This is a genomic window from Ruegeria sp. CDSA033 (genome assembly GCF_059612305.1).
The window spans coordinates 56,333-110,770 of record NZ_JBXWQI010000008.1; the positions used below are offsets into that span (position 1 = coordinate 56,333).

A 54,438-nucleotide genomic window follows, 5' to 3' on the forward strand; every position below is an offset into this window, starting at 1 on the left:
GAAGATACTGAGCTGGGCGATGCACGTGCCGTGGCCCGGGTCATGGGGATGCGGCCAGTCACGGACGATAATGTCTGGATGGGCTTTGTGTCGCCGGCTGGAGTGGCCTCGATCGAGGGCGGTCTTCGGTATCTTGAGGATATCGACAGGTTTCTGGTCAAATATCCGACAGTGTCCGAGACAACCACGACGCGCATTGGCGGGTTGCCCGCGCGTGTCATTCGCGGGACCGGCAGTCGCGAAGGGCGCGGTGTGAACTTTACTGTTTCCGTGATTGACTTGCCGAAGGGGCGCGTGGCCATCGCAGTTGCGATCCTGCGCGACGGCGCCGATCCAGCTTATGTGGACGATCTGAACGCCGTGTTCGCGTCGTTCCGGTCCCTGCAGTGAGGAGGCGCACATGACCCGCAAACTGATCAAACGCGCAGCCCTTGCCCTTGGATTGGGCGTTGCAAGCCTGACACTATCGGCCTGTGACGGAGTAACCGTCGGAGTAGGTTACGGCTATGACCCGTTCTACGACTCGATGCTGTGGAATGACTATTATCACGACGTAGACGTGGATATTGACATCGACCGGCCGGATCGTCCCAGACCGCCGGATGGTCGCCCACCGGCGCGTCCCGTTCCGCCAATCGCCAAGCCACCGAACAGACCACCGGTGTCGCGACCGCCGAACAGGCCACGGCCACCGGTCGCACGACCCCCGGCGGCCCGGCCACCCATTCACCGCCCCGCAGGGCGGCGCTGAACCTGCAGGTCAGTCCAGCAACTCAGTTGTGATCTGGGCTGACCCTTCCAAAGTTCTGTGGACCGGGCATTTGTCCGCGATTTCCAGCAATCGCGCGCGTTGCTCGGCCGTCAGCGGACCTTCAAGGCGGATCTTGCGGCGGAACTGATCGACTTTTCCTTCGTTGGCCAGCCCCGCGTCCTGCGCATGCACCTTGTTGTGGCACACATCGACTGAAACGGTTTTCAGCGGCCACCGCTTGCGCCGCGCATACATGCGGATGGTCATCGATGTGCAAGCCCCAAGGCCAGACGACACGAATCCATAGGGAGACATGCCTCGGTCGGTGCCGCCGTATGAGGCGGGCTCGTCCGCAACAGCGTGGTGGCGTGGGCCGGACTGAATGTCCTGCAGGAACCCTTCCGGATCAGCTTCGGTCACGCGAACAACACCTTCGGGTGCGCCAGGTGGTGGGGCAGGCGGGCAGAGCTTGACGTAGCGCGTAACCCACGCGGTGATCACGTCCGCCGCGTATTCCGCGTCGGATGCGCGGGTAATCAGGTGATCGGCATCGTCGAGGGTCACAAAGCTCTTGGGATGCTTGGCGGCCAGGAAGATTGTGCTGGCATTGTCAATGCTTACGGTCTCGTCTCGAGGCGCATGCAAGATCAGCAAAGCGGCCTTCAGGTCTGCGATTGCCGGTATCAGGGCCGCTTCGGAAATATCATCCACAAAGGCCTTGCCAATGCGGAAAGGACGTCCGCCCAACATCACGTCCGCCGATCCAGCCTGCGTGATCTCAGGCAGCGCATCTTCGAAGTGATGCGCCACATGGCCGGGATCTGCGGGTGCACCCAGAGTGACCACAGCTTTGACACTAGGAATGCCAGCACGGGCGCGCAACACAGCGGCACCACCCAGCGAATGGCCGATGAGCAATGCCGGAGCCATGTTGCGGCCAGCCAGATAATGCGAGGCTGCGATCAGGTCTTCGACATTGGAGGTGAAGGTTGTGTTGGCAAACTCCCCGCCGGAATGACCCAGCCCGGTGAAATCAAATCGTAGAACGGCGATGCCCATCGCCGCCAGTCGGGCCGCAATCCTGCGCGCGGCAGGGATGTCTTTGGAACAGGTGAAACAATGCGCAAATAGCGCCGTGGCCAGGACCGGCCCGTCCGGCAAATCCAGGCGCGCGGCCAATTGGTTGCCGTCGTGACCGGCAAAGGTAATGCGTTCGGTGGGCATGACAGTTCCTTGTTCGTCGGGATGACCAATAGTGTGTGCTTCCTACTGGCCGCTCAACCCCATTGTAAGAAGCGTCACGGGAAGGTGAGTGAAGCGAACAGATTGAGCGCAGTCCTTTGTCCGCCCTGTGAACCTAAAGCATCAAATTTCGTGAAGTATATTCTAAAATATATTCGTTTTACTAATTTATGTCACCACCCCATCTTACGACCATCGCAAACGTGCAGCCCAGGAGGTTCAAATGGCACATACTGCAATGGATCCAAGGGGCGTAGTTCTACGCCCGGATATACTGGCCGTGATTGCCCTGACCGGCGTGGTCGGATTTGCGCTTGGTCAAACTCTGCCGCCGGTGGCATCTACTGAGGCGCAGGTGGTTAATCCCGTGTCCGAAGACTGGCACGGAAACGTAAGGCGGTCGCATTGGTCGAACAGAAACGTCAGCTCAGTCCCATGAGCTGCGGATCAAATGGATAGGTGGTCAGGTTCTCATAGCCGTCTTCGGTGATCAGAACCTGATCCTCCAGCTTGATCGAGAAATCTCCGCCAACCTCTCCAACGGCAGCCTCGACACACAGGACCATGCCGGGTTCGAGCGCGTAGTCGTAAGAGCCTGCCACTGCCTTGTCCGGATAAGCAACCAGTGGCCACTCATCGCACAAGCCGACGCCGTGCATCAGGCAGCCGTATTTCTGCGCCAGAAACTTGTCGTCCAACTTGTGAGCATTGGCCGTCAGCTCCGGGATCATCACGCCGGGCTTCAGCATCTCCATATTGGTCATGATGTGTTCGTGCGCGTGCTGCATGGCATAGACCATGTCGGGCCGGGGTTTTTCGTCGCCTATCCACCATGTGCGCGAGATGTCGATGCAGATGCCGTAGGATCCGATCAGGTCGGTATCAAAGGCGATGATCTCATTCTGTTGGGTGATCCGGGGACCGCATTCCTGAAACCAAGGATTGGTGCGCTGACCCGAAGCCAGCAGGCGGGTTTCGATCCATTCGCCGCCGCGCCTGATGTTTTCTGCGTGCAGAACCGCCCAAATGTCGTCTTCCGAGGTTTTGCCGTCACCCACATTTGCGCGCGCGAATTTCTCCATTTCCGCCACAGCGGATTCGCAGGCATGGTTGGCGCAGCGCATGGCCAGGATTTCGTCAGGGCCTTTGATGGCGCGGGTCTTTTCCGTAGCTTCCTCGCCTTCCATGATCTCGAAGCCCTGCGCCTCAAGTGCGCGCAGGCCGTGCAGCATGATCTTGTCCACGCCGAGGCGCTTGTTGCCGCCACCATGTTCGTCGATCAGAACGCGCACTTCGTTTGAGAACACGTCCGCGGCCACGTCGACTTTGTCACCGCGGTCAAAGTAGAACAGATCAGCTCCGGATCGCTGTTCGCGCACCAGCGGGTTGAACGTGGAAAGGAACGGAGAGTTTTTATAGTCCCAAATCACCATGTAGCCGTCGGCGCACAGCAAGACGGCGCGGAACGGGTTATGCGTGTTCCACAACTGCATGTTGGTGCTGTCAGTGGCGTAACGAATGTTCAGCGGATCGAACATCAACAGACCACCATAGCCGCGATCGACAATGGCTTGCGTCAACCGTTTCCACCGGTGTTCGCGCATCCGGGCCAGATCGGGCAGGGCAAGGCCGGCCTTTTCCCATTCTGAAAACGCAAGCTGCGTCGGGCCGATCTCGATCCGGTCGTTTTCATTCGGGGTGCCATCACCAAGGGTCGCACCTTTGGTCGGGTCGATCTTGCGGCTGTCGCGGTAGTGTCGGTTCATGGTGGGTCTCCCTGCCTGTTCTTTGAGCGTGAAGAATCAATCTCCCGACGTCTTGAAGGTTTGCGACTGTGCGTTCGTCGCTTTTTGACCGACAAGCGGAAATTCTGATGATACGTCAAATTCATGACGACCATTCTTCAGACTTCAATTCCGTATGACCCGCTGGACAAGCGCCCCATGCCGGGCATTCAGCCGGCAAGCATGAACAACTGGCTGCACCGCGATGATGCGTTCGCCGCCCAGATGCAAAGACGCGAGGACCTGTTGGTCAGTCATCGTTCGGATGTTCTGGCGATGGATGCAGACGCCAAACCCGCTGCGCAGGAGTTGTTGGATCTTGTCCTGAACCAAGCCTATCCCGCGTGTACAGATCACGTCGCTCGCCCGGACGGGACAGGTGTATCGATCGATCAGGATCAGCCATTGGACACGCTGTGCCGATTGGTGCAGGAAGATTTCTGCATCCTGCAAAAGCAGGGGGATGAACATGTTCTGACCGGAGCTATCCTGTGTTTTCCTGCCAGTTGGCGTTTATCCGAGAAATTCATGCGGCCTCTGATCGACATCCATCTGCCTGTTGACAGCTACAACGCCGACATCGCCCGGCGGGTTCAGCGGTTGTTTGACGGGATACATCCGGGACGCCCTCTGTGGCGGTTCAATGCGCTGTGGTATGAGGACGCCGAGCTGCATCAACCCCGCAGTGCAAACGACCGACGGGCCCTGCAGAAGCCAGGACACGCGCGGTTCATGCGAAGTGAGCGGCAGACGCTGTTGCGACTGCCTGAGACACAGGCCGTGGTTTTCTCGATCCATACATATGTGCTGGCGGCAGAGCAGGTGCCCAAAATGGAAAACCCCGCCTGACGGCGGGGCCTCCAAGGAGGGTCATTTCATACCAGGCTACATGCCCAGCGCGCTGGCAGCGCCCGCAAGTGCCCCGCTTGTGCTGAGAGCGGAGATCGCGACCGAATATACCAGCACCTGAGTGTTCAGGCGGAAGTCTTCGCCCCTTATCAGGTTCACAGCGGCCAAAGAGGCCGCAATCGGGACGGACACGCTTGCCACGGCACCCGTCAATCCCCAACTGGTCAGTCGGAGGATATCGCTGGGTTGCTCGTGGACGAGGGGGGGCGTGTCGTTCCGATCGGTAGGCTGCTCGATAGGTTCTGTCCGAAAAGCGATGCTGAGCAACTGCTCATCCGACAGCTGGATTGGCCGGGCTACTGGGGTCAGCGCCTTTTTTTCTGGCTTATCCAGGTCTTCTGCGTCAGTAATATTCAGTCCGGCAAACGGGCCTGTCACTGCCTCGAAAATCTGTTTTCTGTCACGCGGCCTGCTTGGGGCCAGCGTGTCAAATGCGCTCATGAATTGTTCGATGGTCAGAACGGTATTGGGCGACAGCCATTCGACCCGCTGGGTCGCGCAGACGTCAACCATTCTGTAAAGGATCACGACCAGCATCAGCTCGGACACTTCGCTGTCATCCAATAGGGGGGAAACCGGGGTCACAGTGATCGTCAGCCGGTTATTCGGCAGGGTGACGACGGGTCTCTGGATTGTCTTCAGACCTGCGGCGCGGTTGAGGCGCTCGAACCGGTCTTCGGTTTCGGCGACCTTAGTATCCAGCGTCAGGCGCACCAGATACTGACTGGACACAATGCTGGCTTCGGTGTCGTTCTGCAGAGACTTACGCTCGACCAGGTGACCATAGTCCGCAAGGGTCTTGGCAACGATGTCGCTGAACCGCTCGACCGCGTTTTCGGTCTTACCGTTGAATTGTAGACCACCGTGATAGCTGTGCTTCGGAGTCACTGCGCTGTCCTTTGTCGCATCCTGGGTTTGGAAACAATCTAGCAAGCGATCTGGGGTAGATTTGGGCAAAAATGGAAAAAAATGAGAAATCGCGCGGATTGATTACGCTATGGAAACCTAGGCATTTTAAGGGCCTTTTGACGTCTGTGGCGACAATGTGGCCGAAATCGGGTGTAAAGGCCGGAATCCCAAGCCGGCGTCAGCTATCGATTCGGGCGGCCATAATTGCAATGGACTGTTGGTAAACCGAGGCGGCATTCCACTGTTGAATGACAGCAAAGTTTGGCTGTCCCTGTTGATATCCCCGACCGGGTTTCCAGCCCTTCTTACGCAGAAAATTGGCGGTTGAGGCCAATGCATCGGTCATATTGTAAAAGTCGACCTGACCGTCGCCGGTGGCATCAACCCCGTATTGCATGGCATTGCCCGGCAGGAACTGGGTGTGCCCAAGTTCGCCATGTTTTGCCCCTTTTGTCGCTGTCGTAATGCTGCCTTGATCGACCAGCTTCAGCGCCCCGATCGAGTGAGGAATGAAAAATTCGGACCTGCGGCAATCATAGGCCAGTGTTGTGATTGCGGAAACAACCTGACTGTCCCCCATGAAGTTTCCGAAACCGGTTTCCATGCCGTGAATGGCGATCAACACCCCGGCCGGTACGCCGTATTGACGTTCGAGCGCCGCATAGAATTGTGGGTTGCGCGCTTTGCGTTTGCGCCCTTGCGCCACGATGGTGTCTGCCCCGCGTACGCGCATGAACTTGTCTAACGAGTATTTAAAGCTCTTTTGATTGCGGTCCGCCGCAATGGTTCGCGTGGCGTATTGGGATTGGGCTAGTGCCTGCAATCCTTTCTTTTTGACACCCGCACGTTTCGCATGTTTGGCAAAGTCCTTTTTCCATGCTTCGAAGCCGCTACTGGTATTTCCGCAAGGAGCGGCGGCTGCAACTGTGGGAAGGGACAGGGCAAGTATAAGGGCAAATCGCAGCATCAGTGAAATCCAGGCAAGTGAAATGTTATGGATAGGGTACGTGGCATTCCCCAATCCGAAAAGACGTTAGTACAGATCCAACTCTCCGGTACCTTTCAGGCTTTCAAACCACTCTTCAGGCGTTTTGTCCATCTTGGCGTGTTTGACCATCATCGCGTTCATATTGGGCAGGTCCGAGGAATCCGGCCATTTCTCTGGCTGCCACAGGTTCGCGCGGATCACACATTTAGGGCAGTGTGCGAAAACGGTTTCGACATGGATGACCAAGGCCAGCTTGGGCGGGCGGTTGTTTATTGCCATGCTGTTCAGCAAGTCGCGATCTTTGCATATGCGTGCAGTGCCACGAAGGCGCAGCGTTTCCATCTTGCCCGGCACGAAGAATATCAGGCTGACACGTGGGTCCAGCAAAATATTGTGGAACGTATCCACGCGCTTGTTGCCGGGTCGATCAGGGATTGCGATCAACGTGTCGGATAACACATTTACGAACCCTTCTGGATCACCTCGGGGCGAGATGTCCAGATGGCCACCTGGATTGGCTGACGCGATCAGGCAGAACGTAGATTTGGCAATAAAGTTGCGGCACATGCGATCCAGCCCGGACAGCTCTTTAGCTATGATCTGGGGCAGGGGTGCGCCGGTTATGCGCTCCAGTTCATCGCTCGAAGTCACGAAGTCTGTGAATAGAGAAAAGGGGGCGTCTGATGACATGCGATCTCTCCTAACCGGGGTGGGGCGAGTGTGAGAGATCGTACCAAACGAAACAAGGGCGCCCGAGTGGACGCCCTTGTATTTTCAAACCGCAAATCGGATCAGCAGCTGTAGTACATGCCGTATTCAACCGGGTGCGGGGTGTGCTCGTAGGTTTCGACTTCTTCCATCTTCAGTGCGATGTAGCCGTCGATCTGGTCCTTGGTGAACACGTCACCCTGCAGCAGGAAGTCGTGATCCGATGCCAGAGCTTCCAGAGCTTCGCGCAAGCTGCCGCAGACGGTCGGGATATCGGCCAGTTCTTCGGCAGGCAGATCGTACAGGTTCTTGTCCATGGCTTCGCCCGGATCGATCTTGTTCTTGATGCCGTCCAGACCAGCCATCAGCAGAGCGGCAAATGCCAGGTAGGGGTTCGCCGCTGGATCGGGAAAGCGAGCCTCGACGCGCTTGGCTTTCGGGCTTTCGGTCCAAGGAATACGGACGCAACCCGAACGGTTACGGGCCGAATAGGCGCGCAGAACTGGGGCCTCAAAGCCAGGGATCAGACGCTTGTAGCTGTTGGTCGCCGGGTTGGTGAAGGCGTTCAGCGTTTTGGCGTGCTTCAGGATGCCGCCGATGAAGTACAGTGCTTCATCCGACAGATCGGCGTATTTGTCGCCTGCGAACAGTGGCTTGCCGTCTTTCCAGATCGACATGTTCACGTGCATGCCGGTGCCGTTGTCACCTGCGATCGGCTTCGGCATGAACGTGGCCGATTTGCCGTAGGCGTGTGCAACGTTGTGGATGATGTATTTGTACTTCTGCAGCTCGTCCGCCTGTTTGGTCAGGCTGTCGAAGATCAGACCCAGCTCGTGCTGACAGGAAGCAACCTCGTGGTGGTGCTTGTCGACCTTCATGCCCAGACGCTTCATGGTCGAAAGCATTTCCGAACGCAGATCCTGTGCTTCGTCGATCGGGTTCACCGGGAAGTAGCCGCCCTTGACGCCGGGACGATGGCCCATGTTGCCCATCTCGTATTCAGTGTCAGTGTTCCACGATGCGTCAGTCGCATCAACTTCGTAAGATACCTTGTTGATGCTGTTGGAGAAACGGACGTCGTCAAACAGGAAGAATTCGGCCTCGGGGCCCATATAGGCGACGTCGCCGATGCCCGATGCTTTCAGGTAGGCTTCGGCTTTCTGGGCGGTACCGCGCGGGTCACGCTCATAGGCTTCGCCGGTGTCGGGCTCAACAACCGAGCAGTGCACGCAGATCGTCTTTTCCGCGTAGAACGGATCGACATAGGCGCTGTTGGTGTCGACCATCAGTTTCATGTCGGATGCTTCGATCGATTTCCAGCCCGCGATGGACGAACCGTCGAACATGAAGCCTTCTTCCAGGAAGTCCTCGTCAACTTGGTCGGCCATCAGCGTGACGTGCTGAAGCTTGCCGCGGGGATCAGTGAAGCGAACGTCGACGTACTCGGCGTCCTCGTCTTTGATCAGCTGAAGAACTGCGTCCTTGCTCATAACTTAATATTCCTCTGCTTTGAGTTTGTTCTGTTACAGCGCTTCCGGGCCGGTTTCCCCGGTCCGGATGCGAATGGCTTGTTCAACGGGCGAGACAAAGATCTTGCCGTCGCCGATCTTGTCGGTCTTTGCTGCCGCGACGATAGCGTCGATGGCTGCGTCAACCTGATCATCGTCCAGCACAACTTCGACCTTCACCTTGGGCAGGAAATCGACGACGTATTCCGCGCCGCGATACAATTCAGTGTGGCCCTTCTGACGGCCAAAGCCCTTAACCTCGATCACGCTGAGACCCTGGACGCCGACATCCTGCAGCGCCTCTTTAACCTCATCGAGTTTGAACGGCTTGATGATCGCTTCGATCTTCTTCATTCCGGGCTCCTGTTAACTCTTGTCAGTTTGGCACTGACCACGTCTAAATTCGGGCGGCAATGTGATTGCGATACCGGCCCGAGCCGGGCGCTGAGAAAATGGGCGTCGGGTCAATTTTTGATCAACTTGCACAAAAAGTAAGCGAAACTGAATCGCCAGAGGATTTGAGATGACGGAATTGCTGACAGCGGCGCAGATGCGAGCAATTGAAACAGCGGCGATTGAGTCCGGTCAGGTGACCGGTCTGGAACTGATGGAGCGCGCCGGTCGCGGGGTTGTCGAGGCGATTTTTGAGGAATGGCCGGAGTTGGCGAAAACTTCGGGGCGTGCTGTGGTTTTGTGTGGCCCCGGCAACAATGGCGGTGATGGGTTTGTCGTCGCGCGCCTGTTGAAAGAGTGGGGCTGGGAAGTCGAGGTTTTTCTGTATGGGGACGCCGACAAGCTGCCAGCAGATGCGCAAATGAACTATGATCGGTGGCAGGAGTTGGGGGAGGTTGTTCCGCTGACTGAAAAGGACATGCGCAAGAGTGGTTTTGCCGATCTTTACGTTGACGCTCTGTTTGGGACGGGACTGAAACGCGGCTTGGACGGTGAACTGTTCAAGGTCGTTCGGCATCTTTCTGGTATGGATGGGGACGATTACACCGACCGCCTAGTCAGCATAGATGCCCCATCCGGCTTGTGTTTGGACAGCGGGCGGGTGTTGCATCAAGAGCCATTGAACCTATGGCCTCGCGAATTTCTGGACGGTGTGCCCGCAGAGATGCGAAACAAGGTTGCTACTGCGGGCGGCGCGCGCGCTTTGCATGACCGTTTTGCTTGGTTGACAGTGTGTTTCGACAGCCCAAAGCCTGGGCATTTTCTGGCGCAAGGGCCGGATTTGTGTGGCAAGCTTGCTGTGAAAGACATCGGTATTTCCAAGCAGCGTTGCCGCTTTAACGGTGAACCATATGACGATGCGTTCACGTTAGGACCAAAGCCTTTTCGCGGCGCGAACCGACCTGCTTTTCTAACCCTTGCCGAGGCACCTGGCCGCGTGAAGGACGAGCGAACATGGGGTGGTTTGCCGCTCTATCGCTTGCCCAAATTCAAACAGCAACACAAGTATTCCCATGGCCACGCCTTCATCCTATCGGGCGGTTCGGGCAGGACCGGCGCGGCGCGATTGACAGCGCGCGGTGCTTTGCGGATTGGGGCCGGGTTGGTGACATTGGGGGTTCCGCCGGCGGCGCAGACAGAGGTTGCGGCACAGGTTACGGCCATCATGTTGCAACGGGTTGAGGGTGGCGACGGTTTGTCCGATGCTCTCAGCGATGAGCGGTTGAATGCGCTTTGTCTTGGCCCTAGTCTGGGATTGGAGCGTGCGCGGGATCTGGTGTCGGTTGCTCTGGCGGCAAATCGGGCGACGGTTTTGGATGCCGACGCTTTGACCGCGTTTGCAGACGACCCTGCGGCTCTGTTTGACCAATTGCACGATAATTGCGTTCTCACACCGCATGGTGGAGAGTTCGCACGGCTGTTCCCTGACATATCTGAAAAGCTCAAGGCGGTTCCAACCAAAGGCCCGGCCTATTCCAAGGTCGACGCAACGCGTGAGGCGGCCAAGCGGGCAGGGTGCGTCGTTCTGTTCAAGGGGTCGGACACGGTGATTGCCGCGCCGGATGGGCGCTGCGCGATCAATTCGGCCCATTATGAGCGTTCGGCACCGTGGTTGGCGACGGCTGGCTCTGGCGATGTGCTCGCCGGGTTTATCACCGGGTTGTTGGCGCGTGGGTTCGCCCCGATGCTGGCTGCGGAAACGGCGGCCTGGATGCATGTGGAATGTGCGCGCCATTTCGGCCCCGGGTTGATTGCCGAGGATCTGCCCGAGCAACTACCCGCGGTCTTTCGGCATCTGGCCAAATGACGCATGGGCGGAAATTGGCCGCTTTTTTCAGCGTTCGGCAAGAAATGGCCGCACGTATACGCATCAGTGCATGTCATTCCTTTTGAAAGACTACGGACAGAGTGGCAGACTTGTACCTAGATTTTCCTACCAACGAACTTCTGGTGGCCAAATCTTTGATATGATTAAAATTTACTTTCTGCCGATTTGAGCCGTAAGGCAGAAATCCTAAACGCGACTAACTCGGTTCCTTGCGGAGTGGGCTGCCACATCGGTTTTTCTTTTGATGGTTCCCACAAACGAAACGTTCAAGGTGAATAAAATGACAGTGAATTTGAAACTCCCATCGGTTGCCGCTGTTCTGGCGATGACCACGGCGATCCCTGCCGCCGCTGAATTGAAGTACGAAAATAACAGCGGCGGTTATGTGGTGCTGTACGGTCAGCTCGATCCGGTGATCGTATCGGTCGATGACGGCCAGGAGACCGAGACCCGGTTGCTGGACAATGACCTGTCCAACAGCCGCGTAGGTTTGCGCGTCATGCAACCCTATGGCAGCAATGAGTTCATGTTCCGGTTTGAAACCGGTCTGGGTCTGCCAAGTACCGGGACAGCCAACCAGGATGGTACCAACACCAACGGTTGGAGCCGGGAAGATATCCGCCACGTCGATTTCTCACTCAAGGGTGGATACGGCAAGTTCTCTGCCGGTCAGGGCAGTATGGCCTCGGACGGAGCTGCCGAGACTGACTTGTCCTACGTCGGGACGGTTCTGTATTCATTCACAAATGATGAAAACGGCGCGTTTTTCTACCGGGGAGCAGACGGTATCCTGAGCGGCATCACCGTTGGCGACTCGGCCAGCAACTTTGATGGCGCGCGCCGGGGCAGGGTGCGGTATGACACACCCGATTTCAACGGCTTCTCAGCGGCGATTGCTTATGGTCAGAACATCCTGTCCAGCAGCGACGACGACGATTATTACGATCTCGCGGTCAAGTACCGGAACACCTTCACCAACGGTGTCGAGTTCTCAGCGACCATTGCCTACGCAGTAAGGGATTTCGACGGCCAACCCGGCGAACGCAAAGATACCATTGGGTCCGCGTCGGTCCTGTTGCCCAGCGGGTTCAGCTTTACTGCAGCCCTCGGCACGCGGGACGATACCTCTACCGGCGCCAGCGACCCGGACTATTGGTACACTAAACTTGCTTATGAAGGGGATTGGGTGTCCTGGGGTAAAACCGGCGTTGGTATCGACTATTTCGACGGTTCCGATTTCGAAAATCAGGGGTCCAGCACCAAGTCCTGGGGTATTGCCGTTGTTCAGCGGATCGATGCGATCAACACAGACGCCTACCTGAAATACCGCAACCATGATTTCGACGACACGGTCGACTTTGACAAGAACGAAGCCTGGGTACTGGGTGCGCTCTGGAAGTTCTGATGACGTTTCCCCGTAAACTTACGGCGCCCCGGTCTAACTGGGGCGTTTTTTTTGTTCAAATCGGCGGCAAAACAAGGCTGATCTGGCCATTGCCTCTTGCACGTAAGCGGCTGGGCAAATAGAAGGCGTCAAATTTGCCCGGCGCGCCGTTTTGCGCGCCCCGAATCCTATGGGGACTACCATAATGCAGGTTACCGAGACGCTGAACGAAGGTCTGAAACGCGGCTACAATATCATCGTATCCGCGGCCGAGCTGGACGACAAAGTTAACGAGAAACTGGTCGAAGCGCAGCCGGAAGTCGAAATGAAGGGTTTCCGCAAAGGCAAAGTGCCGATGGCACTGCTGAAAAAGCAGTTCGGTCAGCGCCTGTTGGGCGAAGCGATGCAGGAAAGCATCGATGGTGCAATGAACCAGCATTTTGAAGACAGCGGCGAGCGTCCTGCACTTCAGCCCGAGGTCAAAATGACCAACGAAGACTGGAAAGAAGGCGACGACGTCGAGGTCGCAATGTCCTATGAGGCACTGCCTGCGATCCCCGAAGTTGACCTGAAATCGGTCGAGCTGGAAAAGCTGGTTGTCAAAGCGGACGATGCAGCCATCGAAGAAGCGCTGAACAGCCTGGCCGAAACCGCGCAGGACTTCAAAGCGCGCCGCAAGGGTTCTAAAGCCAAGGACGGCGATCAGGTTGTGATCGACTTTGTTGGCAAGGTTGACGGCGAAGAATTCGAAGGCGGTTCGGCTGAAGACTATCCGCTGGTTCTGGGTTCCAACAGCTTCATCCCCGGCTTTGAAGAGCAGCTGGTTGGCGTGAAGGCCGAAGAAGTCAAAGACGTCAACGTTTCCTTCCCCGAGGAATACGGCGCAGAGCATCTGGCCGGCAAAGACGCCGTATTCACCTGCACCATCAAAGAGGTGAAAGAACCCGTTGCTGCAGAAGTAAACGACGAGCTGGCGACCAAGTTCGGCGCAGAAGATCTGGCCGCGCTGAAAGGTCAAATCGCCGAGCGTCTGGAAGCGGAATATTCCGGTGCATCGCGCGCGGTCATGAAGCGTGGCCTGCTGGACGCGCTGGACGAGAAGGTCTCGTTCGATCTGCCTCCGTCGCTGGTTGAAGCCGAAGCCAAGCAGATCGCACATCAGCTGTGGCACGAGGAAAACCCGGAAGTGGAAGGCCACGACCACGCCGAGATCGAGCCCACAGATGAGCACAACAAGCTGGCCGAACGCCGCGTGCGTCTGGGCCTGCTGTTGGCTGAACTGGGCCAGAAGGCCGAGGTTGAGGTCACCGATTCCGAGATGACCCAGGCGATCATGAACCAGGCACGTCAGTACCCGGGTCAGGAACGTCAGTTCTTTGAGTTCGTGCAGCAGAATGCTCAGATGCAGCAACAGCTACGCGCGCCGATCTTCGAAGACAAAGTCATCGACTATGTTTTTGAACTGGCTCAGGTCGCGGACAAAGAAGTCAGCAAAGACGATCTGCAGAAAGCCGTTGAGGCACTGGACGAGGAGTAATCCTCGTCCGCCCATCCCCATGGGCGTAAAAAAATACGGAGCCGTCTGAAAAAAGACGGCTCCGCTTGGGTGGCTTTAACTTATGAGGTGAGGGGGTCAGGCCTCATGAGCAAAAGCACGGGGGGTTCTTAACAGAGCGGTCTTCTGCTCTGGCGTAAAGCGGTCTGAAAGCGCCTCGATCAGCTTCAGTACTGACTCGACTTCGGCTTTCGATGTTGCCGAACTCATCTGTTCGACAAAGTACTTTTCCAACTGAGTCAGCGGCTGGTGGTCGTAGTTTGCGGCACCTTGCTTGGCATTTGTGCCCTCAAACAGCTCCAGCGCCTGTTCTTCGGTCAGGAAGACATCGTGTTCAATGCCTGCATAGTCCCGAACACCCGAGATCCGTTCATCCGAACAGTCCATAAGGGCGGCCATGGCCACAACCTTGCCCATTGGCTTGGCAGTTCCAAGATAATCGTAAGGCGCGTTGCCGGATCTTTGCAGGACGCGGTTCATCACAGGGTCAATCACGGCAATCGAGTCCAATACGCCGGCCATCTTGGCGTATTCGAACGAGCCGATCATGATCTCGCTGGTGACATAGGATACCGAGTTTTCCCCACGTCCCCGACCAAGCTTTTTGGTGTCGACGCAAAACCGGGTTGCTTCCCAGACTTGCGCGCTGCGGATCGGCGGTTCGCCGTCCAGGATTGAATGAAAAACGTCGGACAGCATGTGTGGCCCGGTCGTTTGCAGTAGTCTCATGCACCCGACAACGTCCCCCTCGTCGTCGATGCTAACTACATGTGCTGGATGAAGGTCGTCAAAATGGTCGCGTTCGCGCCCTTCAACGATATTTACATCCCAACCAAGGCGATCGCCGAAAACGCGCGCGCGCAGTTTGTACATCTCGTCCAAGACATGCTTAAACTTATTCTGGTTGATACCATCAATTACGATGATCATTTCCATCCCCCTACAGTCTGGTTACCGTAAGGATGACGTTAACTAAGATTTGAGCTAAGACTATTGGGGGTTTCCCGTATTTTTTGATCTTTTTTGATTATCCTGGGGCAATTAGGCCCAATCCAATAGCTCTTCCAATGGCTTGCGGTGTTGTCAACGCACCCATTTTTTCACGGCCAGACCGCATGTGAACTTCGACGGTTCGGTGTGAAATTGACAGGATATCGCCGATGTCCTGCTGTGATTTTCCATCCGCAACCCACTGCAGGATCTCTTTCTCTCGCGTCGAAAGGGCTGGTAAATACAGCGCTTTGGCCAGCAGGCCAGACTGCATCACGGTATCATGCGCTGTAACTGCGGCCATCTGCAGGTCCCCCATCACATGTTTCTTCAGCTTTGCCCACTCGGAATCCGAGCAATTTCGGGTCACATTCAGCAGGCCACATTCCCCGTACGGGCCACGTACCGGAACGGTTAAACCACGGGAAGTAATGCCAAAATCATGCGCATCCCGAAAAACCGAATGGAATTTTTCGTCGTGATTAAATCTGCCCCAGTCCACCGGAGCAATGCTGAGCGCAGATTGATACAAGGTCGGGTCGAAATGGTGGAAGCCTTGGCTGCCATAATGAATCTTCCATTCGTCCGGGTAGTTGGCGTATCCCTGAACGTCACCCTTTACAGGGTTAAAAGTGGCATAAGACGCGTAATCGAAACCCAATTCATCGCAGACAGCATTAATTATGTCGGCTGCCGACTTTTCCTCGTGGTCGATCGCGGCCAAGTCTATAAGTTTCACCTGTCCAACCTTTGCGGCGGCAAATCTTTCCCCAAAGACATGCCAAATCTGTCCATTTCACCGAATACGTTGCGTCAACTGTGGTGCCTGACGCAAGCTAATTATACATATCGCTTAAGCATAATGCGTGGTTATGGCAACAGAATACCTTAGCGATTGCATAAGTCATTATTGCAACCTTTACGCTAATGACAAGCTATATCCTTACCCCACGTCACTCTGACCTTAGGCCTGTTTCAACCAGCATCCCGGCGGCCTTCGCCTCGGGGTAGTAACCTTTGGCATAAAGGAAGATAGCCCGCTTCTGGTCGCCATCTGACAAGAGCCACGCCCCACGCAGGTATTTTCCTGCGAATTCCAGATTGGTGTCTGCATCCAACAAGCCCTGAGCGTTGCCTTTGTACCCCATGGATCGCGCTGTCGCGGGCAGGATTTGCAGCAACCCGTAATAGGGGCTGTTGACGGCCCATGGCCGGTGCGTGCTTTCCCTTATGGCGAGCTTGTGCAACAGCTCGCGTGGCAATTCATAGTGGTCAGCCCACTTGTTGATTGATGCGCGCAATTCGGGGGTCTCATTGGGGTATAGCGGCGGATCAAAAGGGGCATCGCGAGAGCTCTGCTGGCCATCCAGGCCGCCGCAGGCAGCCAAGGCAGGTGCGCCGAGTAATGCAACAAGTAGAGCGCGGCGCGTGTAATGGGGCATGTGTAGTCTCCGGATGGGGTTTGGGCGCATGATAGTCCCGCCGAACGCAACCGCAAGCAGCCAGCCAGCCCGCGCGCTGATTTATGCCGGGTCTCGTTGCGTCACAACCTAGTGCCAGAGTGTTCCGTATTGGACCGGTCGGAAAGGCGGGTTGTCAAATTTCGACCTGGAACCACAGAATGATATCGGCAAACCAGATTTTGTTCTCTGTCGCGCGAAACTGAACGGTGTTGTTGATCCCCGGGTTCAGGACGGTTCCGGGGAAGGTCTCCCATAATCCACGAATGTCGCCGCCCGATATGGATGGGCCATAAATAAAGGTGTCGTTTATCTCGATCTGAAAAGCCCCTCCGGACGGTGTTGCCCAGGCTTTGAAGGCAAGGATCGGTTTTGCGCGGTTGGTTCCGATGATCAGGTTGGAAGGGATCGGGTCGCTGAAGGTCTGGCTTTCACCGGGGTTTAAAGAAAAAGAGCCGTCATTCACGACGATGTAGTTGCACAAGGATGCCATGGTGGTTTCTCCTGTCGGATCGCGATCCGCCCGGATGTGCGATCACGCAAATTGCTAATAAAATGAACTTCAAAAAAATGCGGCTGGGGCGGCAGGGGCCGCGTGACCGTAGGATAGCACAATTTCCACCCAAATTCCTGATCGCGCCGGAGGTCGCTATTTGCCATGGCCTGGCGCTCGAACACAAAAAAAGGCCGCGCCCTTCGGCGCGGCCAATCAATCTTTCAAAGGCAGCCGGATCAGGCTTTGGCTTCGTCTTCTTCAGCCGGAGCCTCTTCGGCAACCATATCGTCGTCGTCGGAAGCTGCGGATCCGATATCGTCGAACAGTTCGGCGATTTCGAATTCTGCAGCGGCCTCTTCTTCGGCAGCCAGTTCCTGGATCGACTTGCCCGAAGCCTGCAGTTCGGCTTCTTCTTGCGAACGGGCAACGTTCATTTGGATCTTGACTTCGACTTCGGGGTGCAGCTTGACCGCCAGCGAGTGCAGGCCCAGCTCTTTGATCGGAGCGATCAGAGCAATCTGCTTTTTGTCGACGGTGAAGCCAGCCTCGGTTGCGGCATCTGCGGCGTCACGCGGGGTGACCGAACCGTACAGAGCACCAGCATCCGATGCCGAGCGGATCACGATGAACTGCTGACCGTCCAGCTTTTCAGCCAGAGATTCAGCTTCTTTCTTGGTTTCCAGGTTGCGCGCCTCAAGCTGCGCTTTTTGGGATTCGAACGACGCGATGTTGGCGTTCGAAGCGCTCAGCGCTTTGCCTTGGGGCAGCAGAAAGTTGCGGGCGTAGCCAGACTTGACGTCAACGACGTCGCCCATCTGACCCAGTTTCGCAACGCGTTCCAGCAGGATAACTTGCATATCAGTCTCTCCTTACTTCACAGCGTAGGGCAGCAGGGCGAGGAAGCGGGCGCGCTTGATAGCACGGGCCAGTTCACGCTGCTTTTTTGCCGAAACGGCGGTAATGCGCGAGGGAACGATCTTGCCACGCTCAGAGATGTAGCGCTGCAGCAGACGGGTGTCTTTGTAGTCGATCTTCGGCGCGTTATCGCCCGAGAACGGGCAGACCTTGCGGCGGCGGAAAAATGGTTTTGCGGCCATGGTATATGTCCTTTCGTCAGGCGTTGATCAGCGGCGCTCGCGGCGGCCTTCGCGCTCGTCGCGCTTCTGCATCTGGACCGAAGGGCCCTCGTTGTGCTCGTCGACCTTGATGGTCAGAACGCGCATAACGTCGTCATGCAGGCGCATCAGGCGCTCCATTTCCTGAACGGCGCCAGCGGGGGCGTCGGTCTTCAGGAAGGAATAGTGACCCTTGCGGTTCTTGTTGATCTTGTAGGCCATCGTCTTGACGCCCCAGTACTCGCTTTCGACGACGTTGCCGCCGTTGTCAGCCAGAACGGTGCCGAAATGTTCGACGAGGCTTTCTGCCTGCGCGTTGGACAGGTCCTGACGCGCGATCATTACATGCTCATACAGTGGCATGTGCACTCCTGTTTCTATCAAGGCGCATTTCAAAGGCGGGGCCTGTTCGTCCTTCGCGACCCTGCCACGAGAGGCTGCGCGATTCATAACTCTTGCGAAGGATGGCCCCATATACACCATTCGCGTCGGGGGGCAAGGGCCGTCACACATGCCTTGGTGAAGTCGCGCTATTTCCTTTGCGCTGCCCAATTCCTGACGCTTTTCGGCTCAAAGTTGTTTTGCATACCGGGAACTAACCGGACAGACCGAACCAAAGACGGCAACGTGAACTAAGGTACAGAGAAATGACCGCGATGAACACGAATACCATCGAGAAGTCTGCGACCAGCACGACTTATGATCAATCGGTTCCAATTCTTATCGCATTTGCGCCGAATTGGAGGGCACGCACTATTCTGGCACGCGTCGCGGGGGCATTTTTGATCATTGTGGCGTTTTCCATGTGGCTGATGCCGGGCGCGGTGATGGCAACCGAGGTTTGGCCGATCAAGCTGGCCGCGTCGCTGACGTTCCTACTGATCGGTGTCAGCCTGCTGACCATTCAGGTGCTTGATGCGCGCCCCGATGCCTATTTTGATCCGATCCGCCGCGAAGTACGTGTGCTGCAAAAGAATGAAAACGGACGTCCTCAGACGGTACTGCGCCGCAGCTATGACACCCTGGGTGGAGCACGGTTCGATGATGATCAGGTCGAACTCTATGACGTGGACGGCAGCCTGCTGATGAAATTGCCGCTGCAATCAGCGGATGTTGGCCGAGCGCTGAAGGGCCAATTGAGCGGAAGTGTAACGATCTTCGCCTGATTTTCACTTCTGTTCATTTAGGAACAGAAATTGTTAGAGAATAAGTCTTGTGTGCCGCCCTTGGGCGGCACATTTTTGTTGTTGAGCATTCCAACTGGTTTGCACTCACAACATTTTTGGAGATAGTCATGAAATCCACCCTTCTTGCTGCTGCACTGGCCGTATCGGCGACCTCGGCGTTTGCCAGCGCCGAGAAATACGTTCTGGACCCCAGCCACAGCCAGGTTGTCTTCAACTATAACCACCTTGGTTTCTCGACCACCTATGGCATGTTCTCGGGCTTTGAAGGCGAGATCATTTTCGATCAGGAAAACCCGGCAGATTCCAGCGTGAGCGTGTCGATGCCAGTGGTCGAAATGATCACCGGCTGGAAGCCGCGCGAAGATCACTTCATGACCGAAGACTTCTTTGGCGTCGCCGAGGGTGACCTGATTTCGTTCACCTCGACCGGTATCGAAGTCACCGGCGACAACACCGCGAACATCACCGGTGATCTGACCATGAACGGCGTGACCAAGTCGGTCGTTCTGGACGCCAAGCTGAACCAGGTTGGCGAGCATCCGATGGCGGGCAAGCCCTGGGCCGGTTTTGATGCCACCACCACTCTGGTCCGAAGCGAATTCGACCTGGGCCAGTTCGCACCGTTTGTAAGCGATGAGGTTGAGGTTCGTATTTCGGTAGAGGCGCAAAAGGCCGAGTAAGCCTGCCTTACGTGCAAAAAAGAGACCGCCGGGACCCGTCAGGCCTCGGCGGTTTTTTCTTTATTCGGCTTGGGTGGCGGTCAGTTCAACCGCAACTTTGACGGCAAAGGCCAGCGAGTCCTCGGTTGGTTGTGTCGTACCGACGTCGTAATCCAGACGGTTCAGATCCAACTCTCCCTGCATCTTGGCGGTGCCGTCCTGCAGGTCCAACTCGAACGGCAGGACGACGTCCATGGTTTTGTCGCGAATGGTCAAAGTGCCGCGTGCCTCATAGGCCAGATCGGTCTTGAACAGATCTGCGGTAAAATTCGCGGTCGGGAACTGAGCGCTGTCAAAAAAACCCGCGCCAAGGGCCTGTTGTGTCACGGTGCCGATAGTCAATGAGCCGATGGCGATTGTCACATCAACAGCCCCGGCCGGTCCGGGTTCCGCAGGGTCGTCGAATATGATTGCCGCAGTCCAGTCGGAAAACGCGCCGCTAACGGGGCTGCCCAATTGGGTGATCGTGATCGCTAGCGAACCTTCCTGCACCTGCCAGTCGGATTGCACCGCCTCCAATTCGGCAGATGCATGATTACCGGTCGGATGTGCCGAGTAGGCTCCGTCGAACCACCCGATGCTAATAGCAACGGCCCAGATCACGACTGCTGCGACGACGGGGGCAGGTGAGTGCCATTGCGTTGGCGGTTCCGGCAAATCCACCCGTCCGGGCAGCATGCGGCGCAATGTGCTGTCTCTGTCGATCACGTGGTGCTTGAGCGCGCCAACGATATGCAAAACCAGAGCACCCACTAGCACCAGCATCAGAACGAAGTGTAACCCGGCGCTTGTTTCGGCCAACGCGGGGGATTTGGGCACAAAGGGCAGGTTCTGCCCGATCGGCCAAAGGATCGGCGCAAACCCTTCGGTGGCCGCATGGTGAATCCAGCCTGTCAGGGGAACCAGAACCAGCGAGCCATACAACAGCCAGTGGACGGTTTCCGCAGCAAATGCCTCGGGCTTGTTTTCAGCATTGAGCAATCCTGGTTTGGGCTGGCTGATCGCCCACAAGATACGGGCAAGCGCCACGAAGAAGACTGTGACCCCGATAGTTTTGTGTAGCGAAAACAGCTGCGCGGCGTGTTGCAGGTCTTCCGGTGTCGTTGGAATGGCCGGGTCTTCAATTGCGTGCGCCAGTTGGTTCGCGAACCACCCAATCGGAAGCGCTGTCAGAATGAGCAAGGCCGTCAGCCAGTGGAAGGTTTTCGAAACGCCTCCATAGCTTTGGGTGGTGTTGGCAAGGGGCATGGGTTCTCGACTCCGATCTGTTTGCTATGGCCACCCTAAATGCAGCGCGGGCCGACACAATAGCCTCTGACGCACAGAATGCGTGTCAGGATGCAGAGCTTGTGCCGCTCGTTCACTCGGTTTACACCCCATCGCAACCTAACGTCATCCAAGAGGTTGCAATGACACGCGCGTTCGTTTTTCCGGGGCAGGGCGCCCAAACCATCGGTATGGGCAAAGCACTGGCCGAGGCCTATCCGGCTGCACAGGCAGTTTTCGACGAGGTCGATGAAGCGCTTGGTGAAAAGCTGAGTAACCTGATTTGGGAAGGTGACATTGCCGAACTAACGTTGACGCAGAACGCACAGCCGGCGCTGATGGCGACCTCGATGGCCGCGATGCGCGCGTTGGAGGCCGAAGGTGTTGCCGTCACGGACGCTGCATATGTAGCTGGGCATTCGCTGGGGGAATACTCAGCGCTTGCGGCAGCTGGTGCGCTGTCGATTGCGGATACGGCGCGTTTGTTGCGGACACGTGGTCAGGCGATGCAAAGCGCCGTTCCCGTTGGTGAAGGCGCAATGGCCGCAATTCTGGGGCTGGACCTTGAGGCGGTGCGTGCCGTCGCAGAAGAGGCTGCACAGGGCGAGGTCTGTCAGGCCGCGAACGACAACGACCCTACACAGGTGGTTGTGTCGGGTGCGAAAGCGGCCGTGGAACGTGCTGCCGAGATTGCCAAGGAAAATGGTGCCAAGCGCGCTGTGATGTTGCCCGTGAGCGCCCCGTTCCATTGTGCGTTGATGCAACCCGCCGCAGATGTGATGGCCGAGGCGCTGGCCGCAGTTGAAATCAAGGCCCCAGCGGTTCCGCTGATCGCCAATGTGCGGGCTGAGGCTGTCAGCGACCCGGACCTGATCCGTCAGTTGCTGGTCGAGCAGATAACCGGTTCTGTGCGCTGGCGTGAAAGCGTGCTGTATATGGCGGCGCAAGGCGTGACCGAGACATGGGAGATCGGTGCAGGGAAAGCGCTTTCGGGGATGATCCGCAAGATCGACCGCGCGATTGCTGGCAAGGCTGTAGGCACGCCGGATGACGTGCAGAATATGGTTAAGAGCGAATCATAAGAACAACGTGCGACGCAAGTTGCGCTGCAAAGGGAAGATCGAATGTTTGATTTGACAGGTAAGAATGCGTTGATCACCGGTGCGTCCGGCGGGATTGGTGGCGAGATTGCGCGCGTGCTGCACGGTGCGGGGGCCACGGTTGCGCTGTCCGGCACACGTGTCGAACCGCTGGAGGCATTGGCCGCCGAACTGGGCGAGCGGGCGCATGTTCTGCCATGCAACCTGAGTGACGGCGAGGCTGTTTCCGCACTGCCAAAGCAAGCGGCTGAGGCGATGGGGTCGGTTGATATCTTGGTCAACAACGCCGGGATTACCCGGGACAACTTGTTCATGCGTATGTCGGATGACGAATGGCAGAGCGTGATCGACGTAAACATGACCTCGACCGCCAAGTTGTGCAAAGGCGTCCTGCGGGGCATGATGAAAGCCCGTTGGGGTCGGATCATCAACATCTCATCCGTGGTTGGCGCCACCGGCAACCCCGGTCAAGCGAACTATGCCGCGTCCAAGGCGGGTATGGTCGGTATGACGAAGTCGTTGGCCTATGAAGTTGCCAGTCGTGGGATCACGGCTAACGCGGTTGCGCCCGGCTTCATCACCACAGCCATGACCGACAAGCTGACCGACGATCAGAAATCGGGCATTTTGGGGCAGGTTCCCGCCGGTCGTATGGGCGATGCGTCGGAAATTGCGGCGGCTGTTCTGTATCTTGCCAGCCCCGAAGCTGGATATGTTACCGGAACCACCTTGCATGTTAACGGCGGTATGGCCATGTTGTGAGCGCGGACAGGGGCAGGTGCGAAAGCGTTTGCCTCGCGCGTTGTCTATGCTATAGGCGGCGCATAAATGCTGGGGTCGACCAAATGGTCGGCCTTCTACTTTCCCGGTCATCCGGGACCCAACCGCCCGCACCGGGCAAATCAAAGCCAGCCTGAGCGGGCAAGGGCAGAACCGGGCACTAGGCCCTGAAAACGGAATGAGGAATAGACATGAGCGACGTCGCAGATCGCGTTAAAAAGATCGTTGTTGAGCACCTGGGTGTTGAAGAAGACAAAGTGACCGAAAACGCGTCCTTCATCGACGATCTGGGCGCAGACAGCCTGGACACTGTTGAGCTGGTTATGGCCTTCGAAGAAGAGTTCGGCATCGAAATCCCCGATGACGCAGCCGAGACCATCCAGACATTTGGCGACGCCGTCAAATTCATCTCGGAAGCTTCCTAAAGCTTCGAAATAATTAAAAAGCGGCGCTTCCGGGCAACGGAGGCGCCGTTTTTTTGTGCCTTGTTCAATTCTGCCTTGCAAGGTGCCGTATTCGTTCGCAACCTTTTGCCCGAGGCACATAATTCAAAGCGGGCAGGGCATGATACGATCCACCCCTATGATCAATACGGCCCGTTTGACGCTGTGCGCCATGCGGCCAGAAGATTTCAACCGGTTCGCCGAGATTTGGCGCAACCCATGCATCGTACGACATATCGGCGGCAAGCCGCGGTCGCGCGGGGAGGCTTGGGATTCATTCCTTCGAAATGCCGGGCACTGGCAAATGGCCGGTTTCGGGCAATGGGCCGTGGTCCAGCAGTCGAATCGCCAGATGGTCGGTCAGGCGGGGTTCTTTTACGGTAACCGTTCGATTGGCGAGGATTTCGACAGTTTTCCCGAGGCCGGATGGATCCTGGTCCCCGAGGCGCAGGGACAGGGATTGGGGCTGGAGGCGGCACAAGCCGCACATGATTGGTTTGACCGGATCATGCCCGGTCCGTTGGTCGCGATGGTGAATTCGGCGAACTTGGCCTCGCGCAATCTGGCGGGCAAGCTGGGCTATACCCCGATGCGCGAATGTGCGTTCAACGGCAGCGACGTCACGCTTATGCGTCGCAACGGACCGCCGCCGCGCCACTGACAATTTGAGACTTCCCGAATGCCGCAAACCGGCCGTAGTTTGCCGATCCTGGTAATAACGGACCGATCTTCCGCGTGTATGGTACTCTGGAATTGCAGAGCGATTGAGCGGAGGAGAATGCTCATGAGGATTTACCCCACGATGGAATTGCAGAATGGCCGGTGTGTCACACTGGACAAGGGCCGTCTGGACGACGCGATGATCTGGCATGTGAATCCGGCGGAAACGGCACGCAGCTGGTCCGCAGCCGGTGCCATGTGGATGCATCTGACGGATTTCGATGCGATCGAAGGCCGCGATACCAACGCCGAATTGGTCGAGGAAATTATCCGCACGTCTGAGATGTCGGTGCAACTGGCCGGCGGTATGCGGACGCGGGAACAGGTCGAATACTGGATCGACAAAGGCGCGGGACGGGTAGTGATTGGTACGCTTGCGGCCTGGGACCCGAATCTGGTCAAGGAATTGGCCAAACTGTACCCGGACCAGATCGTTTTGGCTTTGGATGTCTGGCAGGGTCAGGTTATGACCGAAGGTTGGCGTAGTCAGAGTGCATTTACGCCCGAAGCGTTTATTCAGGCCTTCGAGGGCACGCCGTTCGCGGCGATTCTGGTGACCGATATCGACAGCGACATCGAAGACGTTGATGCGCAGCTGGGTCTGATCTCGGGTCTTGCACAACTGTCGCGCACGCCGGTTATTGCCAGCGGTGTCGTCCGGACATCGGATGACATCTCGCGACTGGCCTATGTGCACAACATCTCGGGCGCATTGGTTGGGCGGGCTTTGTTCCGCAAGACGATTGACTTGGCAGACGCGCTTAACGTGGCCGAGCAGGCCCACGAGCCGGTCGCTGAATTCCAGTAAAGCTGTCTTGCACGCCATTGCCCCGGCCTTTCAATTCCCTGAAAGAGCCGGGGCAATTTGTTTTGGTACAAGCCGCACAGACGGACCGTCCGGCGAAATGGTGCCGGGTGGGAATGTGCCGTTGCTCTTGCCCCCGGACCCCGGGCCGGGGTATGAGCGGTTCTCAAATAGGAAGCAGGCAAGAGGCATTTCATGCGCAGAGTCGTTGTAACCGGTCTGGGATTGGTCACTCCTTTGGCCAGCGGGGTCGAGAAATCTTGGTCACGGCTGCTGGATGGGGAATCCGGCGCGGGCCCGATCACGAAATTTGATGCCGAAGCAAGCGGTGTCACCACGACCTATGCCTGCGAAGTTCCGCGCGGCGATGGAACTGACGGGACATTCAATCCCAACGATTGGTTGCCGCCAAAAGAGCAACGCAAGATCGAAGACTTTATCCTGTATTCGATCGCTGCCGCTGACATGGCTTGTCAGGATGCAAACTGGCTGCCCGAGGATGAAGAGGACCGCCTGCGTACAGGTGTGCTGATCGGATCGGGTATCGGCGGGCTGGGCTCTATAGCTGAAACGGCGAACCTGATCCGCGACAAAGGTCCGCGTCGTGTATCACCCTTCTTTATTCCCGGCGCGCTGATCAACCTGGCATCCGGCCAGGTTTCTATCCGCCACGGGTTCAAGGGACCCAACCACTCGGTCGTTACGGCTTGTTCGACAGGTGCGCATGCAATCGGCGACGCCAGCCGCATCATTCGCGCAGGCGACGCGGAAGTCATGGTTGCTGGTGGCGGCGAAGGCTGTATTTGCGAGATCGGTATCGCTGGCTTTAACGCATGCAAGGCGCTGTCGACCAAATATGCCGATGATCCGAAGAAAGCCAGCCGCCCGTATGACCTGGACCGTGACGGCTTTGTCATGGGCGAGGGCGCAGGCATCGTGGTTCTGGAAGAATACGAGCACGCCAAGGCGCGCGGTGCGAAGATCTATGCCGAAGTGCTGGGGTACGGCATGTCCGGCGATGCTTATCACATCACCGCACCGTCCGAGGATGGTGATGGCGCTGAGCGTTCCATGAAGGCCGCATTGCGCAGCGCCGGGTTGGAGCCTTCGGATCTTGACTATATCAACGCGCATGGCACATCGACCATGGCGGATACGATCGAACTGGGCGCAGTTGAGCGCCTGTTAGGTGATCACGCCAGCAAGGCCACAATGACCTCGACCAAATCGGCCACCGGTCACCTTTTGGGTGCGGCTGGCGCTATCGAGGCTATTTTCTCGATCCTAGCGATCCGGGATCAGGTGGCTCCGCCGACGATCAATCTGGATAACCCAGCCGTTGAAACTCCGATTGATCTGGCACCCAACGCCAAACGTGAGCGTGAGATCAATGTGGCGTTGTCGAATTCGTTCGGCTTTGGCGGCACCAATGCCAGCGTGATCTTCGGAAAGGTCAGCTAAATGTTGCGGGCTCTTGCTTCGAACGCGCTGACTCTGCTGATTGTAGGCTTGTTCCTGATGGGCGGGCTGGTTGTGTGGGGGCAGTCGCAATACAAGGCCGAGGGTCCGCTGGAATCCGCCATGTGCCTGCAGGTCAGGAGCGGGTCGAATATGACCCGTGTCAGCCAAGAGCTTGAAGATGACGGAGCCATCAGCAGCGCCATGATCTTTCGCATGGCGGCGGACTACACGGATAAGTCGCAGCAGCTGAAAGCCGGTAGCTTTCTGGTGCGCGAAGGCGCGTCGATGGAGCAGATCATCGACGAGATCACAAGCAGCGGTGCCAGCACCTGCGGGTCCGAGATTGAATACCGTATCGGTGTCACGCGCATCCAGACCCGCGTACGCGAGTTGGACCCGGCAACGTTGGAGTTTGTCGAGATCGCATCGTTTGATGTGACCGACGAGGAAATTCCTGCCGAATACGGTCAAAAGCGCGAAGAGGCCGATACCCGATACCGTGTGTCCGTTGCCGAGGGCGTGACCTCTTGGCAGGTGGCGCAAGGCTTGCAGGCGATTGAACCGCTGACAGGTGAGATTGCCGAGATCCCGGCCGAAGGGATGTTGGCACCTGACAGCTATGATTTGGCACTGGGTGATGACCGGACGGCCGTTCTGCAGGCGATGCAAGACAAGCAACAATTGCGCATCAACGCAGTGTGGGAGAACCGCCAAGGCGACCTTCCCATCAGCAGCCCAGAGGAAATGCTGATCCTTGCGTCGATCATCGAAAAGGAAACCGGTGTTCCCAATGAACGCGGGCAGGTCGCAAGCGTCTTTGTGAACCGGCTTGAGCAAGGAATGAAACTGCAGACAGACCCGACGGTCATCTATGGCGTCACCAAGGGTCAAGGCACGCTGGGGCGCGGGCTGCGTCGCAGTGAGCTACGCCGTGCAACACCTTGGAATACTTATGTGATAGACGGTTTGCCGCCGACACCCATTGCCAACCCAGGTTTGGCCAGCCTTGAGGCTGCCGTTGCCCCGGAAGAGACCAACTTTGTCTTCTTTGTTGCGGATGGCACCGGGGGGCACGCATTCGCGGAAACCTTGCAGGAACACAATCGGAACGTCGCCAAGTGGCGAGAGATTGAGGCTGAAAGAAACAGCTCGAGCAACTAAGAAAAAAGGCCGCGTCAAAAACGCGGCCTTTTCTTTTTGTTATGCGGCGGGACGTCCGCGTGGACGACGACGCTTCGAGGACGCGGGCTTCGATGTCGAATTTGCCCCCTGCGGTCTACGCCCTCGGAACCCTCCGCGATTACGGGTTTTCTTGGGCTCGGAAAATTCTGGCATGGTGCCGCTGGCGACCGGAATTTCGATCTTCATAAGCTTCTGAATCTGGCGCAGCTGATCCACCTCGTCCGGTGAGCAGAATGCGATAGCTTCACCTTCGCGACCAGCACGGGCTGTGCGCCCGATGCGGTGCACATAGTTGTCGGGCACCTCGGGCAGGTCATAGTTGATCACATAGGCAACACCGGGAATGTCGATGCCACGCGCGGCCACGTCGGTCGCGACCAATACGTTGATCTCTCCGGCCCGGAACGCCTTGATCGCGCGGTCGCGCTGTCCCTGGCTTTTGTTGCCGTGGATCGAGGCCGCGTTGAAACCATCGGCCACAAGGCCTTTCATCAGTTTCTCGGCTCCGTGTTTGGTACGGGAAAACACCAAGGTCAGAGCCTCCATGTCAGCGGACAGAATTTCGCGCAGTTTCCGCGGTTTGCCGGCCCTGTCGACGAAATGCACGGACTGCGTGATCTTGTCAGCCGCTTTACCTGGAGGCGAGACCTGCACCCGCTGCGGGTTGGTCAGATAGGATTGGCTGAGTTCCTCCATCTGCTTCGGCATAGTGGCCGAAAACAGCATGGTTTGACGCGGCGTGCCCAGCTTGGGTGCGATTTTGCGCAGGGCGTGGATAAAGCCCATGTCCAACATCTGGTCGGCCTCGTCCAGTACAAGGTGTCGCACCGAGCCGAGGTCAACGGCACCGCGTTCCATCAGGTCGATCAAACGCCCGGGCGTGGCGACCAGAATGTCGGTGCCGCGCGACAGGAACGAGATCTGTCTGCCGATCGACTGGCCACCGACCACGGTGGCCACGCGCAGCTTGGTCTTGTCGGTCAGGTTGCGCAGGCTATCCGCGATCTGGTTGACCAGCTCGCGGGTGGGGGCAAGGATCAGCGCCTTGGCGGTTTTGGGCGCGGGTTTGCCGGACTGCGCCAACAAGTGGTCGATCAGCGGCAGCCCGAAGGCCAGCGTCTTACCGGTGCCGGTCTGCGCCAGGCCCAGGATGTCGTGACCGTTCAGCGCCAGCGGGATGGCCTGGTTCTGAATAGGCGTCGGTTGTGAGAAATTGGCACGTTTCAGTGCATCGTTGAGGGCTGGTGCAAGACCCAGCATGTCGAAGTCGAACAAATAACTATCCTTTGTAATCCGCAAGGCGATAGCCGCACGGACAAGACGTGTCTGGCCACGCAGCGCGTGACCGGCAGGGTTTCCGCTAAACCTCGGGACGTGCAGGCGAACCCTGCGCCATCTGGCGTCGCGTCAAGAACCCTGCGTGAATGGGAACTAGGAGAAGTAGTGATGCGCTGTGGGGTCTGCTACGACCGTCAATGCTCACGCGTCAGCGCTGTCTTAAGGTGGCACATGCTAGTTTTGCTAACAATTGTCAAGGCATGAACTGCGAAGTGGGAACATGTACCGGCCGCGGCCGTCAGGGAATGGATTGTTCAAATAGAAAACCCCGAGGTACTTCTTGGCTTTTATAACAACGGTAAATATCCGATCCTTAGGAGGGATGACTTTTTGTGTATGACCAAAAAAGGATCCCAGAAATGTGCGTGAAAATACTTGTAGCTTCCACTCTGACCGTGGTTCTAGCCGCGTCTTCAGCAATCGCTTGCTCTCGGATCGTCTATGAAAAGGCAGACGGATCCTTCCTCACGGGGAGGACGCTTGACTGGTTCGAAGATACTTCAACAGATATTTGGGCCTTCCCGCGGGGCATGGACCGAGACGGTGGTGCCGGAGAGAATTCGATCGAATGGACGTCCAAATACGGCTCTGTCGTGGCAACGATCTATGACGGAGCAACTGTTGACGGCTTGAATTATGGCGGGCAGGTCGGCAATGCTCTCTATCTCGCCGAAGCGGATTACGGGACGGAAAATGCCGGAGACAAACCTCTCATTTCTGTCGGAGGGTGGTTGTAGTATTTTCTGGATAACTTTGCAACAGTTGAAGAAGCTGTTGCAGCTATGGAGCAAGAGCCATTTGTGATTGTAGCGCCGATGTTGCCAAGCGGACATGAAGCAGGTGGGCATATTGCGCTATCTGATGCGTCTGGTGACAGTGCAATATTCGAGTATCTCGATGGCGAGCTGGTTATCCACCATGGCCGCGAATTTACTGTCATGACGAACTCTCCTACTTTTGACGAACAACTCGCTATCACCACTTATTGGAGTGAAGTTAACGGTCTTTCGTTTTTGCCCGGAACCCATCGGTCTTCCGACCGGTTTGCGCGGTTGAGCTGGAATCTGAATGCCGTTCCCTCGTTCGAAGACAAAAACGATGCGACGGCAGCGGTGTTCTCTCTCGTGCGATTAATTTCCGTACCATTTGGTGTGACGGACCCGGAGCGCCCAAACATCGCATCGACAACCTGGCGTACAGTCGCTGATCATGAGCTGTGTCGGTACTATTATGAGAGCGTGTTCAGCCCTACATTGTTTTGGATGGATATCGAAAACCTTGATCTCTCCGATGGGGCTTCTACCCTGAAACTGGAACTTGGCGAAAAGCCCATCCTTGCGGGCGAGGTTTCGGCCAGCTTTGAACCTTCCGAGCCATTTCTTTTTCTTGGCGATACGTAACGTTGTAGTCACGGAGCTCAACCACTGACGACCGTCTGCCACATGGTCCTATCAGTAAAGGCCTCTTAACTATCAGCGCACGTTACCCGTTGCGCCGTTGTTGCGCAAAGCATTGACTTTGCGGGCTTTCTCTCGTATAAGTTGTGTCATGCTAGAAGAGGTGGGCGACGGCCCCGGGGCGACCCGGTGGCCGTTTTTCGTTTCTCTCGTGCGGAGATCACTCACGCATGAGGTCACAGGCACACATGACTTTGATTACCCCGGAAGAGCGGATGTCCCAGACGGCTGATTTGTTGCAGTCGCTTGAGAGATCCATTCGCGATCTGCGCCAAGCAGCGGAAGAACTGCGCAAACAGATCGGTGCCGGGGAGGATGCAGATCTTGCTGGTTCAGCCAAGCAACTCGGGCAGTTAGAGGGGCTGATCCGAAGTTGTCAGAAAGTGGAGACAAGCTTTGTCGAACAACATCATAGACAAGCCGGAATTGCCCAGGGGGGGTATGCGCTCGACCTTGAGCGCGCTCGATTTGAGATTGGGTGCAGGCTGGCTCGCCTCCGCGCCTGCTGCGGTTCGGGACAGATTTCTGAGTGAGATCAGGGAGGGGGGGCTGTGCGCCCTCCCTTTCCTGTTCGAGTTCTGGGCACTGCCGCATCAGTTGCCGCCCGAAGGCGACTGGCGGTCCTGGGTGATTATGGGCGGGCGCGGGGCTGGCAAAACGCGGGCCGGGGCCGAATGGGTGCGACAGGTGGTCGAGGGGTCTTTGCCGTTGGATAAGGGCGAGGCGTGTCGTGTGGCGTTGGTGGGTGAGACCTTCGATCAGGTGCGAGATGTGATGATCTTTGGCGATAGCGGGATTCTGCAGTGTTCTCCGCCGGATCGTCGACCACTGTGGAAGGCGTCGGAACGCAAATTGGTTTGGCCAAACGGGGCCGAGGCGCAGGCGTTTTCAGCGCATGATCCCGAAGGGTTGCGCGGGCCTCAGTTCGATGCGGCCTGGGTGGATGAGTTGGCTAAGTGGAAGAAGGCGGGCGAGACCTGGGATATGCTGCAATTTGCGCTGCGCTTGGGTGAGCGGCCTCGGGTCTGTGTGACGACCACGCCGCGAAATGTGAAGGTTTTGAAGGAATTGCTGGCATCTCCGTCCACCGTGCAGACCCATGCGCCGACCGAGGCGAACAGGGCCAATCTGGCGGATTCGTTTCTGGAAGAGGTACGCGCGCGCTATGCGGGCACGCGGCTGGGGCGGCAGGAGTTGGACGGCGTGCTGCTGTCGGATGCCGAGGGGGCGTTGTGGACCGGGGCGATGCTGGACGCGGCGCGAGTTGAAAATGTACCAGAGTTGGACCGTATAGTGGTGGCGCTGGACCCGGCGGTGACGGCTGGGTCGAATGCAGATGCCTGTGGGATCGTGGTGGTCGGCGCTCAGGTGCAAGGGCCGCCCGAGGAGTGGCGCGCCTATGTACTGGCCGACCGAACGGTGCAGGATGTTGGCCCGGCAGGCTGGGCGCAGGCGGCAATTGACGCGATGGATGAGTTCGGGGGTGAACGGCTGGTGGCTGAGGTCAATCAGGGCGGGCAACTGGTGGAAGAGGTCGTGCGGCAGGTGGACCCTCTGGTTCCTTATCGCGCGGTGCGGGCCTCGCGCGGGAAGGTGGCGCGGGCTGAGCCTGTGGCAGCTTTGTACGAACAGGGGCGGGTGGCGCATGTTGCCGGGCTGGACGCACTGGAGGAGCAGATGTGCCAGATGACCGCACGGGGATTCGAGGGGCAGGGCTCCCCAGATCGGGTCGACGCGCTGGTCTGGGCGTTGCATGAGCTGGTTGTCGGGCCAGCGGGGGCGTATCGGCGGCCTAGGGTGCGGAGTTTGTGAGTAGACTTAAATTGGCTAAGAAACAACTGAGTTACTAGCTATCAAAGATCAGTGGCGGGCAATTTCACCAAATCTTGGAATGAATTTTAGCTGCGCCATGGAACGTGTAGAGCTGTTTGAACTTTCTCTTGATATTATTTTTTTTGAATTTGTAGATGATCCGAATATGGCATCTTAAAAACTGGAGTAGACTGTATTGTTAGGCAAGCACTGGAGCTGGTTGATTTTCCTGATCATCGTACTTTTGCCCGTGGTGGTCTATTTGTTTGAAGAGGAACGAAGCGAAGGCTGGGAACAAATCGTAGCATTTTACGCTCTGCTGGTGGGATTTTTTCTATTTTCGTGGTTTCGAAAAAAGAAATAGCTCGTTCAGCTCAAGTGTTTTGTGGTGCTTTTAGGGCGAGCGCTCTGGCTGATACCTGGAATGGGAATTGATTTGAAACTCACACATTCCCAATAGAGAAGCCGTGTGGGCCACTGAGCACTACATTTAGATAGATGACACGCTTTTGCTCCCGTTGCCTATCCCCCGTACGCCCCATTCCCGAGGCTTAAACTTCTTTCCGTCATAAATCCTTTCAACAAGCCGGGCAGAGCGGCGGCAGAAAGGAGCACAGATGGTATTCGATTTCTTGCGTCGTGGAACGGTTGGTGAGGCGCCTGAGGCGAAGGCGAGCGCGGCGGGGCCTGTGGTTGCGTGGCAGACGGGTGGACGCGTGGCGTGGAGCCCCAGGGATGCGGTTTCGCTGACGCGGACGGGGTTTTCGGGGAACCCTGTGGGGTTTCGATCCGTCAAGTTGATTGCCGAGGCGGCGGCGGCACTGCCTCTGGTGCTGCAGGATCAGGTGCAGCGCTATGATGTGCATCCGATCCTGTCCCTGATGCGCCGTCCGAATGCGGCGCAGGGGCGGGCGGAGTTGATGGAGGCTTTGTTTGGGCAGTTGTTGCTGTCGGGGAACGCCTATGTCGAGGCGGCACAGGTTGAGGATGGATTGCCGGTTGAACTGCACGTCCTGCGCTCGGACCGGATGAGCGTGGTGCCGGGGGCGGATGGGTGGCCCAAGGCGTATGACTATACGGCGGGCGGCAAGACGCATCGTTTCCCGGCTGATGCGATCTGTCATATCAAGTCATTCCACCCCCAAGACGACCACTATGGGTTCTCGCCAATGCAGGCGGCAGCGATGGCGATTGATGTGCATAACAGCGCGTCGCGGTGGTCGAAATCTCTGCTGGACAATGCCGCGCGGCCTTCGGGGGCGCTGGTGTGGAAGGGCGGCGATGGCCATGGGGTGATGGCTGAGGATCAGTTCCGCCGCTTGTCCGATGAGATTGAGCAGAACTATCGCGGGGCGCGCAATGCAGGCCGTCCGATGGTTCTGGAAGGGGGGCTCGATTGGAAGCCGATGGGTTTCTCACCCTCTGACATGGAGTTTCAAAAGACCAAGGAAGCCGCCGCCCGCGAGATCGCGCTGGCCTTTGGGGTCCCGCCGATGCTGCTGGGAATTCAAGGCGACGCGACCTATTCGAACTATCAGGAGGCCAACCGGGCGTTTTACCGCCTGACCGTTCTGCCCCTGGTGACGCGGGTGGCGGCGGCGGTGTCGGAATGGCTGGCGGGCTTTACTGGCGAAGAACTGGTGTTGAAACCCGACCTGGATCAGGTGCCGGCGCTGTCGGCGGAGCGGGATGCGCAATGGGCGCGGGTCAACGGCGCCGAGTTCCTGACTGATGCCGAGAAACGCGTGATGCTGGGGTTGCCGGAGCGTGCAGATGGCTGAGGGGTATCCGCCGTTTGATTGTGCGCCGGGCCTGCGTCTGGCTGCGCATGAACGGGTGGCCGAGATCCAGCACGCGCATCTATGCAGGCGGCTGGATCAGATCGAAGAGATGATGGAGCGGCTGGAGAAACGGCTGTGGTTGACGGTCTATGGAGTCGTTGCGGTGATCCTGGCGCAAGCGTTTCAGTCAATTCTGGTGGTGTCGCCATGAATTCAGAGGCTTATGAGGAGGTGTTCATGGAATTGGAACACAAGTTTGCGCGGTTTAGCGATGGATTGTCGGTGACCGAGGACGCGGTGATCGAGGGTTATGCCAGCCTGTTTGGGCAGGTCGATCAAGGGAGCGATGTGGTGCAGAAAGGCGCATATCGCAGGTCGTTGGCCGGGCTGAAGGCGGCAGGTCAGCGGGTCAAGATGCTGTGGCAGCACGACCCGGCGCAGCCCATCGGTGTCTGGGACGACGTGCGCGAGGATGAGCGCGGGCTTTGGGTCAAGGGACGTATGCTGGAAAGCACGCAGAAAGGTCGTGAAGCCGCGGAATTGATCCGGGCCGGGGCCATTGACGGGCTATCGATCGGCTATCGCACCAAGCGGGCCGTGAAAAATGAAAAGGGCCATCGGGTCCTGACCGAACTGGAGCTGTGGGAGGTGTCGCTTGTGACTTTTCCGATGCTGCCCAGTGCGCGGGTGGCGGCAAAGGGGACAACCCCGGACACCGAGGACACCCTGCGCAGTATTGCCGAGGTGTTTGATCACGCCCGGCAGGAGCTGGCGCGAACCTAGCGCGCCTCAATCCCACCCAAACAAGGAAGTTCTGATGAGCAAGACCGAGACGCCGGCCTTGACTGGAGAGGGTGTGCCCCTGGTTCAGGAGGTGAAGCAGGCGATGACTAGCTTCGTGAATGAATTCAAGGGCCTGAAGGCTGAAGTTAAAACCAAACTGCAACAGACAGAAGAGCGACTTACCATGCTGGATCGTAAATCAATCATCGCGGCGCGCCCGCATCTTGCGGCATCAATCGAGGACGGTGCGCCGCATCAGAAGGCTTTCGACGCCTATGTAAGATGCGGTGACGATGACGGCCTGCGTGGTCTTGATATGGAAGCCAAATCGCTGTCCAGCGCCGTTAACAGCGATGGCGGATATCTGGTCGATCCGCAAACCGCCGAGATGATCAAGTCGGTGCTGAAATCCACGGCCTCGATCCGTTCGATCGCTTCGGTAGTGAATGTCGAGGCAAATTCGTTCGATGTGTTGATCGACCACACTGACGTGGGCGCTGGCTGGGCGGATGAAAGCTCAGCGGCCACCGAGACAGCGACCCCGTCGATTGATCGAATCTCGATTGCCCTGCACGAGCTGAGCGCGCTGCCCAAGGCGTCGCAACGTTTGCTGGATGACAGCGCGTTTGATGTCGAGGGATGGCTGGCCGGGCGTATTGCTGACAAATTTGCCCGTGCCGAAGCGGCGGCGTTCATCTCGGGCGATGGCGCGGACAAACCCAACGGCATTCTGAGCCATGCCAAGGTCGACAATGATGTCTGGACCTGGGGCAATCTGGGCTATGTCCCGACCAGCATTGACGGTGGTGTCGATGCGGATGCGATTGTCGATGTTGTCTATGCGTTGGGCGCGCAGTACCGCGTCAACGGCACCTTTGTGATGAATTCAAAAACTGCCGGTGTGATCCGCAAGCTGAAAGACAGCGATGGTCGCTTCCTGTGGTCTGACGGTCTGGCTGCCGGTGAGCCTGCGCGCCTGATGGGATATCCGGTGCTGATTGCCGAGGATATGCCGGACGCGGGCACCGATAGCTTCTCGATCGCATTTGGTGACTTCCAGGCCGGCTACACCATTGCCGAGCGCCCTGATCTGCGCGTCTTGCGAGATCCGTTCAGTGCCAAGCCGCATGTTCTGTTCTATGCGACCAAGCGCGTCGGCGGCGACGTGAGTGACTTTGCCGCGATCAAGCTGGTGAAATTCGGCACCGCCTAAGCGGTGACGGATCCGGGGGGCATTGGCCCCTCGGGCGCGGGCGCGGGTCGGGGTGAGATCCCCCGCGTTGTCTAGCTGCTCCCCTCCGTCCGAGCAACGTGGGGCGGCGCGTGCCCGTCATTTTCCTGAGTGTGGCCCCCGGAGGGGTCCGAGATTGCGGAGTGAATGGATGATGTTGATCGAAGAAACCGCCATCGCGGATGTGGCGCTGCCGGTGGATCAGTTCAAGGCGCATCTGCGGCTGGGTACGGGCTTTGCCGAAGACAGCGTACAGGATGATGTGCTCAAAGGCTTTCTGCGCGCAGCCGTTGCGGCAATCGAAGCGCGCACTGGCAAGGTTCTGATCGAGCGCGATTTTTCCTGGAGCCTGACCGTATGGCGAGACCAGTCGGGAGAGGTGCTGCCGGTGGCTCCGATCACCGAGGTCAAGAGTGTAACGCTGGCAGATGCAGACGGCACAGAGGCTGTCGTCACCCCGGATAGATACCGGTTGGAAAAAGATGCTCAGCGCCCCCGGTTACGCCCCGTTGGCGCACTGATGCCGAAGATGCCAAAGGGTGGTTCTGTCAGAATCGACTTTGCCGCTGGGATGGCAACGGATTGGGGCGGATTGCCCGCCGATCTGGGGCAGGCAGTGCTGCTGCTGGCCGCGCACTACTACGAATACCGCGACGAGACAGCGTTGGGTGCTGGGTGCATGCCATTTGGTGTCACCAGTCTGATCCAACGCTATCGCACGGTTCGGTTTGGTGCAGGGGTCGTACAATGAAAGCGCCGCGGTTGAACAGAAAGCTGCTCCTGGAGGCGCCGGTGCGCGTGGCCGATGGGTCAGGCGGATACACCGAAACCTGGGTGCCGCTGGGCACGGTATGGGCCGAGGTGACCGCGCGCAGCGGGTCCGAGCGGCAGGTGGCTGGTGTCCCTATTTCGCGGGTCGGCTATCGCATCGTGGTCCGGGGTGCGCCCACAGGTTCGACCATGCGGCCATCGCCGGATCAGCGCTTTGCAGAGGGCACACGTCGCTTTGTCATCCGCGCTGTCGCTGAGCGTGATCCGCGCGGCCAGTACCTGATCTGTTTCGCGGATGAGGAGGTAGCAGCATGAGCTATGGCGTTTCAGCCGCCCTGCAGGCGGCGGTGTTCAAGCAGATTTCAGAGGATGCGCAGGTTAACGATTTGTCGGGTGGCGCAATATATGACGCGCTGCCAGCCGGAGCAGTACCACAGACTTATGTGACGCTGGGACCGGAAGAGGTTCGTGATGTCTCTGACCGATCGGGCGGGGGTGCGCTTCATCGGTTCACGGTTTCGGTCGTGTCCGAAGCCGCAGGGTTCGGGGCCGCCAAGATCCTGGCCGGTGCCGTGTGTGACGCGCTGGAGGGTGCCATGCCCAGCCTTGATCGCGGGCGTCTGGTGGGCCTGTGGTTCGAGCGCGCATCAGCCCGGCGCACCGGGACCGGTGGAGCGATCCGCCAGATCGACCTGAAATTCCGCGCCCGCGTGGAAGACGACTAACCAATCAACGGAGAGAGCATATGGGTGCCCAGAACGGCAAGGACCTGTTGGTCAAAGTGGATATGAACGGCAGCGGTCTGTTCGAAACTATCGCGGGGTTGCGCGCCACGCGCGTCAGTTTCAACGCGGAAAGCGTGGATGTCACCAGCCTGGAAAGCCAGGGAGGCTGGCGCGAACTTCTATCGGGTGCCGGGGTCAAATCGGCGTCGATATCCGGTTCAGGCGTGTTCAAGGATGCTGGGACCGATGAACGCGCGCGGCAATTGTTCTTTGATGGTGAAACACCGGATTTTCAGGTCATCATCCCCGATTTCGGCATTGTCGACGGGCCGTTTCAGGTCACAGGTGTCGAATATGCGGGCTCACACAACGGCGAGGCGACCTATGAGATGAGTTTGGCCAGCGCAGGCGCGCTGAGCTTTACGGCGCTGTAAGTCGATGGCCAATCCGTGGACGGGTGAGGTGGCTTTGACCATCGATGGAGAGCGGCGGGTGCTCAAGCTGACGCTGGGCGCTTTGGCGGAATTGGAACAAGAACTGGGTGCCGGTTCGCTGGTGGAACTCGTGCAACGGTTCGAAAGCGGAGCCTATTCCAGTGGTGACGTATTGGCTCTTATCGTGGCCGGATTGCGCGGCGGTGGCGGCGACGTCAACCGCGCCGATCTGCTGAGCGTCGAAATCGAGGGTGGCCCGATGGCAGCTGCGCGTGCGGCGGCCGAGTTGTTGGCGCGGGCCTTCATGGTGTCGGATCAGGCATGAGCGGGTTCAACTGGCCCGCCTTGATGCGGGCCGCGCTTGTCGGTCTGCGTCTGACGCCGGATCAGTTCTGGCGACTGACCCCGGCTGAATTGCAACTGATGTTGGGGCAAGGCGCAGGGATACCGGCGATGAACCAAGCTGGCCTGGATGCGTTGCTGAAGGCCTACCCGGACAAATTACAAGGAGAGCGTGATGACGGATCGTGACGGGTTTGACGACCTGCAGGAACGCGGCGATGCGCTGGGCGACTCGCTGGGCGACGCAGCATCTATGGCGGCTGCTTTTGACGGCCAGATGAAACGGATCAGCGCGGCGTTTGAGGAAACCGGCAAGGATGTCGCGACGCTGGAACGCGGCATGTCCAGCGGGTTGCGCAAAGCCTTCGATGGCGTAGTGCTGGATGGGATGAACCTGTCCGATGCGCTGGACGTTTTGAAGAACTCAATGATCCGCACGGCGTACTCGGCGGCGATCAAGCCGGTAACGGATCACTTTGGCGGGATGCTGGCCGGAACCGTTGGCGGTCTGGTGCAGGGGCTTTTGCCATTTGCCGACGGCGGCAGCTTTTCCCAAGGCCGGGTGATGCCATTCGCAAATGGTGGCGTTGTCAGCGGCCCAACCACATTTCCCATGCGCGGCGGAACCGGGTTGATGGGCGAAGCCGGCCCCGAGGCGATCATGCCTTTGGCGCGTGGGTCTGACGGGAAGCTTGGGGTGCGCACCTCGGGCGGTGGGCGTGCCGTCAATGTCGTGATGAACATCACCACCCCGGACGTGCAGGGGTTCCGTCGCAGTCAAAGCCAGATTGCGGCGCAGATGAGCCGCGCGCTGGGGCGCGGCAATCGCAACAGGTAACTTGAGGGAGCAGGCCATGAATTTCCACGAGGTGAGATTTCCCGCCAGCCTGAGCTTTGGTTCGGTTGGCGGCCCCGAACGGCGCACAGATATCGTGACGCTGGCCAACGGGTTTGAAGAACGCAACACACCCTGGGCCCATTCAAGGCGACGCTATGATGCCGGGCTGGGGATGCGCTCGCTTGACGATATCGAAGCGCTGATTTCGTTCTTCGAGGCGCGGCAGGGGCAGATGTTCGGATTTCGGTGGAAAGATTGGTCTGACTTCAAGTCGGGCGCAGCAACGGCAGAGGTGGACAATGCCGATCAGGTCATTGCGCGTGGCGACGGCAAGACGACCGAGTTCCAGTTGGTGAAAACCTACAGCTCTGGCGGGTTCAAATACGTCCGTCCGATCCTCAAACCAGTTCTCGGGACCGTCAAACTTGGTCTTGAGCAGGACGAAATGCGCGAAGGCGTGGATTTCGAGGTGGATCTGGCGCGGGGTCGGGTCACGTTTACGAACGCGCCGCCGCAAGATGTGGAAATAACGGCAGGGTTCGAGTTTGACGTGCCCGTTCGTTTTGACACCGACAAGATCCAGACCAGCGTGGCCAGCTTTCAGGCAGGCGACGTACCCAACGTTCCGGTGGTCGAGGTGCGGGTCTGATGGGTGATAATGCACAAGGATTGCAGGCGCATCTGCAAAGCGGGATGACCACGACCTGTCGATGCTGGGCCATCATGCGCTCGGATGGGCAGGTCTATGGGTTTACCGATCATGATATGGAGTTGCGCTTTGACGGGCTGACATTCAAAGCGAGCTCTGGCCTGACCGCAGCGGCGATCGAACAGGCAACCGGGCTTTCGATTGACAACTCTGAAGCGATGGGTGCGCTGTCTGATGCGGCAATCAGGGAAGAGGACATTGAGGCCGGGCGGTTTGACGGTGCTCAGGTCCGGGCTTGGTTGGTGAACTGGTCAGACCCTGAACAAAGAACTCTACAGTTTCGTGGTTCGATCGGGGAAATGCGTCGTGGTGGCGGGGCGTTTCATGCTGAGCTGCGAGGGCTGACGGATCTGCTGAACCGGCCCTTGGGGCGGATTTACCAAAAACCCTGCACCGCAGTGCTGGGCGACGACGCTTGCCGATTCAACGTGGCAGCGCCCGGTTTTCAGGCAGAGGCTGAGATCGTCAGCCTGTCGGCGGGCAGTGTGCTGCAACTGAAAGGGGCGGTCGCACCGGATATGGCATGGTTCGAACGTGGCCGTCTGGATGTGATTTCCGGCAGCGCGGTGGGTCTTTGGGCGTCGGTGAAACAGGATGAGCGTATCTCGGGTGGGCGCAATGTCACCTTATGGACGGGGATCAGTGGCGGGCTGACAGTCGGTGATCGCGTCCGGCTGACCGCCGGGTGCGATAAGCGCATGGAGACCTGCCGAAGAAAATTCAACAATCTCATCAATTTTCAGGGCTTTCCGGACTTGCCGGGTGAGGACTGGGTGATGGCTGTTCCCAAGAAAGACAAACCGAACAAAGGGGGCAGCAGGCGATGACAATAGACCGGCAGGATATAGTTTCAGAGGCGCGGCGTTGGCTGGGCACGCCGTACGTGCATCAGGCGTCCGTCAGGGGCGCGGGGGCGGATTGTTTGGGATTGCTACGCGGTATCTGGCGCGCGCTGTACGGAGCTGAGCCGGAAACCGTGCCGAGCTACAGCATGGACTGGTCAGAGCCGCAGGGTGATGAACGCATGTGGGATGCCGCCCGCCGAAATTTGACATCAAAGCGGCCCTCGGAACTGGCGACAGGCGACGTATTGCTGTTCCGCATGCGCGATGGCGGCGTCGCCAAACATGTGGGTGTTGTCAGCGAAACCGGCGCGGTCCCGCGGTTCATTCACGCATATTCCGGGCACGGCGTTGTGGAAAACGCCCTGAGCGACCCTTGGCGTCGCCGGGTTGTCGCCTGTTTCGCATTTCCGCTGGAGGTCAAGTAAATGGCTACGATTGTACTTTCCGCAGCAGGCGCTGCCCTTGGCGGCTCGATCGGTGGCACTGTCGCGGGTCTTTCCACAGCGATCATAGGCCGGGCTGTCGGCGCGACTTTGGGGCGGGTCATCGACCAGCGGTTGATGAGCCAATCTGTGATGGGTGGCGGCAGCGAAGTTGTCGAAACCGGGCGCCTGGATCGTTTCCGTCTGACCGAAACTGGTGAAGGCGCTTCGGTCACTACCGTGTTCGGCCGTATGCGGGTCGGCGGGCAGATCATCTGGGCATCGGACTTTCTGGAAACCCGCAGTACCAGCACGACAACCCAATCCACGCGGGGTGGGAAAGGGTCTCGTCGACCAAGCTCGGCTACAACAACCACGACCACGCATACCTACAGCTATTCGATCTCGCTGGCGATTGCCGTGGGCGCTGGGCAGATCTCTGACATCTCGCGTATCTGGGCCGATGGTGAAGAGCTTGAGCGCACCGGGCTGAATATGCGCTTGTACAAGGGCACCGACAATCAATTGCCTGACCCGTTGATCGAGGCGGTCGAGGGCACCGGGCAGGTCCCTGCGTACCGGGGCACCGCCTATGTGGTGATCGAGGACCTACAGCTTGCTTCATTCGGCAACCGCGTCCCGCAGTTTTCCTTTGAGGTTGTCCGGCAGGAACAGCCAGGGCTGCCCGACACACTCGGTGCTGTATCCCAGATCGTGCGCGGCGTGGCGATGATTCCGGGTACGGGCGAATATTCCCTGGCCAGCAGGCAGGTGAATTATTCCAAAGGGCAGGGGCAAAGCTGGGCTGCGAATGTGCATTCGGCTTCGGGCGTTTCCGATCTGATCACCTCGACCCAGGCGCTGAATGCTGAATTGCCCGCCTGCGAAGCGGTGTCGCTTGTCGTGTCGTGGTTTGGCGACGATCTGCGGTGCGGTCAGTGCAAGGTGCAGCCAAAAGTCCTGCACAAAGAGTTTGATGGCGAGAACATGCCGTGGAGCGTATCAGGCGTATCCCGGGCGGCTGCCCAGATTGTTCAGATCGAAAACGATAGACCTGTCTATGGGGCGACACCGGCGGATGCGTCCGTAATCGAAGCGATCCGGCATCTGAACTCATCCGGTAAGCGGGTGATGTTCTATCCCTTCATCCTGATGGATCAGTTGCGCGGCAACGGTCTGCCCGATCCCTGGTCCGATGCCACCGATCAACCGCACCTGCCATGGCGTGGGCGGATTACGCTGAGCGAGGCACCAGGCCGCAACGAGTCCCCGGATAAGACAGCCGGGGCCGATGCGCAGGTTGCGCAGTTCTTTGGCCAGGCCCGCGCAAGTAACTTTGTCGTCGGCGATGGCACCGTCACCTATACCGGCCCGCAAGAATGGGGTTTGTTCCGGTTCATTCTGCACTATGCGGCGCTCTGCAAGGCAGCCGGTGGTGTGGCGTCGTTCTGCATCGCATCCGAGATGCGCGGCCTGACGCAGATCAGGGGCGCGACCGGGTTTCCTGCGGTGGCGCAGATGCAAATCCTCGCGGCTGAAGTGCGCAGAATCCTCGGGCCGAACACCAAAATCGGCTACGCGGCCGACTGGAGCGAGTATTTTGGTTACAAACCCGTCGATGCTGGCAGCGACCGGTACTTTCATCTGGATCCGCTTTGGGCCGATGACAATATCGACTTTGTCGGTATCGACAATTACATGCCACTGTCCGATTGGCGGGACCGAGAGGATCACGTCGACGCCAAAGCGGGCGTAGATGCGATCTATGATCTGGATTACTTGCGCGGCAACGTTGAAGGCGGAGAAGGGTACGACTGGTACTATGCCTCAACCGAGGAATCCAAAGCGCAGATCCGGTCTGCGATCGAAGATCAGGCGCATGATGAGGCCTGGATCTGGCGATACAAGGATATACGCAACTGGTGGTCACAACCGCATCACGAACGGATCGGAGGCGTGCGTCAAACCAATCGGACCGCATGGGTGCCTAGGTCCAAGCCGATCTGGTTCACGGAACTGGGTTGTGCGGCCATCGACAAAGGCACCAATCAGCCGAACAAGTTTCTGGACCCGAAATCCTCGGAATCCAAGCTGCCGCGCTATTCCAACGGTCTGCGGGATGATTTCATTCAGGTGCAATATCTCAAGGCGATTTTGGGCTATTGGTCCGAGGCAAAAAACAACCCGGTTTCCAATACTTACGGCGGCCACATGATTGATCTGTCCAATGCCTATGTCTGGGCCTGGGATGCGCGACCATATCCAACCTTCCCGAACCTGCAAAGCCAGTGGAGTGATGGTGAGAACTACGCGCGAGGGCATTGGTTGAACGGGCGGTCGGGGTCGCGCACGCTGGCATCGGTGGTGACCGAGATTTGTCACGGGGCTGGCGTGACCGACATCGACACGTCGCGCCTTTATGGTGTGGTGCGCGGCTATGCTATCGAACAGGTCTCGGACGCGCGATCCGCCTTGCAGCCGCTGATGCTGCGCTATGGTTTCGATGCAATCGAGCGGGATGGTGTATTGCGGTTTCAGATGCGCAATGGGCAACGCACGATCGCGCTGGAACAGGAACATCTGGCGCTCAGCTCTGATATTGAGGCCGGTATCGAACATCGCCGCGAAGCCGAGGCTGAAATGACTGGCCGGGTGCGCTTGCGCTTTGTCCAATCGGATGGGGATCATGACATCGTCGCGGAAGAGGCCGTTCTGCCCGACACGCGGACCCATTCGGTGTCCGTCAACGAGATGCCCCTGTCCATGACACGTGCCGAAGGTCGCCAGACGGCGGAACGGTGGCTAAGCGAGGCGCGGGTGTCCCGCGAAACCGTGCGCTTTGCGCTGCCGCCTTCGTTGGGGCACATCGGCGCGGGGGATGTCGTCAGCCTGGATGAGGGCGGGCAGGGTGCGCGTTTCAGGATCGATCGACTGGAGCAAGCCGAGATGCAATTGGCAGATGCCGTTCGGATCGAACCAGGAATATACGCGCCGTCTGACCTGCCTGATGACATAGTCTCGACCAAGCCCTTCGTCGCCCCGGTTCCTGTTCTGCCGGTGTTCATGGATCTGCCACTGATAACCGGCTCAGAGGTGCCGCATGCGCCTTACCTGGCTGTGTCCGCCGACCCCTGGCCGGGAAGCGCCGTAGTATTTTCGGCCGTGAATGATGAGGATTATACCTTGCAAGAGGTTATCTCGGCGCAGGCCGTCATCGGGTTTACTCAATCGCCTCTGCGGCGCGCCAGCGTCGGGGTTTGGGACGACGGTGCGCCGCTGCGCGTCAGGCTGGTCGATGGCTTGCTGGAATCGCGCCCGCGCGACGCTTTGTTGAATGGTGCCAACCTGGCCGCAATTGGGGACGGGACGCCCGGCAACTGGGAACTGTTCCAGTTCGCCAGCGCCGAACTTGTGGGTCAGGGGACCTATGCCCTATCGGGGCGCCTGCGCGGGCAATTGGGGACGGACAGTGTCATGCCCGACACCTGGCCTGAAGGTTCAACTTTTGTCTTGCTGGATGAAAGAGTTTTCCAAACCGGGCTGCTGCGGTCTGAACGGCGGGTGGCGAAACATTATCGCATTGGACCCGGAACGCGTGCCTATGACGATCCTTCTTTCCTTCACCAGCTTCACGTCTTCGACGGCAACGGACTTCGGCCTTATGCTCCGGTGCATGTCAAATTGGCGAAAACCGGAGCAGGTGATGAAATCTCGTGGATCCGCCGAACCCGGCTGGACGGCGATGACTGGGATGGATTTGAAGTGCCGCTGGGGGAAGAGACTGAAGCCTATCTGGTGAAAATCAGGATCAACGGGTCAGTAGTACGCGAACAGGTCACGTCAGAGCCGCGCTGGACATACCCATCGACGATGAAAGCCGCTGATGGCGTGACCGGAGCATACGAGGTTGATGTGGCACAGATCTCTGCCAGTTATGGGCCGGGTCCCACCGAACGTCTTCTGGTTGGTTAAGGCAAACATGCGTCCTGTATTGCATGGTGATGTAAGTGCTGCGGCGCGGGTGTTGCTAAACGCGGCGCCTGCCGACCGGGAAGGCTTGTGTACCAGAATGATCAACGAAGCTGAACTGGCCGACATTTATGTCGGCCATACAGGCCGGCTACATCCACTGTTTGGCAATGGCTCATTGATGACAGTGGCCCGAACCCGTCCATTGGCCAACGAGCCAAGCTTTGACGAACTGCAATATTGCCAGTGTTTTGAGATGGTTCTGCGATGCCTGGTTCAATTCCGCGTTACCCGGATGCGCAGCTGACGCACTTGCTGGCCGCTGGATCAAGGTTCAGACGACCAACCGGAATCTCTTCGCCGCAATCCTCGCAATACCCGAATTCACCATCTTTGATCCGGGTCAGGGCCACTGACAATCGGCGTGTTTCGTTATCACGATTTGCTTGCTGAGCCTTGGCCATGGCCTGATTTTGCAGGGCGTCCATCCGGCTGAGCCGCCCGACGGCCTGTTGGTCCAATTCAACAACTGCCTGTGCCTCGGTTCCAAGCGCAGAATGCGCGGCCAATTCGTCCAATCGCGCGCGGATACGGGCTTCGAAATCCTCTAACTGGGTTTCATTCATTTTCGTTGCCCTGCAGATCACGGGTTTGCGTTTGGTGATTTTACAACTAAATGGCATCCTAGGCGCAGCAAAGGATGAAAAGCCATGTTCGAAACGCGCAGTCACGTGACCACCGTAGACCCTGTTTGGGATCGCATCACGACCGAAGCTCAGACGGCCGTCGAAATCGAGCCTTTGATGGGCGGGCTGGTGCATGCCTGTATTTTGCATCACCGCAGCCTGGAGCGGGCGCTGTCCTACCGGATTGCGGCCAAGCTGTGCTCGAACGAAATGTCGATGATGGTGCTGCGTGAGATCGTGGACGAAGCCTATGCCAACGACGCCTCGCTGATCGAGGCCGCGCGCGCGGATCTGATGGCTGTCTATGAACGCGATCCGGCTTGCCACCGTCTGTTGCAGCCAATCCTGTACTTCAAAGGGTATCAGGCCATGCAAGCCTATCGCGTGGGGCACTGGTTGTGGCGCAAAGGGCGGCATGATCTGGCATATTTCTTCCAGATGCGCTCGTCCGAGATTTTCGGGATCGATATTCACCCTGCGGCAAAGATCGGCAAGGGGATCATGATCGACCACGCGCATTCCATCGTGATCGGTGAAACGGCCGTCGTCGGCGACAACGTCTCGATGTTGCATTCGGTGACTCTTGGTGGGACTGGAAAAGAAGAAGAAAAGCGCCACCCCACAATTGGCGACGGCGTGCTGATTGGTGCCGGCGCCAAGGTTCTGGGGAATATCTTAGTCGGCCATTGCAGCCGTATCGCTGCAGGCTCAGTCGTGCTGCAAGAGGTTCCTGCGTGCAAAACCGTGGCCGGGATCCCCGCGAAAATCGTCGGAGAGGCCGGGTGTGATCAGCCGTCGATCTCGATGGACCACATGCTGGGCAAAGACCAGTAACTCAAGTCAGTTCAAGCGATTGTTCTTTTCGATCAATCGCTTGCGACGCCGTTCTTCACGCCTTATTTTTCGCTCTTTCTTCCGTTTGGCACGCTCGGCTTCGCGCTTGGCGGTTTCGACCGGGTCGGAGCTGAAGGCAGAATGTTCACCCAAATAGCTGTTGGGCTTCGCATAGGCTCCGGTTGGTACAGCCATCGCAAGGGCTGCGACCAGCAAGAGTTTTGTCAAATGGTCGGAGAACATGGCGCACCTGTGTTTGAAGTTCCTCTACAAACAAGGTGGGTAACTGCGTGTGATTGCGCAACAAATGCGGTGATCACAAACGCTCACGTCACAGTTGTGAACGGGGCGGGCCGCGCTGATGGTTTTCAGCGCGGCCCGCTTTATTTCAGGCCAGCATGACCATCGGGTTTTCCAGATTGTCCACGATGGCCTTGAGCAGTTCAGCCCCCAGAGCACCGTCGATGACCCGGTGATCGACCGACATGGTGACGGACATCACGGTCGCTACGGCCAGCTCTCCGTCATCTCCGACGATCGGTTTTTTGACACCTGTTCCAACCGCGAGGATGCCCGCATGGGGCGGGTTCACGATGGCGTCAAAATTGTCGATGCCGAACATGCCGAGGTTCGAGACCGCGAACGTACCGCCCTGATATTCATGCGGGGCCAGCTTACGCTCACGCGCGCGACCGGCGAGGTCCTTCATCTCAGCCGACAGCGCGGACAGAGACTTGGTGTCGGCGTCCTGCAGGACCGGTGTGAACAGACCGCCTTCGATCGCAACCGCGACCGCCACGTCTGAGGGTTTCAATTGCAGAACCCGGTCACCGGCCCAGACAGCGTTGCAGGCGGGAACCTTTTGCAGCGCGTTGGCGACGGCCTTGATGATGAAGTCGTTGACGCTCAATTTTACGCCACGGCCTTCCAGCTGCTTGTTCAGCTGGCTGCGGAACTTGAGCAACGCGTCCAGCTTGATATCGCGGCGCAAGTAGAAATGCGGGATCGTCTGCTTGGCTTCGGACAGGCGGGCAGCAATGGTCTTGCGCATCCCATCCAGCTTGATCTCTTCGTACGCGCGGCCCTCGTACATCCGGGCAACGGCATCCGCAGATGGTCCGGCAGGCGCGGCAGCAGCCGGGGCAGGTGCTGGCGAAGCAGCCGGAGCTGGAGCAGCGGCAGTTGCCGTGGCGCCTTCGACATCGGCCTTCACAATCCGCCCATGCGGGCCAGAGCCGGTGATTTGCGCAAGGTCCAAACCTTTTTGGGCTGCAATGCGACGGGCCAACGGTGACGCAAAGATGCGACCGCCATCCGCCTTGGCCGGAGCAGCCGGGGCAGGGGCGGGCGCCTCGGACGCCGCTGGCGCAGCAACCTCGTTGCCCGCGGCGGCTGCGGGTGCAGCCGTGGGTGTTGCCGCTGGCGTGGCCGCGATGTCACTGGCGCTCTCGCCCTCTTCCAGCAGGACCGCGATCGCGGTGTTGACTTTGACCCCTTCGGTGCCTTCGGGGATCAGGATCTTGCCGATTGTGCCTTCGTCGACGGCCTCGAATTCCATCGTGGCTTTGTCGGTTTCAATCTCGGCCAGCAGGTCGCCGGACGAGACGGTATCGCCTTCCTTGACCAGCCATTTGGCAAGGGTGCCTTCCTCCATGGTCGGTGACAGGGCGGGCATCAGAATTTCTGTAGGCATCTGTCTGTCGCTCCTTACCGGTAGGTCACTTGTTTGACGGCGGCGATCACTTCTTCGGTTGTGATCAGGGCCAGTTTTTCCAGGTTCGCGGCGTATGGCATCGGAACATCCTTACCGGTGCAGTTGATGACCGGCGCGTCGAGGTAATCGAACGCTTCCTGCATCACCACGGATGAGATGTAGCCGCCAACCGAGCCCTGCGGCCAGCCTTCTTCGACGGTCACCAGACGGTTGGTCTTCATCACCGAGTTGATAATCGCGCCTGTGTCCATTGGCCGAATGGTGCGCAGGTCGATCACCTCGGCACTGATTCCGTCCTCGGCCAGCTTGTCGGCGGCCTCAAGCGCATATTGCATGCCGATACCAAAGCTGACGATGGTCACATCCGTGCCTTCGCGCCAGATACGCGCCTTGCCCAGCGGGACGGTCAGATCGTCCACCTGCGGCATGTCGAAAGAACGACCGTAAAGGATTTCGTTTTCTAAGAACACAACCGGGTTCGGATCGCGGATCGCCGACTTCAACAGACCTTTTGCATCGGCTGCGGAATAGGGCATCACCACTTTCAGGCCCGGTATTTGCATATACCACGCTGCGTAATCCTGGCTGTGCTGCGCGCCGACGCGAGCAGCGGCACCGTTGGGGCCACGGAACACGATAGGACAACCCATCTGACCACCGGACATGTACAGCGTCTTGGCTGCCGAGTTGATGATCTGGTCAATCGCCTGCATGGCGAAGTTGAAGGTCATGAACTCGACAATCGGTTTCAGTCCGGCCATAGCGGATCCGACGGCGATGCCGGCAAACCCGTGTTCGGTAATCGGGGTGTCGATCACGCGCTTGCTGCCGAACTCGTCCAGCATGCCCTGGCTGATTTTGTAGGCGCCCTGATACTCGGCGACTTCTTCGCCCATCAGGTAGACGTCCTCGTCACCACGCATTTCTTCGGCCATCGCATCGCGCAAAGCTTCACGCACGGTCTGCTGTTTCATCGGCGCATCTGCTGGCCAGTCCGGGGAAAGATCCACCTTAGGCGCGGCAGGTGCAGTTGCAGCAGGGGCAGCGGTCTCTGCTGCCGCAGGGGCCGCCTGGGCCACCGCCGCAGGTGCAGCTGCGGGAATGGCGGAGGCGTCTTCGCCTTCTTCAACCAGCACCGCGATAGGAGTGTTCACTTTTACCCCTTCGGTGCCTTCGGCGATCAGGATCTTGCCGACGATGCCTTCATCGACGGCTTCGAACTCCATTGTCGCCTTGTCGGTTTCGATCTCGGCCATGATGTCGCCGCTGGATACGGTGTCGCCTTCCTTGATCAGCCACTTGGCCAATGTGCCCTCTTCCATTGTGGGCGAAAGGGCGGGCATGAGAATTTCGGTTGCCATGTCTTAGTCGTCCTCTCAGGCGTAAATGTCGGTCCAGAGCTCTTCGACGGAAGGCTCGGGGCTTTCTTTCGAGAATTCGGCGGCTTGATTGACGATCTCTTTGATCTCTTTGTCGATCGCCTTCAGATCATCCTCGGTCGCGTGTTTGCCGGTCAGCAGCAGCTCGCGCACATGTTCGATCGGGTCGCTTTGCTCACGAACCTTTTGAACTTCTTCGCGGGTGCGGTACTTGGCCGGATCGGACATCGAGTGGCCGCGGTAGCGGTAGGTCTTGATCTCAAGAATATAGGGGCCTTTACCCGCACGGCAGTGCGCGACAGCCTTTTCCCCTGCGGCTTTGACCGCAAGTACATCCATGCCGTTGACGATCTCACCGGGGATGCCGAACGCTTCGCCGCGGTGGTAGATATCCTTGGTCGAGGTCGAGCGCGCCTGCGCCGTACCCATGGCGTATTGGTTGTTCTCGATCACGAACACTACCGGCAGGTCCCAAAGGGCGGCCATGTTGAATGTCTCATAAACCTGGCCCTGGTTCGCTGCACCGTCACCGAAATAGGTAAAGGTCACGCGACCGTTGCCTTTGTATTTGTCGGCAAATGCCAGACCCGCACCCAGCGGAACCTGCGCGCCAACAATGCCGTGGCCGCCATAGAAATGCTTCTCTTTCGAGAACATGTGCATCGAGCCGCCCTTGCCTTTCGACAGACCGCCAATGCGCCCGGTCAGTTCGGCCATAACGCCACCCGGATCCATGCCGCAAGCCAGCATATGGCCGTGGTCGCGGTAAGAGGTAATACGCTTGTCACCTTCTTCGGTCGCAGCCTCAAGGCCGACAACAACGGCCTCTTGGCCGATATAGAGGTGGCAGAAACCGCCAATCAGACCCATACCATAGAGCTGACCGGCCTTTTCCTCGAATCGGCGGATCAGCAGCATTTCACGGTAATATTCGGTAAGTTCTTCCGCAGAAACATTTGGTTTCTTTGTGGTTTTTCGCGCAGCCATGTTGGCGATCTCCCCCTCTCGGCAAGATAGTTTAGCGTTAAACTATTTCATAAAGCATTTCCTGCTTTCTGGCGAGTAGAAATGTGACGCAGCGTAGGGACAACCGGGGCGTGTCTGGATACATAGACTGGTATGTAAAAACCGATGGATTTGTCGACGAAAACCTGGCTGCCGGCTCAGCGAATGACGATCTCATCCGAGCGGATCATGCCCAGCACGGACCGCGCCTGCTGATCCAGAAGATCCAGATCCAGGTAATTGTCCGACAGGCGGCGCGTCAGGTTTTCCATTTCCGTGATCTCGGCGTCAAGTTTGGCAAGGTCGCGCGACAGGGCGTCCCGTTCCGCTGCAATCTCGACCCGTCGGAACAGGCCATAGTCGCCTTGCACGGCGGCAAAGGTGAAATAAACACCTAACGTGAAAGCCACCATGAAAAATGCAACTGCGCCCAAACCGGGCCGATGGGAACGGGACACTCTGTTTACCGCCGTATGAAGTCTGCCTCAAAAACGTGCCCTTTTCGGACATCTGTCTGCACTATGTCACAGGTGATTCGGCTTGTGAATCCCTCGATTCGCAATTTTTTATGATCAGCAGAAAAAACATGTTCGCCCGATGAATTTGGCTGGGGTGAAAAGTGGCTATCGCCAGGCCTCAAGCGCTTGATTGCGCTGCAGGGTTTGTTCTTCCATGCAGGCCCAATAAAACATAGGGGCCGCGCTACCGTCGCTTTCCAGCTCGGGGTCACAGGTCGCGTCACGACGTTTCAGCCAGGCGCGTTGCTCGGTCAGCAGGGCTTGGCCATCACCACGCGTGTCCGATAAGGGTTTGATCTCTGACCAAAGGCTGTTCAGATCCTGATCTGCCACTTCCCATTTTTCTTTGGCGCAGAAATTGAGATCGAGCTGTGTGTGCCGGTTGCAGTGGGATTGCGCATATGTCGTGACGGGCAGCAGGATGGTGGCAAGGACGGCAACAGCTTTCATGGCGCATCTCCCGGTTTGACGGAGAGAGTACCATGAATGCCGATTACCAGACAGATAGGGGTTACTGATCCAGTGCGGCGACGCCGGGCAGCGTTTTGCCTTCCATCCATTCCAGGAACGCGCCACCGGCGGTCGAGATGTAAGAAAAGTCCCTGGCAGCACCGGACGCATTCAGCGCAGCGACCGTGTCACCACCGCCTGCGACCGACACAAGTTGGCCGGACCGTGTCAGCTCAGCCGCTTTCAGGGCGGCTGCATTGGTGGCGGCATCGAATGGTTCAATTTCGAATGCGCCCAGCGGGCCGTTCCAGATGAGCGTCTGGCTCTTGTCGAAAATCGCGGTGATTTCCGCAACGGTTTCCGGACCAGCGTCAAGGATCATGCTGTCTTCGGGGCATTGATCAGCTGGTAGAACCTGATTGGGGGCGTGGGCTTCGAACTTTTCGGCGACCACGACGTCGCGGGGCAGGACAATCTGGCAGCCGGTTGTCTCGGCCTTGGTCAGAATCTCAGCGGCGGTGTCTTTCATCGCCGTTTCAGCCAGCGATTTGCCGACGTTTACGCCTTGGGCAACGAGGAAAGTGTTCGCCATGCCACCGCCGATAATCAGGTAATCCACCTTTTCGATCAGGTTGCCCAGCAGGTCCAGCTTGGTCGACACCTTGGCACCGCCTACGACAGCAGTGACGGGACGCTTAGGGACCCCCAAAGCTGCTTCCAGCGCGCTCAGCTCTTGCTGCATCAGACGGCCAGCACACGCGGGCAGAAGGCGGGCCAGCGCCTCGGTCGAGCTATGCGCGCGGTGCGCGGCCGAGAAGGCATCGTTGCAGTACACATCGCCCATCTTTGCCATGCCAGCAGCCAATTCAGGGCTGTTCTTTGTTTCTGCCGCGTGAAAGCGCGTGTTTTCCAGCAGGAGCACCTCGCCAGCACCCAGGTTTGCCGCAGCGGTTTCCGCCTCGATTCCGACGCAGTCATCGCCGAACCGAACCTTGGTGCCAAAGGCTGTCTCTAATGTCGGAACAAGCTGCTTCAGCGACAGGTTCTGGCGGCGCTCTCCGCCCGGACGTCCGAAATGCGCCAGCAGGATGGGCTTGCCGCCAGCGGCCAAGATGTCCTTAACGGTCGGCACGATGCGCTCAATACGGGTGGCGTCGGTCACGACCCCGTCGACCACTGGCACGTTGATATCCACGCGCACCAGCACGCGTTTGCCATTCAGGTCCATGTCGTCCAGTGTTTTCCAGCCCATCGCGCAATCCTCGACAAATGTGAAAGTGACTTAGGCGGTTCTTTTCCTGCATTTTGCCCTCAGGTCAATGCGTCACTTGGCATTCGCGCGCCCTACGCATAGGTATTTGCGCAAGATAAAACGACAGGAGGGCCTCATGGCCGAGATCAAGGATCCCGAAAACACAATCATCGTCGAACTCAAAGGCGGCAATGTCGTCATTGAGCTGCTGCCTGACGTGGCACCGCAGCACAGCGCCCGCATGAAAGAACTGGCGCGCAATGGCGAATATGACAACGTGGCCTTCCACCGTGTGATCGACGGGTTTATGGCGCAGACCGGCGACGTGCAGCATGGCGACATGGAAGACGGGTTCAACCTGCGCATGGCGGGCACCGGCGGGTCGTCTCTGCCGAACGTTCCGGCCGAGTTTTCGAAACTGCCCCATGATCGTGGCACTTTGGGCGCGGCCCGCTCGCAGAACCCGGATTCGGCCAACTCGCAGTTCTTCATCAACTTCGGCGACAACCATTTCCTGAACGGCCAGTACACTGTTTATGGCCGTGTCATCGACGGAATGGAGCATGTGGACGCCATCGTACGAGGCGAGCCGCCAGCGAGCCCTGACCGCATGATCAGCGTCAAGGTGGCGGCTGATGTATAAGCTGGCCGCCGCTTTTGCCTTGCTGGCCAGCCCTGCGCTGGCCACAGGCCTTGAGGTCGAGATCGAAGGTGAGGGGGCCAATGGCACTGTCACCATCGACCTGTTCGATGATATTGCTCCGAAACATGTTGAGCAGATCGCTGCTCTGGCCAATGAAGGCAAATACGATGGCGTGGTGTTTCACCGCGTGATCGATGGCTTCATGGCGCAGACCGGTGACGTGGAACATGGCCGCCTGGGTGGCGACATGCGCCGCGCCGGCACAGGCGGTTCCGACCGTGCAGACCTTCCAGCAGAGTTTTCGGATTTCGAGTTCGACCGGGGCGTGGTTGGCATGGCGCGGGCGCAAGACCCCAACAGCGCCAACTCGCAGTTCTTTATCATGTTCGAACCGGGCCCGTTCCTGAACGGCCAGTATACGGTTGTTGGTCAGGTGACTGACGGCATGGACGTGGTTGACGCGATCAAACGCGGTGAGGGCCAGAACGGTGCCATTATCGGCCAGCCGGACGTAATGAAAAAAGTCACCGTCACCGAATAACCCTTGAACCCGGCGCTGGCACCAGCGCCGGGTTTTTCGTCATTGGTCGATGAAGCCTCTGATCGCTTGCGTGTATGCATCCGGGTCTTGAAACGACGCAAAGTGACTAACGTCTTTCAAAATCAGAAGATCAGCATCAGGGATCGCCTCGGCAATCGCTTGCGAGTGTTCGGTAAGGATGGCCTCGTCATGTTCGCTCTGCACGACCAGAGTGGG

Annotated in this window: 61 protein-coding genes and 1 pseudogene (2 of these 62 only partly in view); 37 read left to right on the forward strand and 25 right to left on the reverse strand. The window is 58.1% G+C overall.

The annotated features are described in order from the left end of the window. Together AC2FLA_RS12190 and AC2FLA_RS12195 are read left to right on the forward strand one after the other, a co-directional pair. Window positions 1–390 carry the 3' portion of a hypothetical protein gene (locus AC2FLA_RS12190; RefSeq protein ID WP_496722492.1) on the forward strand. It extends 168 nt beyond the left edge of the window, so only the last 390 of its 558 coding nucleotides appear in the window; its start codon lies beyond the left edge, outside the window; its stop codon occupies window positions 388–390. A gap of 10 nt (window positions 391–400) precedes the next feature. After that, the gene (locus AC2FLA_RS12195) at window positions 401–751 is read left to right on the forward strand and encodes a hypothetical protein (RefSeq protein WP_496722494.1); all 351 of its coding nucleotides are present in this window, start codon (window positions 401–403) and stop codon (window positions 749–751) included. Window positions 752–760: 9 nt separating this feature from the next. Here the strand turns inward: AC2FLA_RS12195 and AC2FLA_RS12200 are convergent, their stop codons facing one another. Continuing rightward, window positions 761–1,975 carry a bifunctional alpha/beta hydrolase/OsmC family protein gene (locus tag AC2FLA_RS12200; RefSeq protein WP_108860328.1) on the reverse strand — a complete coding sequence of 405 codons (1,215 nt, stop codon included), beginning with the start codon at window positions 1,973–1,975 and terminating at the stop codon, window positions 761–763. Window positions 1,976–2,216: 241 nt separating this feature from the next. On the opposite strand from AC2FLA_RS12200, the gene AC2FLA_RS12205 reads away from it, so the two are divergent. Further along, window positions 2,217–2,432, forward strand: coding sequence for a hypothetical protein (locus AC2FLA_RS12205; RefSeq protein ID WP_496722496.1), 216 nt, complete (start codon window positions 2,217–2,219; stop codon window positions 2,430–2,432). Here the strand turns inward: AC2FLA_RS12205 and dddP are convergent. Further along, the gene (gene dddP / locus AC2FLA_RS12210) at window positions 2,416–3,759 is read right to left on the reverse strand and encodes a dimethylsulfonioproprionate lyase DddP (RefSeq protein WP_496722498.1); all 1,344 of its coding nucleotides are present in this window, start codon (window positions 3,757–3,759) and stop codon (window positions 2,416–2,418) included. The two genes, AC2FLA_RS12205 and dddP, sit on opposite strands and share 17 nt — an antisense overlap. A gap of 123 nt (window positions 3,760–3,882) precedes the next feature. On the opposite strand from dddP, the gene AC2FLA_RS12215 reads away from it, so the two are divergent. Beyond that, on the forward strand, window positions 3,883–4,626 hold the full coding sequence (locus AC2FLA_RS12215; RefSeq protein ID WP_496722500.1) for a heme-dependent oxidative N-demethylase family protein: 744 nt from the start codon (window positions 3,883–3,885) through the stop codon (window positions 4,624–4,626). A 36-nt stretch (window positions 4,627–4,662) separates the two neighbouring features. Here the strand turns inward: AC2FLA_RS12215 and AC2FLA_RS12220 are convergent, their stop codons facing one another. From AC2FLA_RS12220 to AC2FLA_RS12240, 5 genes are all read right to left on the reverse strand, one after another. Beyond that, window positions 4,663–5,574, reverse strand: a complete 912-nt coding sequence (locus AC2FLA_RS12220; RefSeq protein ID WP_496722502.1) for a hypothetical protein — start codon at window positions 5,572–5,574, stop codon at window positions 4,663–4,665. A 199-nt stretch (window positions 5,575–5,773) separates the two neighbouring features. Beyond that, window positions 5,774–6,562 (reverse strand): lytic murein transglycosylase, encoded by a 789-nt coding sequence (locus AC2FLA_RS12225; RefSeq protein WP_496722504.1) that lies wholly within the window; start codon window positions 6,560–6,562, stop codon window positions 5,774–5,776. 66 nt (window positions 6,563–6,628) lie between these two features. Then, window positions 6,629–7,273 (reverse strand): MSMEG_1061 family FMN-dependent PPOX-type flavoprotein, encoded by a 645-nt coding sequence (locus AC2FLA_RS12230; protein ID WP_496722506.1) that lies wholly within the window; start codon window positions 7,271–7,273, stop codon window positions 6,629–6,631. Window positions 7,274–7,374: 101 nt separating this feature from the next. After that, complete coding sequence (gene glnA / locus AC2FLA_RS12235) at window positions 7,375–8,781, reverse strand: type I glutamate--ammonia ligase (protein ID WP_058277498.1); 1,407 nt, start codon at window positions 8,779–8,781, stop codon at window positions 7,375–7,377. A 33-nt stretch (window positions 8,782–8,814) separates the two neighbouring features. Then, the gene (locus tag AC2FLA_RS12240) at window positions 8,815–9,153 is read right to left on the reverse strand and encodes a P-II family nitrogen regulator (RefSeq protein ID WP_058274017.1); all 339 of its coding nucleotides are present in this window, start codon (window positions 9,151–9,153) and stop codon (window positions 8,815–8,817) included. Window positions 9,154–9,322: 169 nt separating this feature from the next. Between AC2FLA_RS12240 and AC2FLA_RS12245 the strand changes: the two genes are divergently transcribed. The 3 genes from AC2FLA_RS12245 to tig all read left to right on the forward strand — a co-directional run bounded on the left by AC2FLA_RS12245 (window position 9,323) and on the right by tig (window position 14,001). Continuing rightward, window positions 9,323–11,059 (forward strand): NAD(P)H-hydrate dehydratase, encoded by a 1,737-nt coding sequence (locus tag AC2FLA_RS12245; protein ID WP_496722508.1) that lies wholly within the window; start codon window positions 9,323–9,325, stop codon window positions 11,057–11,059. A gap of 301 nt (window positions 11,060–11,360) precedes the next feature. Continuing rightward, the gene (locus AC2FLA_RS12250; RefSeq protein ID WP_496722510.1) at window positions 11,361–12,485 is read left to right on the forward strand and encodes a porin; all 1,125 of its coding nucleotides are present in this window, start codon (window positions 11,361–11,363) and stop codon (window positions 12,483–12,485) included. A gap of 184 nt (window positions 12,486–12,669) precedes the next feature. After that, window positions 12,670–14,001, forward strand: a complete 1,332-nt coding sequence (gene tig, locus AC2FLA_RS12255; protein ID WP_282151585.1) for a trigger factor — start codon at window positions 12,670–12,672, stop codon at window positions 13,999–14,001. Between the two features lie 96 nt (window positions 14,002–14,097). Here tig and AC2FLA_RS12260 read toward each other — a convergent pair whose 3' ends face one another. The 7 genes from AC2FLA_RS12260 to rpsF all read right to left on the reverse strand — a co-directional run bounded on the left by AC2FLA_RS12260 (window position 14,098) and on the right by rpsF (window position 18,443). After that, on the reverse strand, window positions 14,098–14,949 hold the full coding sequence (locus AC2FLA_RS12260; protein ID WP_496722512.1) for an acyl-homoserine-lactone synthase: 852 nt from the start codon (window positions 14,947–14,949) through the stop codon (window positions 14,098–14,100). A 97-nt stretch (window positions 14,950–15,046) separates the two neighbouring features. Then, window positions 15,047–15,748 carry a LuxR family transcriptional regulator gene (locus AC2FLA_RS12265; protein WP_058274014.1) on the reverse strand — a complete coding sequence of 234 codons (702 nt, stop codon included), beginning with the start codon at window positions 15,746–15,748 and terminating at the stop codon, window positions 15,047–15,049. A gap of 214 nt (window positions 15,749–15,962) precedes the next feature. Beyond that, window positions 15,963–16,451, reverse strand: coding sequence for a transglycosylase SLT domain-containing protein (locus AC2FLA_RS12270; RefSeq protein ID WP_496722513.1), 489 nt, complete (start codon window positions 16,449–16,451; stop codon window positions 15,963–15,965). 154 nt (window positions 16,452–16,605) lie between these two features. Continuing rightward, on the reverse strand, window positions 16,606–16,962 hold the full coding sequence (locus AC2FLA_RS12275; protein ID WP_496722515.1) for a hypothetical protein: 357 nt from the start codon (window positions 16,960–16,962) through the stop codon (window positions 16,606–16,608). Window positions 16,963–17,201: 239 nt separating this feature from the next. Then, window positions 17,202–17,822, reverse strand: a complete 621-nt coding sequence (rplI, locus tag AC2FLA_RS12280; RefSeq protein ID WP_496722517.1) for a 50S ribosomal protein L9 — start codon at window positions 17,820–17,822, stop codon at window positions 17,202–17,204. Between the two features lie 12 nt (window positions 17,823–17,834). Then, on the reverse strand, window positions 17,835–18,062 hold the full coding sequence (rpsR, locus tag AC2FLA_RS12285) for a 30S ribosomal protein S18 (RefSeq protein WP_005982441.1): 228 nt from the start codon (window positions 18,060–18,062) through the stop codon (window positions 17,835–17,837). Window positions 18,063–18,089: 27 nt separating this feature from the next. Beyond that, window positions 18,090–18,443, reverse strand: coding sequence for a 30S ribosomal protein S6 (gene rpsF / locus AC2FLA_RS12290; RefSeq protein ID WP_082637099.1), 354 nt, complete (start codon window positions 18,441–18,443; stop codon window positions 18,090–18,092). Window positions 18,444–18,727: 284 nt separating this feature from the next. On the opposite strand from rpsF, the gene AC2FLA_RS12295 reads away from it, so the two are divergent. Beyond that, on the forward strand, window positions 18,728–19,246 hold the full coding sequence (locus AC2FLA_RS12295; protein WP_282151507.1) for a hypothetical protein: 519 nt from the start codon (window positions 18,728–18,730) through the stop codon (window positions 19,244–19,246). A gap of 128 nt (window positions 19,247–19,374) precedes the next feature. Further along, window positions 19,375–19,947: a YceI family protein gene (locus AC2FLA_RS12300; protein WP_282151506.1), complete on the forward strand. Its 573-nt coding sequence runs from the start codon at window positions 19,375–19,377 to the stop codon at window positions 19,945–19,947. Between the two features lie 60 nt (window positions 19,948–20,007). Here AC2FLA_RS12300 and AC2FLA_RS12305 read toward each other — a convergent pair whose 3' ends face one another. Further along, window positions 20,008–21,234, reverse strand: coding sequence for a cytochrome b/b6 domain-containing protein (locus AC2FLA_RS12305; RefSeq protein WP_496722520.1), 1,227 nt, complete (start codon window positions 21,232–21,234; stop codon window positions 20,008–20,010). Window positions 21,235–21,395: 161 nt separating this feature from the next. On the opposite strand from AC2FLA_RS12305, the gene fabD reads away from it, so the two are divergent. From fabD to mltG, 7 genes are all read left to right on the forward strand, one after another. Then, window positions 21,396–22,334, forward strand: a complete 939-nt coding sequence (fabD, locus tag AC2FLA_RS12310) for an ACP S-malonyltransferase (RefSeq protein ID WP_496722522.1) — start codon at window positions 21,396–21,398, stop codon at window positions 22,332–22,334. Between the two features lie 42 nt (window positions 22,335–22,376). Next, window positions 22,377–23,114 (forward strand): 3-oxoacyl-[acyl-carrier-protein] reductase, encoded by a 738-nt coding sequence (fabG, locus tag AC2FLA_RS12315; RefSeq protein WP_058274008.1) that lies wholly within the window; start codon window positions 22,377–22,379, stop codon window positions 23,112–23,114. Window positions 23,115–23,323: 209 nt separating this feature from the next. After that, entirely contained in the window at window positions 23,324–23,557 is a 234-nt protein-coding gene (locus tag AC2FLA_RS12320; protein WP_005982462.1) for an acyl carrier protein, read from the forward strand. Between the two features lie 139 nt (window positions 23,558–23,696). Beyond that, complete coding sequence (locus AC2FLA_RS12325) at window positions 23,697–24,236, forward strand: GNAT family N-acetyltransferase (protein ID WP_282120449.1); 540 nt, start codon at window positions 23,697–23,699, stop codon at window positions 24,234–24,236. 123 nt (window positions 24,237–24,359) lie between these two features. Next, window positions 24,360–25,103 (forward strand): 1-(5-phosphoribosyl)-5-[(5-phosphoribosylamino)methylideneamino]imidazole-4-carboxamide isomerase, encoded by a 744-nt coding sequence (locus AC2FLA_RS12330; RefSeq protein WP_496722524.1) that lies wholly within the window; start codon window positions 24,360–24,362, stop codon window positions 25,101–25,103. Between the two features lie 192 nt (window positions 25,104–25,295). Beyond that, on the forward strand, window positions 25,296–26,561 hold the full coding sequence (fabF, locus tag AC2FLA_RS12335) for a beta-ketoacyl-ACP synthase II (RefSeq protein WP_496722526.1): 1,266 nt from the start codon (window positions 25,296–25,298) through the stop codon (window positions 26,559–26,561). Then, the gene (mltG, locus tag AC2FLA_RS12340) at window positions 26,562–27,722 is read left to right on the forward strand and encodes an endolytic transglycosylase MltG (protein WP_108860350.1); all 1,161 of its coding nucleotides are present in this window, start codon (window positions 26,562–26,564) and stop codon (window positions 27,720–27,722) included. A gap of 39 nt (window positions 27,723–27,761) precedes the next feature. On the opposite strand, the gene AC2FLA_RS12345 is transcribed toward mltG, so the two are convergent. Next, window positions 27,762–29,018: a DEAD/DEAH box helicase gene (locus AC2FLA_RS12345; RefSeq protein WP_058274003.1), complete on the reverse strand. Its 1,257-nt coding sequence runs from the start codon at window positions 29,016–29,018 to the stop codon at window positions 27,762–27,764. A 458-nt stretch (window positions 29,019–29,476) separates the two neighbouring features. Here AC2FLA_RS12345 and AC2FLA_RS12350 point away from each other — a divergent pair. From AC2FLA_RS12350 to AC2FLA_RS12435, 18 genes and pseudogenes are all read left to right on the forward strand, one after another. Next, window positions 29,477–30,481, forward strand: a pseudogene (locus AC2FLA_RS12350) (linear amide C-N hydrolase). 498 nt (window positions 30,482–30,979) lie between these two features. After that, window positions 30,980–32,350 (forward strand): DNA-packaging protein, encoded by a 1,371-nt coding sequence (locus AC2FLA_RS12355; protein WP_496722529.1) that lies wholly within the window; start codon window positions 30,980–30,982, stop codon window positions 32,348–32,350. 617 nt (window positions 32,351–32,967) lie between these two features. Continuing rightward, a complete protein-coding gene (locus tag AC2FLA_RS12360; RefSeq protein ID WP_496722530.1) occupies window positions 32,968–34,131 on the forward strand; it encodes a phage portal protein in 1,164 nt (387 codons plus the stop codon). Continuing rightward, a complete protein-coding gene (locus AC2FLA_RS12365; protein ID WP_108860356.1) occupies window positions 34,124–34,342 on the forward strand; it encodes a GTA head formation protein, RCAP_rcc01685 family in 219 nt (72 codons plus the stop codon). Before AC2FLA_RS12360 ends, AC2FLA_RS12365 begins: the two co-directional genes overlap by 8 nt. A gap of 26 nt (window positions 34,343–34,368) precedes the next feature. Then, window positions 34,369–34,914, forward strand: coding sequence for an HK97 family phage prohead protease (locus AC2FLA_RS12370; protein WP_496722531.1), 546 nt, complete (start codon window positions 34,369–34,371; stop codon window positions 34,912–34,914). 34 nt (window positions 34,915–34,948) lie between these two features. After that, window positions 34,949–36,127: a phage major capsid protein gene (locus AC2FLA_RS12375; protein WP_496722533.1), complete on the forward strand. Its 1,179-nt coding sequence runs from the start codon at window positions 34,949–34,951 to the stop codon at window positions 36,125–36,127. Window positions 36,128–36,296: 169 nt separating this feature from the next. Then, entirely contained in the window at window positions 36,297–36,896 is a 600-nt protein-coding gene (locus AC2FLA_RS12380) for a head-tail connector protein (protein WP_496722534.1), read from the forward strand. Next, window positions 36,893–37,231: a phage head closure protein gene (locus AC2FLA_RS12385; RefSeq protein WP_496722536.1), complete on the forward strand. Its 339-nt coding sequence runs from the start codon at window positions 36,893–36,895 to the stop codon at window positions 37,229–37,231. Before AC2FLA_RS12380 ends, AC2FLA_RS12385 begins: the two co-directional genes overlap by 4 nt. Then, the gene (locus AC2FLA_RS12390) at window positions 37,228–37,641 is read left to right on the forward strand and encodes a DUF3168 domain-containing protein (protein ID WP_496722538.1); all 414 of its coding nucleotides are present in this window, start codon (window positions 37,228–37,230) and stop codon (window positions 37,639–37,641) included. Before AC2FLA_RS12385 ends, AC2FLA_RS12390 begins: the two co-directional genes overlap by 4 nt. 20 nt (window positions 37,642–37,661) lie before the next feature. Continuing rightward, the gene (locus tag AC2FLA_RS12395) at window positions 37,662–38,075 is read left to right on the forward strand and encodes a phage major tail protein, TP901-1 family (protein ID WP_282120461.1); all 414 of its coding nucleotides are present in this window, start codon (window positions 37,662–37,664) and stop codon (window positions 38,073–38,075) included. A 4-nt stretch (window positions 38,076–38,079) separates the two neighbouring features. Then, entirely contained in the window at window positions 38,080–38,400 is a 321-nt protein-coding gene (locus AC2FLA_RS12400; protein WP_496722540.1) for a gene transfer agent family protein, read from the forward strand. Next, window positions 38,397–38,606, forward strand: a complete 210-nt coding sequence (locus AC2FLA_RS12405; protein ID WP_496722541.1) for a rcc01693 family protein — start codon at window positions 38,397–38,399, stop codon at window positions 38,604–38,606. Before AC2FLA_RS12400 ends, AC2FLA_RS12405 begins: the two co-directional genes overlap by 4 nt. Beyond that, window positions 38,593–39,255, forward strand: coding sequence for an RcGTA-type gene transfer agent tail tape measure protein (locus AC2FLA_RS12410; RefSeq protein WP_496722543.1), 663 nt, complete (start codon window positions 38,593–38,595; stop codon window positions 39,253–39,255). Before AC2FLA_RS12405 ends, AC2FLA_RS12410 begins: the two co-directional genes overlap by 14 nt. A 16-nt stretch (window positions 39,256–39,271) precedes the next feature. Continuing rightward, window positions 39,272–39,904 carry a DUF2460 domain-containing protein gene (locus AC2FLA_RS12415; protein ID WP_282169354.1) on the forward strand — a complete coding sequence of 211 codons (633 nt, stop codon included), beginning with the start codon at window positions 39,272–39,274 and terminating at the stop codon, window positions 39,902–39,904. Continuing rightward, window positions 39,904–40,791 carry a phage/gene transfer agent baseplate hub protein gene (locus AC2FLA_RS12420; RefSeq protein ID WP_496722545.1) on the forward strand — a complete coding sequence of 296 codons (888 nt, stop codon included), beginning with the start codon at window positions 39,904–39,906 and terminating at the stop codon, window positions 40,789–40,791. Before AC2FLA_RS12415 ends, AC2FLA_RS12420 begins: the two co-directional genes overlap by 1 nt. Next, window positions 40,788–41,234 (forward strand): NlpC/P60 family protein, encoded by a 447-nt coding sequence (locus tag AC2FLA_RS12425; RefSeq protein WP_496722547.1) that lies wholly within the window; start codon window positions 40,788–40,790, stop codon window positions 41,232–41,234. The genes AC2FLA_RS12420 and AC2FLA_RS12425 overlap by 4 nt, the downstream gene beginning before the upstream one ends. Continuing rightward, complete coding sequence (locus tag AC2FLA_RS12430) at window positions 41,235–45,203, forward strand: baseplate multidomain protein megatron (RefSeq protein ID WP_496722549.1); 3,969 nt, start codon at window positions 41,235–41,237, stop codon at window positions 45,201–45,203. A 7-nt stretch (window positions 45,204–45,210) separates the two neighbouring features. Then, a complete protein-coding gene (locus AC2FLA_RS12435) occupies window positions 45,211–45,507 on the forward strand; it encodes a DUF7742 family protein (RefSeq protein WP_496722551.1) in 297 nt (98 codons plus the stop codon). On the opposite strand, the gene AC2FLA_RS12440 is transcribed toward AC2FLA_RS12435, so the two are convergent. Continuing rightward, window positions 45,488–45,826: a TraR/DksA family transcriptional regulator gene (locus AC2FLA_RS12440; protein ID WP_496722553.1), complete on the reverse strand. Its 339-nt coding sequence runs from the start codon at window positions 45,824–45,826 to the stop codon at window positions 45,488–45,490. The two genes, AC2FLA_RS12435 and AC2FLA_RS12440, sit on opposite strands and share 20 nt — an antisense overlap. Window positions 45,827–45,910: 84 nt before the next feature. On the opposite strand from AC2FLA_RS12440, the gene cysE reads away from it, so the two are divergent. Beyond that, entirely contained in the window at window positions 45,911–46,720 is an 810-nt protein-coding gene (cysE, locus tag AC2FLA_RS12445) for a serine O-acetyltransferase (RefSeq protein WP_108860363.1), read from the forward strand. A gap of 6 nt (window positions 46,721–46,726) precedes the next feature. On the opposite strand, the gene AC2FLA_RS12450 is transcribed toward cysE, so the two are convergent. The 7 genes from AC2FLA_RS12450 to AC2FLA_RS12480 all read right to left on the reverse strand — a co-directional run bounded on the left by AC2FLA_RS12450 (window position 46,727) and on the right by AC2FLA_RS12480 (window position 53,038). Beyond that, on the reverse strand, window positions 46,727–46,963 hold the full coding sequence (locus AC2FLA_RS12450; RefSeq protein ID WP_496722554.1) for a hypothetical protein: 237 nt from the start codon (window positions 46,961–46,963) through the stop codon (window positions 46,727–46,729). 145 nt (window positions 46,964–47,108) lie between these two features. Beyond that, on the reverse strand, window positions 47,109–48,413 hold the full coding sequence (locus tag AC2FLA_RS12455; protein WP_496722556.1) for a pyruvate dehydrogenase complex dihydrolipoamide acetyltransferase: 1,305 nt from the start codon (window positions 48,411–48,413) through the stop codon (window positions 47,109–47,111). Between the two features lie 14 nt (window positions 48,414–48,427). Then, entirely contained in the window at window positions 48,428–49,795 is a 1,368-nt protein-coding gene (locus AC2FLA_RS12460; protein WP_282151482.1) for a pyruvate dehydrogenase complex E1 component subunit beta, read from the reverse strand. A 15-nt stretch (window positions 49,796–49,810) separates the two neighbouring features. Next, window positions 49,811–50,800, reverse strand: a complete 990-nt coding sequence (pdhA, locus tag AC2FLA_RS12465; protein WP_058273998.1) for a pyruvate dehydrogenase (acetyl-transferring) E1 component subunit alpha — start codon at window positions 50,798–50,800, stop codon at window positions 49,811–49,813. A gap of 176 nt (window positions 50,801–50,976) precedes the next feature. Further along, complete coding sequence (locus tag AC2FLA_RS12470) at window positions 50,977–51,276, reverse strand: FtsB family cell division protein (protein ID WP_058273997.1); 300 nt, start codon at window positions 51,274–51,276, stop codon at window positions 50,977–50,979. A gap of 165 nt (window positions 51,277–51,441) precedes the next feature. Then, entirely contained in the window at window positions 51,442–51,786 is a 345-nt protein-coding gene (locus AC2FLA_RS12475; RefSeq protein ID WP_496722558.1) for a lysozyme inhibitor LprI family protein, read from the reverse strand. Window positions 51,787–51,847: 61 nt separating this feature from the next. Then, window positions 51,848–53,038 carry a phosphoglycerate kinase gene (locus AC2FLA_RS12480; RefSeq protein WP_496722560.1) on the reverse strand — a complete coding sequence of 397 codons (1,191 nt, stop codon included), beginning with the start codon at window positions 53,036–53,038 and terminating at the stop codon, window positions 51,848–51,850. Window positions 53,039–53,174: 136 nt separating this feature from the next. On the opposite strand from AC2FLA_RS12480, the gene AC2FLA_RS12485 reads away from it, so the two are divergent. Further along, window positions 53,175–53,681 (forward strand): peptidylprolyl isomerase, encoded by a 507-nt coding sequence (locus AC2FLA_RS12485; protein WP_108860369.1) that lies wholly within the window; start codon window positions 53,175–53,177, stop codon window positions 53,679–53,681. After that, complete coding sequence (locus AC2FLA_RS12490; RefSeq protein WP_109311395.1) at window positions 53,674–54,222, forward strand: peptidylprolyl isomerase; 549 nt, start codon at window positions 53,674–53,676, stop codon at window positions 54,220–54,222. The genes AC2FLA_RS12485 and AC2FLA_RS12490 overlap by 8 nt, the downstream gene beginning before the upstream one ends. Window positions 54,223–54,261: 39 nt before the next feature. Here the strand turns inward: AC2FLA_RS12490 and AC2FLA_RS12495 are convergent, their stop codons facing one another. Further along, window positions 54,262–54,438: the 3' portion of an alpha/beta fold hydrolase gene (locus AC2FLA_RS12495; RefSeq protein WP_496722562.1), read on the reverse strand. It continues 666 nt past the right edge of the window; only the last 177 of its 843 coding nucleotides appear in the window; the start codon falls outside the window, past its right edge; its stop codon occupies window positions 54,262–54,264.

Excerpts from the sequence above, each read along its gene's own strand:
- AC2FLA_RS12480 (WP_496722560.1), bottom strand. The coding sequence starts at position 53,038 with ATGGGCTGGAAAACACTGGACGACATGGACCTGAATGGCAAACGCGTG.
- AC2FLA_RS12375 (WP_496722533.1), top strand. The coding sequence starts at position 34,949 with ATGAGCAAGACCGAGACGCCGGCCTTGACTGGAGAGGGTGTGCCCCTG.
- AC2FLA_RS12305 (WP_496722520.1), bottom strand. The coding sequence starts at position 21,234 with ATGCCCCTTGCCAACACCACCCAAAGCTATGGAGGCGTTTCGAAAACC.
- AC2FLA_RS12260 (WP_496722512.1), bottom strand. The coding sequence starts at position 14,949 with ATGATCATCGTAATTGATGGTATCAACCAGAATAAGTTTAAGCATGTC.
- AC2FLA_RS12405 (WP_496722541.1), top strand. The coding sequence starts at position 38,397 with ATGAGCGGGTTCAACTGGCCCGCCTTGATGCGGGCCGCGCTTGTCGGT.
- AC2FLA_RS12250 (WP_496722510.1), top strand. The coding sequence starts at position 11,361 with ATGACAGTGAATTTGAAACTCCCATCGGTTGCCGCTGTTCTGGCGATG.
- AC2FLA_RS12240 (WP_058274017.1), bottom strand. The coding sequence starts at position 9,153 with ATGAAGAAGATCGAAGCGATCATCAAGCCGTTCAAACTCGATGAGGTT.
- AC2FLA_RS12355 (WP_496722529.1), top strand. The coding sequence starts at position 30,980 with ATGCGCTCGACCTTGAGCGCGCTCGATTTGAGATTGGGTGCAGGCTGG.
- AC2FLA_RS12245 (WP_496722508.1), top strand. The coding sequence starts at position 9,323 with ATGACGGAATTGCTGACAGCGGCGCAGATGCGAGCAATTGAAACAGCG.
- AC2FLA_RS12205 (WP_496722496.1), top strand. The coding sequence starts at position 2,217 with ATGGCACATACTGCAATGGATCCAAGGGGCGTAGTTCTACGCCCGGAT.
- AC2FLA_RS12440 (WP_496722553.1), bottom strand. The coding sequence starts at position 45,826 with ATGAATGAAACCCAGTTAGAGGATTTCGAAGCCCGTATCCGCGCGCGA.
- AC2FLA_RS12400 (WP_496722540.1), top strand. The coding sequence starts at position 38,080 with ATGGCCAATCCGTGGACGGGTGAGGTGGCTTTGACCATCGATGGAGAG.
- AC2FLA_RS12330 (WP_496722524.1), top strand. The coding sequence starts at position 24,360 with ATGAGGATTTACCCCACGATGGAATTGCAGAATGGCCGGTGTGTCACA.
- AC2FLA_RS12455 (WP_496722556.1), bottom strand. The coding sequence starts at position 48,413 with ATGCCTACAGAAATTCTGATGCCCGCCCTGTCACCGACCATGGAGGAA.
- AC2FLA_RS12225 (WP_496722504.1), bottom strand. The coding sequence starts at position 6,562 with ATGCTGCGATTTGCCCTTATACTTGCCCTGTCCCTTCCCACAGTTGCA.
- AC2FLA_RS12410 (WP_496722543.1), top strand. The coding sequence starts at position 38,593 with ATGACGGATCGTGACGGGTTTGACGACCTGCAGGAACGCGGCGATGCG.
- AC2FLA_RS12325 (WP_282120449.1), top strand. The coding sequence starts at position 23,697 with ATGATACGATCCACCCCTATGATCAATACGGCCCGTTTGACGCTGTGC.
- rplI (WP_496722517.1), bottom strand. The coding sequence starts at position 17,822 with ATGCAAGTTATCCTGCTGGAACGCGTTGCGAAACTGGGTCAGATGGGC.
- glnA (WP_058277498.1), bottom strand. The coding sequence starts at position 8,781 with ATGAGCAAGGACGCAGTTCTTCAGCTGATCAAAGACGAGGACGCCGAG.
- AC2FLA_RS12430 (WP_496722549.1), top strand. The coding sequence starts at position 41,235 with ATGGCTACGATTGTACTTTCCGCAGCAGGCGCTGCCCTTGGCGGCTCG.
- AC2FLA_RS12450 (WP_496722554.1), bottom strand. The coding sequence starts at position 46,963 with ATGTTCTCCGACCATTTGACAAAACTCTTGCTGGTCGCAGCCCTTGCG.
- AC2FLA_RS12200 (WP_108860328.1), bottom strand. The coding sequence starts at position 1,975 with ATGCCCACCGAACGCATTACCTTTGCCGGTCACGACGGCAACCAATTG.
- AC2FLA_RS12390 (WP_496722538.1), top strand. The coding sequence starts at position 37,228 with ATGAGCTATGGCGTTTCAGCCGCCCTGCAGGCGGCGGTGTTCAAGCAG.
- AC2FLA_RS12300 (WP_282151506.1), top strand. The coding sequence starts at position 19,375 with ATGAAATCCACCCTTCTTGCTGCTGCACTGGCCGTATCGGCGACCTCG.
- AC2FLA_RS12485 (WP_108860369.1), top strand. The coding sequence starts at position 53,175 with ATGGCCGAGATCAAGGATCCCGAAAACACAATCATCGTCGAACTCAAA.
- AC2FLA_RS12195 (WP_496722494.1), top strand. The coding sequence starts at position 401 with ATGACCCGCAAACTGATCAAACGCGCAGCCCTTGCCCTTGGATTGGGC.
- rpsF (WP_082637099.1), bottom strand. The coding sequence starts at position 18,443 with ATGCCACTGTATGAGCATGTAATGATCGCGCGTCAGGACCTGTCCAAC.
- AC2FLA_RS12475 (WP_496722558.1), bottom strand. The coding sequence starts at position 51,786 with ATGAAAGCTGTTGCCGTCCTTGCCACCATCCTGCTGCCCGTCACGACA.
- AC2FLA_RS12365 (WP_108860356.1), top strand. The coding sequence starts at position 34,124 with ATGGCTGAGGGGTATCCGCCGTTTGATTGTGCGCCGGGCCTGCGTCTG.
- AC2FLA_RS12320 (WP_005982462.1), top strand. The coding sequence starts at position 23,324 with ATGAGCGACGTCGCAGATCGCGTTAAAAAGATCGTTGTTGAGCACCTG.
- fabG (WP_058274008.1), top strand. The coding sequence starts at position 22,377 with ATGTTTGATTTGACAGGTAAGAATGCGTTGATCACCGGTGCGTCCGGC.
- cysE (WP_108860363.1), top strand. The coding sequence starts at position 45,911 with ATGTTCGAAACGCGCAGTCACGTGACCACCGTAGACCCTGTTTGGGAT.
- AC2FLA_RS12415 (WP_282169354.1), top strand. The coding sequence starts at position 39,272 with ATGAATTTCCACGAGGTGAGATTTCCCGCCAGCCTGAGCTTTGGTTCG.
- rpsR (WP_005982441.1), bottom strand. The coding sequence starts at position 18,062 with ATGGCCGCAAAACCATTTTTCCGCCGCCGCAAGGTCTGCCCGTTCTCG.
- pdhA (WP_058273998.1), bottom strand. The coding sequence starts at position 50,800 with ATGGCTGCGCGAAAAACCACAAAGAAACCAAATGTTTCTGCGGAAGAA.
- AC2FLA_RS12425 (WP_496722547.1), top strand. The coding sequence starts at position 40,788 with ATGACAATAGACCGGCAGGATATAGTTTCAGAGGCGCGGCGTTGGCTG.
- tig (WP_282151585.1), top strand. The coding sequence starts at position 12,670 with ATGCAGGTTACCGAGACGCTGAACGAAGGTCTGAAACGCGGCTACAAT.
- AC2FLA_RS12460 (WP_282151482.1), bottom strand. The coding sequence starts at position 49,795 with ATGGCAACCGAAATTCTCATGCCCGCCCTTTCGCCCACAATGGAAGAG.
- fabF (WP_496722526.1), top strand. The coding sequence starts at position 25,296 with ATGCGCAGAGTCGTTGTAACCGGTCTGGGATTGGTCACTCCTTTGGCC.
- AC2FLA_RS12230 (WP_496722506.1), bottom strand. The coding sequence starts at position 7,273 with ATGTCATCAGACGCCCCCTTTTCTCTATTCACAGACTTCGTGACTTCG.
- AC2FLA_RS12490 (WP_109311395.1), top strand. The coding sequence starts at position 53,674 with ATGTATAAGCTGGCCGCCGCTTTTGCCTTGCTGGCCAGCCCTGCGCTG.
- AC2FLA_RS12270 (WP_496722513.1), bottom strand. The coding sequence starts at position 16,451 with ATGCCCCATTACACGCGCCGCGCTCTACTTGTTGCATTACTCGGCGCA.
- AC2FLA_RS12370 (WP_496722531.1), top strand. The coding sequence starts at position 34,369 with ATGGAATTGGAACACAAGTTTGCGCGGTTTAGCGATGGATTGTCGGTG.
- AC2FLA_RS12275 (WP_496722515.1), bottom strand. The coding sequence starts at position 16,962 with ATGGCATCCTTGTGCAACTACATCGTCGTGAATGACGGCTCTTTTTCT.
- dddP (WP_496722498.1), bottom strand. The coding sequence starts at position 3,759 with ATGAACCGACACTACCGCGACAGCCGCAAGATCGACCCGACCAAAGGT.
- AC2FLA_RS12215 (WP_496722500.1), top strand. The coding sequence starts at position 3,883 with ATGACGACCATTCTTCAGACTTCAATTCCGTATGACCCGCTGGACAAG.
- AC2FLA_RS12435 (WP_496722551.1), top strand. The coding sequence starts at position 45,211 with ATGCGTCCTGTATTGCATGGTGATGTAAGTGCTGCGGCGCGGGTGTTG.
- AC2FLA_RS12385 (WP_496722536.1), top strand. The coding sequence starts at position 36,893 with ATGAAAGCGCCGCGGTTGAACAGAAAGCTGCTCCTGGAGGCGCCGGTG.
- mltG (WP_108860350.1), top strand. The coding sequence starts at position 26,562 with ATGTTGCGGGCTCTTGCTTCGAACGCGCTGACTCTGCTGATTGTAGGC.
- AC2FLA_RS12380 (WP_496722534.1), top strand. The coding sequence starts at position 36,297 with ATGATGTTGATCGAAGAAACCGCCATCGCGGATGTGGCGCTGCCGGTG.
- AC2FLA_RS12420 (WP_496722545.1), top strand. The coding sequence starts at position 39,904 with ATGGGTGATAATGCACAAGGATTGCAGGCGCATCTGCAAAGCGGGATG.
- AC2FLA_RS12295 (WP_282151507.1), top strand. The coding sequence starts at position 18,728 with ATGACCGCGATGAACACGAATACCATCGAGAAGTCTGCGACCAGCACG.
- AC2FLA_RS12360 (WP_496722530.1), top strand. The coding sequence starts at position 32,968 with ATGGTATTCGATTTCTTGCGTCGTGGAACGGTTGGTGAGGCGCCTGAG.
- AC2FLA_RS12395 (WP_282120461.1), top strand. The coding sequence starts at position 37,662 with ATGGGTGCCCAGAACGGCAAGGACCTGTTGGTCAAAGTGGATATGAAC.
- fabD (WP_496722522.1), top strand. The coding sequence starts at position 21,396 with ATGACACGCGCGTTCGTTTTTCCGGGGCAGGGCGCCCAAACCATCGGT.